Origin of the sequence: Cupriavidus sp. P-10 (genome assembly GCF_003402535.2) — a bacterium.
Lineage (GTDB): Bacteria > Pseudomonadota > Gammaproteobacteria > Burkholderiales > Burkholderiaceae > Cupriavidus.
In genome coordinates, this window is sequence record NZ_AP025174.1 from 56,685 (window position 1) to 114,355 (window position 57,671).

The 57,671-nt window shown below is 60.4% G+C and carries 45 protein-coding genes and 2 pseudogenes (1 of these 47 only partly in view); 24 read left to right on the forward strand and 23 right to left on the reverse strand.

What is annotated here, in order from left to right:
• Positions 1-294 precede the first annotated feature (294 nt).
• A complete protein-coding gene (locus CTP10_RS39780; RefSeq protein WP_116324092.1) occupies positions 295-1,560 on the forward strand; it encodes an IS256 family transposase in 1,266 nt (421 codons plus the stop codon).
• A 14-nt stretch (positions 1,561-1,574) separates the two neighbouring features.
• Here CTP10_RS39780 and ssb read toward each other — a convergent pair whose 3' ends face one another.
• From ssb to CTP10_RS39800, 4 genes and pseudogenes are all read right to left on the reverse strand, one after another.
• On the reverse strand, positions 1,575-2,036 hold the full coding sequence (ssb, locus tag CTP10_RS39785) for a single-stranded DNA-binding protein (protein WP_116324077.1): 462 nt from the start codon (positions 2,034-2,036) through the stop codon (positions 1,575-1,577).
• Positions 2,037-2,038: 2 nt separating this feature from the next.
• A complete protein-coding gene (locus CTP10_RS39790) occupies positions 2,039-2,572 on the reverse strand; it encodes a hypothetical protein (protein WP_116324078.1) in 534 nt (177 codons plus the stop codon).
• Positions 2,573-3,146: 574 nt separating this feature from the next.
• Positions 3,147-4,547, reverse strand: a pseudogene (locus CTP10_RS39795) (ISNCY family transposase).
• Positions 4,548-4,702: 155 nt separating this feature from the next.
• The gene (locus tag CTP10_RS39800) at positions 4,703-6,229 is read right to left on the reverse strand and encodes an ISNCY family transposase (RefSeq protein ID WP_271816412.1); all 1,527 of its coding nucleotides are present in this window, start codon (positions 6,227-6,229) and stop codon (positions 4,703-4,705) included.
• A gap of 783 nt (positions 6,230-7,012) precedes the next feature.
• Here CTP10_RS39800 and CTP10_RS39805 point away from each other — a divergent pair.
• Both CTP10_RS39805 and CTP10_RS39810 read left to right on the forward strand, forming a co-directional pair.
• Positions 7,013-7,648, forward strand: a complete 636-nt coding sequence (locus CTP10_RS39805) for a hypothetical protein (RefSeq protein ID WP_062799459.1) — start codon at positions 7,013-7,015, stop codon at positions 7,646-7,648.
• A gap of 88 nt (positions 7,649-7,736) precedes the next feature.
• Complete coding sequence (locus CTP10_RS39810; RefSeq protein ID WP_062799457.1) at positions 7,737-8,027, forward strand: hypothetical protein; 291 nt, start codon at positions 7,737-7,739, stop codon at positions 8,025-8,027.
• Between the two features lie 520 nt (positions 8,028-8,547).
• Here the strand turns inward: CTP10_RS39810 and CTP10_RS39815 are convergent.
• Both CTP10_RS39815 and CTP10_RS39820 read right to left on the reverse strand, forming a co-directional pair.
• On the reverse strand, positions 8,548-11,304 hold the full coding sequence (locus tag CTP10_RS39815) for a pPIWI_RE module domain-containing protein (protein WP_082818933.1): 2,757 nt from the start codon (positions 11,302-11,304) through the stop codon (positions 8,548-8,550).
• Positions 11,301-14,759 carry an ATP-binding protein gene (locus CTP10_RS39820; RefSeq protein ID WP_147316266.1) on the reverse strand — a complete coding sequence of 1,153 codons (3,459 nt, stop codon included), beginning with the start codon at positions 14,757-14,759 and terminating at the stop codon, positions 11,301-11,303. Before CTP10_RS39820 ends, CTP10_RS39815 begins: the two co-directional genes overlap by 4 nt.
• Before the next feature lie 197 nt (positions 14,760-14,956).
• Between CTP10_RS39820 and CTP10_RS39825 the strand changes: the two genes are divergently transcribed.
• A complete protein-coding gene (locus CTP10_RS39825; protein WP_116322054.1) occupies positions 14,957-16,183 on the forward strand; it encodes an ISL3 family transposase in 1,227 nt (408 codons plus the stop codon).
• Here CTP10_RS39825 and CTP10_RS39830 read toward each other — a convergent pair.
• Positions 16,164-17,561, reverse strand: coding sequence for a restriction endonuclease-related protein (locus CTP10_RS39830; protein WP_147316267.1), 1,398 nt, complete (start codon positions 17,559-17,561; stop codon positions 16,164-16,166). The two genes, CTP10_RS39825 and CTP10_RS39830, sit on opposite strands and share 20 nt — an antisense overlap.
• A gap of 627 nt (positions 17,562-18,188) precedes the next feature.
• Here CTP10_RS39830 and CTP10_RS39835 point away from each other — a divergent pair.
• The 4 genes and pseudogenes from CTP10_RS39835 to CTP10_RS39850 form a co-directional block, all read left to right on the forward strand.
• The gene (locus CTP10_RS39835) at positions 18,189-18,818 is read left to right on the forward strand and encodes a hypothetical protein (protein WP_116322056.1); all 630 of its coding nucleotides are present in this window, start codon (positions 18,189-18,191) and stop codon (positions 18,816-18,818) included.
• Positions 18,815-20,776: a hypothetical protein gene (locus tag CTP10_RS39840; protein ID WP_147316268.1), complete on the forward strand. Its 1,962-nt coding sequence runs from the start codon at positions 18,815-18,817 to the stop codon at positions 20,774-20,776. Before CTP10_RS39835 ends, CTP10_RS39840 begins: the two co-directional genes overlap by 4 nt.
• A complete protein-coding gene (locus CTP10_RS39845) occupies positions 20,763-21,758 on the forward strand; it encodes an ATP-binding protein (RefSeq protein WP_116322058.1) in 996 nt (331 codons plus the stop codon). The genes CTP10_RS39840 and CTP10_RS39845 overlap by 14 nt, the downstream gene beginning before the upstream one ends.
• Before the next feature lie 1,589 nt (positions 21,759-23,347).
• Positions 23,348-23,548: pseudogene (locus CTP10_RS39850) on the forward strand (hypothetical protein); the annotation flags it as partial.
• A gap of 757 nt (positions 23,549-24,305) precedes the next feature.
• Here CTP10_RS39850 and CTP10_RS39855 read toward each other — a convergent pair.
• A complete protein-coding gene (locus tag CTP10_RS39855; RefSeq protein ID WP_147316269.1) occupies positions 24,306-24,614 on the reverse strand; it encodes a hypothetical protein in 309 nt (102 codons plus the stop codon).
• Positions 24,615-25,038: 424 nt separating this feature from the next.
• A complete protein-coding gene (locus CTP10_RS39860) occupies positions 25,039-25,434 on the reverse strand; it encodes a DUF305 domain-containing protein (RefSeq protein WP_082818930.1) in 396 nt (131 codons plus the stop codon).
• A gap of 201 nt (positions 25,435-25,635) precedes the next feature.
• Here CTP10_RS39860 and CTP10_RS39865 point away from each other — a divergent pair, with 201 nt between their 5' ends.
• The 3 genes from CTP10_RS39865 (at position 25,636) to CTP10_RS39875 (ending at position 28,854) form a co-directional block, all read left to right on the forward strand.
• The gene (locus tag CTP10_RS39865) at positions 25,636-25,860 is read left to right on the forward strand and encodes a hypothetical protein (RefSeq protein ID WP_147316270.1); all 225 of its coding nucleotides are present in this window, start codon (positions 25,636-25,638) and stop codon (positions 25,858-25,860) included.
• Positions 25,861-26,593: 733 nt separating this feature from the next.
• Positions 26,594-28,234, forward strand: coding sequence for an FAD-dependent oxidoreductase (locus tag CTP10_RS39870; protein WP_116322060.1), 1,641 nt, complete (start codon positions 26,594-26,596; stop codon positions 28,232-28,234).
• Positions 28,231-28,854, forward strand: a complete 624-nt coding sequence (locus tag CTP10_RS39875) for a c-type cytochrome (protein ID WP_062799437.1) — start codon at positions 28,231-28,233, stop codon at positions 28,852-28,854. The genes CTP10_RS39870 and CTP10_RS39875 overlap by 4 nt, the downstream gene beginning before the upstream one ends.
• Positions 28,855-29,686: 832 nt before the next feature.
• Here the strand turns inward: CTP10_RS39875 and CTP10_RS39880 are convergent.
• From CTP10_RS39880 to CTP10_RS39910, 7 genes are all read right to left on the reverse strand, one after another.
• Positions 29,687-30,025 (reverse strand): copper-binding protein, encoded by a 339-nt coding sequence (locus tag CTP10_RS39880; protein WP_062799435.1) that lies wholly within the window; start codon positions 30,023-30,025, stop codon positions 29,687-29,689.
• Positions 30,022-33,195: an efflux RND transporter permease subunit gene (locus CTP10_RS39885; RefSeq protein ID WP_062799432.1), complete on the reverse strand. Its 3,174-nt coding sequence runs from the start codon at positions 33,193-33,195 to the stop codon at positions 30,022-30,024. The genes CTP10_RS39880 and CTP10_RS39885 overlap by 4 nt, the downstream gene beginning before the upstream one ends.
• Complete coding sequence (locus tag CTP10_RS39890) at positions 33,192-34,769, reverse strand: efflux RND transporter periplasmic adaptor subunit (protein ID WP_062799430.1); 1,578 nt, start codon at positions 34,767-34,769, stop codon at positions 33,192-33,194. The genes CTP10_RS39885 and CTP10_RS39890 overlap by 4 nt, the downstream gene beginning before the upstream one ends.
• The gene (locus CTP10_RS39895; protein ID WP_062799428.1) at positions 34,766-36,073 is read right to left on the reverse strand and encodes a TolC family protein; all 1,308 of its coding nucleotides are present in this window, start codon (positions 36,071-36,073) and stop codon (positions 34,766-34,768) included. Before CTP10_RS39895 ends, CTP10_RS39890 begins: the two co-directional genes overlap by 4 nt.
• Positions 36,074-36,145: 72 nt before the next feature.
• Positions 36,146-36,544: a hypothetical protein gene (locus CTP10_RS39900; RefSeq protein ID WP_062799425.1), complete on the reverse strand. Its 399-nt coding sequence runs from the start codon at positions 36,542-36,544 to the stop codon at positions 36,146-36,148.
• Between the two features lie 160 nt (positions 36,545-36,704).
• Positions 36,705-36,926, reverse strand: coding sequence for a hypothetical protein (locus tag CTP10_RS39905; RefSeq protein WP_062799422.1), 222 nt, complete (start codon positions 36,924-36,926; stop codon positions 36,705-36,707).
• A gap of 601 nt (positions 36,927-37,527) precedes the next feature.
• Positions 37,528-37,746: a hypothetical protein gene (locus CTP10_RS39910; protein WP_145987315.1), complete on the reverse strand. Its 219-nt coding sequence runs from the start codon at positions 37,744-37,746 to the stop codon at positions 37,528-37,530.
• Positions 37,747-38,732: 986 nt separating this feature from the next.
• Between CTP10_RS39910 and CTP10_RS39915 the strand changes: the two genes are divergently transcribed.
• From CTP10_RS39915 to CTP10_RS39945, 7 genes are all read left to right on the forward strand, one after another.
• Positions 38,733-39,035, forward strand: a complete 303-nt coding sequence (locus CTP10_RS39915; RefSeq protein ID WP_116322061.1) for a hypothetical protein — start codon at positions 38,733-38,735, stop codon at positions 39,033-39,035.
• A gap of 247 nt (positions 39,036-39,282) precedes the next feature.
• Complete coding sequence (locus tag CTP10_RS39920) at positions 39,283-39,681, forward strand: hypothetical protein (protein ID WP_062799417.1); 399 nt, start codon at positions 39,283-39,285, stop codon at positions 39,679-39,681.
• A gap of 179 nt (positions 39,682-39,860) precedes the next feature.
• Entirely contained in the window at positions 39,861-40,739 is an 879-nt protein-coding gene (locus CTP10_RS39925; protein WP_062799415.1) for a class I SAM-dependent methyltransferase, read from the forward strand.
• Between the two features lie 347 nt (positions 40,740-41,086).
• A complete protein-coding gene (locus tag CTP10_RS39930) occupies positions 41,087-41,563 on the forward strand; it encodes a CzcE family metal-binding protein (protein ID WP_082819047.1) in 477 nt (158 codons plus the stop codon).
• A gap of 129 nt (positions 41,564-41,692) precedes the next feature.
• Positions 41,693-41,929 (forward strand): hypothetical protein, encoded by a 237-nt coding sequence (locus CTP10_RS39935; protein ID WP_062799411.1) that lies wholly within the window; start codon positions 41,693-41,695, stop codon positions 41,927-41,929.
• A gap of 216 nt (positions 41,930-42,145) precedes the next feature.
• Positions 42,146-43,969 carry a phosphoethanolamine transferase gene (locus CTP10_RS39940; RefSeq protein WP_231909554.1) on the forward strand — a complete coding sequence of 608 codons (1,824 nt, stop codon included), beginning with the start codon at positions 42,146-42,148 and terminating at the stop codon, positions 43,967-43,969.
• 7 nt (positions 43,970-43,976) lie between these two features.
• Positions 43,977-44,789, forward strand: a complete 813-nt coding sequence (locus CTP10_RS39945) for a phosphatase PAP2 family protein (protein ID WP_082818929.1) — start codon at positions 43,977-43,979, stop codon at positions 44,787-44,789.
• On the opposite strand, the gene CTP10_RS39950 is transcribed toward CTP10_RS39945, so the two are convergent.
• Positions 44,754-46,019, reverse strand: a complete 1,266-nt coding sequence (locus CTP10_RS39950) for a hypothetical protein (RefSeq protein ID WP_062802153.1) — start codon at positions 46,017-46,019, stop codon at positions 44,754-44,756. The two genes, CTP10_RS39945 and CTP10_RS39950, sit on opposite strands and share 36 nt — an antisense overlap.
• Positions 46,020-46,194: 175 nt before the next feature.
• Here CTP10_RS39950 and CTP10_RS39955 point away from each other — a divergent pair, with 175 nt between their 5' ends.
• From CTP10_RS39955 to CTP10_RS39975, 5 genes are all read left to right on the forward strand, one after another.
• Positions 46,195-46,470, forward strand: a complete 276-nt coding sequence (locus CTP10_RS39955; RefSeq protein WP_062799407.1) for a DUF2933 domain-containing protein — start codon at positions 46,195-46,197, stop codon at positions 46,468-46,470.
• Positions 46,471-46,483: 13 nt separating this feature from the next.
• On the forward strand, positions 46,484-48,925 hold the full coding sequence (locus CTP10_RS39960) for a heavy metal translocating P-type ATPase (RefSeq protein ID WP_082818928.1): 2,442 nt from the start codon (positions 46,484-46,486) through the stop codon (positions 48,923-48,925).
• 64 nt (positions 48,926-48,989) lie between these two features.
• A complete protein-coding gene (locus tag CTP10_RS39965; RefSeq protein WP_053823085.1) occupies positions 48,990-49,406 on the forward strand; it encodes a DUF411 domain-containing protein in 417 nt (138 codons plus the stop codon).
• Between the two features lie 61 nt (positions 49,407-49,467).
• Complete coding sequence (locus tag CTP10_RS39970; RefSeq protein WP_062799403.1) at positions 49,468-49,998, forward strand: c-type cytochrome; 531 nt, start codon at positions 49,468-49,470, stop codon at positions 49,996-49,998.
• 619 nt (positions 49,999-50,617) lie between these two features.
• Positions 50,618-50,815 (forward strand): hypothetical protein, encoded by a 198-nt coding sequence (locus CTP10_RS39975; protein ID WP_062799402.1) that lies wholly within the window; start codon positions 50,618-50,620, stop codon positions 50,813-50,815.
• A 213-nt stretch (positions 50,816-51,028) separates the two neighbouring features.
• On the opposite strand, the gene CTP10_RS39980 is transcribed toward CTP10_RS39975, so the two are convergent.
• The 6 genes from CTP10_RS39980 to CTP10_RS40005 form a co-directional block, all read right to left on the reverse strand.
• Positions 51,029-51,376: a CzcE family metal-binding protein gene (locus CTP10_RS39980; protein ID WP_082818927.1), complete on the reverse strand. Its 348-nt coding sequence runs from the start codon at positions 51,374-51,376 to the stop codon at positions 51,029-51,031.
• Between the two features lie 378 nt (positions 51,377-51,754).
• On the reverse strand, positions 51,755-52,231 hold the full coding sequence (locus CTP10_RS39985; protein WP_053821774.1) for a cupredoxin domain-containing protein: 477 nt from the start codon (positions 52,229-52,231) through the stop codon (positions 51,755-51,757).
• A gap of 69 nt (positions 52,232-52,300) precedes the next feature.
• Complete coding sequence (copD, locus tag CTP10_RS39990; protein ID WP_062799400.1) at positions 52,301-53,218, reverse strand: copper homeostasis membrane protein CopD; 918 nt, start codon at positions 53,216-53,218, stop codon at positions 52,301-52,303.
• A gap of 7 nt (positions 53,219-53,225) precedes the next feature.
• Positions 53,226-53,612 carry a copper homeostasis periplasmic binding protein CopC gene (copC, locus tag CTP10_RS39995; protein ID WP_053823086.1) on the reverse strand — a complete coding sequence of 129 codons (387 nt, stop codon included), beginning with the start codon at positions 53,610-53,612 and terminating at the stop codon, positions 53,226-53,228.
• 38 nt (positions 53,613-53,650) lie between these two features.
• Positions 53,651-55,006 (reverse strand): copper resistance protein B, encoded by a 1,356-nt coding sequence (locus CTP10_RS40000; RefSeq protein WP_442875277.1) that lies wholly within the window; start codon positions 55,004-55,006, stop codon positions 53,651-53,653.
• Complete coding sequence (locus CTP10_RS40005) at positions 54,937-56,823, reverse strand: copper resistance system multicopper oxidase (RefSeq protein WP_116322062.1); 1,887 nt, start codon at positions 56,821-56,823, stop codon at positions 54,937-54,939. The genes CTP10_RS40000 and CTP10_RS40005 overlap by 70 nt, the downstream gene beginning before the upstream one ends.
• Before the next feature lie 202 nt (positions 56,824-57,025).
• On the opposite strand from CTP10_RS40005, the gene CTP10_RS40010 reads away from it, so the two are divergent.
• Positions 57,026-57,671, forward strand: the 5' portion of a protein-coding gene (locus CTP10_RS40010) for a heavy metal response regulator transcription factor (RefSeq protein ID WP_053821777.1). The gene runs 41 nt beyond the window's last position; 646 of the gene's 687 nt are visible here — the first part of the coding sequence; it begins with the start codon at positions 57,026-57,028; its stop codon lies beyond the right edge, outside the window.

Consider the following 57,671-nt stretch of genomic DNA (forward strand, 5'->3'; position numbering starts at 1 on the left):
CGCCCCTTCCTCGCCACCGCGGTGCAGTAGCGCAGGGATCATGGCCTCATCAAGCTGCTCACAGAAGCCCACCCAGCCTAGATCCTGGGCACCTTGGGTAACGATGTGGAAGTACGCTATAGGTACCCGCTGCATAGCCGACATCATGTCTCCGGCATTAGAAGGGCGGCCCCTCGAGCTAAAGTCGAAAGTGGTGTACGGGGGGAGTTTGAGGCGAGGAGTTGAAGGCGGTGGAGATTTCCGCTGAGAATCTGATTGTCGAGATCGGAAACCAGCACACAAGAAAACTCCACCATGAGCAAGGATAAAGGTAAAGAAGCAGTCGGTCTATCGGAAATCGAGCTGGGGCTCGAGGAACTGATCAGGCGTGGGGCCCGGCGGGTCATCCAGGAGGCGATCGAAGTGGAACTTGCGGAGCTGCTTGCGCAGTTCAGTAACGTCAAGACATTGAGCGGCCAGCGCGCCGTGGTGCGCAATGGCTACCTCCCGGAGCGCGACGTGCTGACGGCTGCCGGACCGATTGCCGTGAAGGTGCCCAAGGTGCGTGACCGGTCCGGGTCTGGCGTGAAGTTCAACTCGGCGATCGTGCCGCCCTATGTGAGGAAGTCGCCGCGGGTGAGTGCGGCGCTGCCGTGGCTGTATCTGAAGGGGATCTCCACAGGCGACATGAGCGAGGCGCTGTCGGTGCTGCTGGGTGAGGAGGCCAAGGGGCTATCGGCCAACGTGGTAAGTCGCCTGAAGGCGCAGTGGGCAGACGAACATGCGCGCTGGAATCAGCGTGATCTGTCGGCGGCGCGCTATGTGTACTGGTGGGTGGATGGCATCCACACGGGCTTGCGCAGCGAGGGCTCGGACGGGCAATGCCTGCTGGTGATCATTGGCGTCACGCCCGATGGCAGGAAGGAGCGCGTGGCAATCGGTGACGGCTATCGGGAATCGAAGGCATCGTGGCAGGAGGTGCTGCTGGACCTGAAGTCGCGCGGCCTGCAGGCTGGCCCGCTGGCGGCGGTCGGCGATGGCGCCATGGGATTCTGGGCTGCCCTGGAGGAAGTGTTCCCGGCCACGCGCGCCCAGCGCTGCTGGTTCCACAAGATGGGCAATGTCCTGAACGCCTTGCCGAAGTCCCAGCACGGCCGCGCCAAGGCGGATCTGCAGGCGATCTGGATGGCGGCCACCCGGGCGGATGCCTATGCTGCCTTCGATCGCTTTGCAACGATCTACGGCGCCAAGTACCCCAAGGCCACCGGCGTGCTCACCAAGGATCGGGACAGCCTGTTGACCTTCTACGACTTCCCGGCCGAGCACTGGCAGCACATCCGCACCACCAACGCGATTGAATCGACCTTCGCGACCGTGCGTCACCGCACCACGCGCACGCGCAATTGCGTGTCCAGAGCGACCTTCCTCGGTCTGGCCTTCAAGCTGATCGAGGAAGCCGAGAAAACCTGGCGCCGCATCAGAGGCGCTGAACACATCGAACTGCTCTTGAAGGGCATCCCCTTCAAGGACGGAACCCCGGCGCTGGACAATCCGCCGGATCAGCAGAAACTCGCCGCCTGACAACCGGCCCTCGATCAACCCCTGTACACCAGATTTGACTTTATCTCCGGCCCCTCGTCCAGCCCAGCATCGCCAGGCGGATTGGCCGCGACTGAATTGCGCACCGGCTTGGTAGATGAGCGCGACGGCATAGCGCGCTCGCTGAGTGTGGGATTGGACGCGAGTTTGTCTAGGTCAAAGGCAATAACCTCGGTGATATAGGCCGCCTTGCCGTCGATTTCATACTTGCGTGTTTGCAGCTTTCCCTCGATGCTGACACGGTCATTTTGCGCAAGGTTGCCAGCTTCCTCCGCGACGTTACCGAAACACACGACACGATGCCAGTTTGTGAACTCCGTTGTCTCGCCATTGCGTTGGACACGGTCGACGGTAGCCAGGCGTAGGGTAACGGTCCGATCACCGGTGGGCTTACTGCGGCTTTCCGGCGCGCCGGCGACGGTGCCCTTGAGTCTGACGCTGTTAGTGTCTCGGCTCATGCTCAGCTCTTCCGCGCAATGATGGTGATCTCTCGCTGAGAAGCGGTCAAATCTGCACCATAGGGAAGATGTACGGTACGTCCTTCCCGCATTGAAATGCTCATCTTTGCAACCGAGCTGCTCATTCGGGGAGCCTGTACCTGGTAGCCGCCGTGCGTGATCGTATCCATGCCGATCAACTGGTTGTCTGCGATCTCCAGCTCCGTCGTCAGATCACCATTGCCTGCCAGCGCTGGCTTCACCTTGATGCTGATGCCATCCCATACCTTCCCCGGGCTGCAGGACCACTCCTCCGGGGCGCTGCTCTCGCAGGCGGCCAGGTAGCCAATCTCGCGCCCCGACTTGGACGACGACGACTTCCCGGGAATCGCAGACAAGGTCGTGGCGTGAATGACGCGACCGTTCTCGAGCAAATTGATCTCGTAAGTGAGATCGGACTGGCCCGCATCAGTATTGCCTTGTTCGGCGAACGCATTTGCACTCAGCAGCATGGCGATAGTGGCGGCCAGACTCGCTACGGATCTCTTGTTCTTCATATGTTTTCCATTTGGTATAGATATAACGATACGTAAAAATCACGACAAACAGCGCTTGAGGGAATGCTACGATTTCCCCGGCCCACCAGCAGGACCTAAGACGCAACAGGTTTCACCGGCCTGATCACAGAACATGGCGGCGAAGTCGTCGCCATCCTCGGCTGCCGGACAGATTTGCATGGTGTTCTGTTGGGGCCGTGGCGTGCCGCAGTATTGGCAGCGCCATGCGGCGCCATCGTAGATGCCAGGCTGGTAGTCGTGCCGGCATACGTTGCCGAGTCGCATGGTTAGCGCTTCCTGAGTAGTTGTGAGCCTATGGCCGGTCCGCGCGGCAGCTGGACTGCCCAGTACGAACCAGTATAGCGTACGTATCGCTACTACGATATGCTGTCCAGGCAAAGTTGAAATGTCCGGGCCCCGGCAAAGTTGAAATGTCCGGGGAGCCTTCAACTTGCTTGGTTATTTTTTTGGGGTTTCCCGTAGGGCGGTGGTGCTGGCCTGACACGAATGAGTCCAGCTCAGGGTGAGGCATATCATGCCAGCTGAGCGAGTTTGTGTTCCCGTAGTAAGTGAGTCAGTTCTCCGTTCCATTAAGCGGCCACGGCTGCTGCTGTAAGCGTTCCAGAGCTTCCAACATATCGTTCTGGCCCAGCGACCGCTGCGACTTCTTGCCGGGCGGCCGTCCACGCTTGCGGGGAACTCCCTCCGTGCCAGGCACAGATAGTGACCGCGTATTGTCGCGCTTCTCCTGAACGTATTGCGCTAACTGCAATACGTGCCCCAGGCGCTTGTTATCAACGATCGCGCCTTGATCCACTTCCGAGAGCCGATCGTAAATCGTGTAGGGCAGGGCGGCGCCATTTGCGCGTGGCTCGATTCTGCCGTCCGGATAGTGATAGACATCGATATAGCGACCGGCCAGCTTCCGATGCTCTGGCGTATCCGCCAGCAGGTAGAGCATCTTGTCGTACTGAATCGTCAGGCTCTTTCACACACAGCGCGGCTCGCGCCACGCGAAGATGAGATCCAGGTTCTCGTCTGGTCGCAGCGGCCGATGGGCGTTGTGGTCATTGCGCGGCGCCTTGGCAAAGCGCGCGTTATAGTCGGCGATGAATTCCGCCATGAAGGCATTGGCTGCCTCCATCGTGTTGATCCCACGCAGGCGCAACTCCTTGACCAGTCGGTCCTGCAAGGTCAGGTGAGTCCGCTCGACACGGCCTTTGGCCTGGCTGCTGTTGGCGCAGATACCTTCGATGTTCAGCTCGAACAAGGCCCGCGCAAACTGGGTGTGGCCGTCGCCACTGGTGGCTCCTTTCTTGTTGACCCGAAAAACGCTGGCCTTGTCGCTGTAGAACGCCACCGGCTTGCCGTGGCGCTCCAGATAGGCCCGCGTCGCCGCAAAGTATGTGAACGTGGATTCCGAATGAGTGAAGCGTAGTTCCATGATCTGGCTGGTGGCGTCGTCGACGTAAACCAGCAGCGTGCAGGCCGGCGCCCGGTCCTCGAACCAGCGGTGATCGCTGCCGTCGATCTGGATCAGTTCGCCATAGCAGGCGCGCCGGTTACGAGGCTGGTAGACCTTCGGCGGCCGCTGTTTGCGCGGCACCCACAGGCCGGCCACCGTCATCAGTCGGCGGATCGTTTCTTTGGACAACATTAGCCCATGGCGCTCTCGCAGCTTCTCGGCCGCCAGGGTCGGGCCGAAGTCGGCGTAGTGTTCCCGAATCAGGCCGAGGGCCACGGATTCGCGGTCCGCTGGCATGCGATTGTTGCTGGGTCGACCGCGCCGGCGAGAAACCAGCCCGGATGCGCCTTCTTGCCTATAGCGCTCCAGCAGCCGCCGGAATTGTCGGTCCGTGATCTCCAACCGTTCGGCAGCCACCCCGGGCCGCAACTGACCATCCACGACCGCCTGGACGATCTTGAGCCTGTCTAACTCACGCATGCTTACTGTAATGACCTCGGTTCCCGCCATCCCCTGACATCCTCCATTGCATTCAACCGGGCAGGCTGAATACCATGGACAGGCGCCTCAGGCGGACATTTCAACTTTGCCAGAACCGGACATTACAACTTTGCCGCTACATATGCTGTCCAGCCGGTTTTGAAAGGTCGTCCCTTCCGCTGAATTCAAATGTCGGAGCGAGCGTGCTTTTTGTGCGGGGTTGGCGCCTTTTGCGGGGTGGTGGTGGGGCGGTGGTGCTGGCCTGACGTGACAGAATTTAGCCCAGGGTGGGGCAATGGATTCACGGTGGGCAAAGTTAAAATGTCCGCCTTCTCATTGCGCGGCGGCGCCGCCATCGCGCGCTCCAGATCGAGCCGGTTGATCAGCCGCTGCCGCTTGGTGTTGGGCGCCGGCCGGTGTGGGCGCGGCGGCTCGCCGGCCAGCGTGCGCGACGGCCCGATGGTTTGCCGGCTGTCGCGCCGCGCCTGCACCTGCGCGGCAATGGCCAGCACGTGCCCGAGCCGCTTGTTCTCGACGATCGCGCCCTGGTCGACCTCGGCGAGCTTGTCAAAGGTGGTGTAGGGCAGGGACGCGCCGTCGGCCCACAGCTCGATCCGCCCGTCCGGATACTCGGCGACCTCGAGGTAGCGGTGGACCAGGCGCCGGTGCTCGGGCCGGTCCTCGAGCAGGTACAGCACCTTGTCATACTGCAGCGTGAGGCTGGCCGACACCTTGCGCCACTCGCGCCAGCTGAAGATCCGCTCCAGATCCTCATCGCCGCGCAGCGGCCGGTGCGCATCAAAGTCGCTGCGCGGCACCTTGGCAAAGCGCGCGTTGAAGTCGGCGATGAAATGCGCGGCAAAGGCATTGGCCGCATCCATCGTGCTGATGCCGCGCAGCCGCAGCTCCTTGACCAGCCGGTCCTGCAGTGTGCCGTTCATGCGCTCGACGCGGCCCTTGGCCGGGCTCGAATTGGCGCACAGGATGTCGATATTCAACTCGAACAGCGCGCGCCCGAACTGGGTGTAGCCGCGCCCCTCGGCGCTGTCCCGGGCATTGACCCGGAAGACACTGAACTTGTCGCTGTAGAACGCCATCGGCTTGCCGTGGCGCTCAATGTAGGCGCGTGTGGCGGTGAAGTACGCTGGTGTGGATTCCGATGGGACGAACAGCAACTGCATCAGCCGACTGGTGGCATCGTCGACAAACACCAGTAGCGTGCAGGCCGGGGCCCGGTCCTCGAACCAGGCGTGGTCGCTGCCGTCGATCTGCACCAGCTCGCCCAGGCAGGCGCGGCGGTTGCGCGGCTGGTGCACCTTGGGCGGGCGCAGCTTCCTGGGGATCCAAAAACCGGCGTCGATCATGATCCGGCGCACCGTTTCCGTGGCCAGGTTGATGCCATGGCGCTCGCGCAGCTTCTCGGCCGCCAGCGTGGGGCCGAAGTCGGCGTAGCTGTCGCGGATCAGGCCCCGGACACGGGATTCCAGCCCGGGCGGGAGCTGGCGGTTGCTGTCACGACCACGCTTGCGCGAGCCCAAGCCGACGGGACCGTCCTCACGGTAGCGTAGTACCAGACGTTCCACCTGACGCCGTGATAAGCCGAGCTTCTCGGCCGCGCGCCATACCGACAGGCCATGATCGACCACGGCCTGAATCACCTTGAGCCGATCGAGTTCGCGCATAGTCATCGTGATGGTCTCGGGCTTGCGCATCGCGGCCTCCGGTCTCGGACAGACGGAAAGCCGCCAGCATGCCAGCCTTGGCAAGGGGGTACGACATTTCTATTAGTCCTCTAACGCAAAGTTGTCGGAACCGATTTGGGGCTCTTGCTGCCTCACGCGCGATCCTTCGCAATGCACGTCAACTTTCCTCCCACGCTCTATCAGCGGAAAAGAGGTATGACAAGAAAGGCGTAGCGCAAAACTGCGGTTAAAAATTGGAAGAGCAACGGTGCGGAGGATTACTGGTGGGCAGTGGAGTTGAATTGCTAGGCGGCCGTTGCTCCAACTGCTCCAATCCTGCTGTCAGGATGTAAGATACGCTCTCGTCACCCCAATAAACGAAGCCTCCGCATGGGAGGCTGTGTTAGCGGGACCAACGCTGCTCCAGATATTGCGTCTGTTCGGTTTGCCGGATCGGCGCGCTACCCCTGGTGGTCATTGGCCGCCACGCAGAACAACGGCGCAATTTTTCTCATTTCACTAAGGTTACGCTCTTGAGGAGGTGATCTATGAGGTACTCAACCTCCCATTCCTCAGTGCGCGAGACAAAAAATCCGATCGCGGCGCCCCGGGGCCACACGCAGCGTTTCCGAACAATGGCGTCGATTTACAATGTGGAACGGGACCTCGTTAGTCCCATGCAGTTGGTCGGCATGGCGCTCGGCGTCGTTGCGCCGGTCACGCGCACTATGCAGCGGTCGCAGGAAGAACCGCAGCACCGTGCTATTGCGCGAATCCATCTAAGAGGGTTTCGAGTTTGCTTGGAGTGGTGCCATGGCTGAAAAATTTGTGTTCAGAGACATGGAGTTTCGCGCGGGCGCGCACCTGTGGTCCAACCCAAAACTGCGCGGTACCCCGGCGGAGATTCCCATCATTCTCGGACGTCCGACCCTGTTCGATGTGGTCCGACTCGCCCGTCGCTACCCGCTGGAAACGTTGTATGAGACGAATCGGCGACTCCGAGCGAGCCGGGAAATTTCCGAGCGCCAGTTTCTTCGCACGCAGGAGATCCTGCGCAACGTCGAGCGTGTCGAGACTCGGACGACTTCAACTCTCGACGACGTCGCCCGGGCGGTCGCCAACCGCTATGAAGATCCGCCCGTTCCGGTCGAGTGCATCCCGACGGCCGCACAAACCAGGCGCGCCTTGTCCCACTGGCTGCCGGCCGGACTACCCACCATAGCGCAGGGCGAGCAGTATATCTATCTGACCGATGTCCCATTCGAGTTGGAAACTGTGATCATGCGATGGCTACGCTGGCAACTCGATAATGAGCCGGAGAGATCGTCCACTTGGTTGATCCAGGGCAGCGGCGGGCTGGCGCTCTCGCACGGCGGATGGTGTGCATTCGTGCTCTGGCTAACCGATGCCTTACACCACCGACTGGATCAAATTGAAATTGGACTGTAACTAGATCGCGGGGCTCGCGGACCACGTGGGCCACAATTCGGAGTACATTGACAGCCATCTGTCGAGGACACCCATCGGAAAATCTGCCATGCACGCCCGGGACGTGGAAGCTGCGCTTATGATCCGCTGCGCGGCGGTCGCACGCGAGCCTGCGGCGTCCGCGCTGGACCAGCGCGAGGCCAACGTGTTCCGGCTGGCCGCTATGGTTGTGCAATCGCGCTTCCCGAGCGAAGCCTTGCACCTGATGCAGGCCAGCGAGCGCTACTTTGCTTCGCATCCCACCGAACGACTGCCTGCGCAAGTGGTGGTTGCCAAGGGCTGGGTGACCAACCTGCCTTGCCTGCGCGACCGGCTCAGCCACACTTTCCGATTTCATTGAAGCCAGGCCGCGGACGATCAAATAGCGCCTGTCTTTGTCGCGGTTGGCCAAGTCCAGACAGCGCGCTCTGGTCGCTTGCTCGTCCATGATGCCGTGTCTGATGTCGGCATTGTCATCCGCAACTCATAAGTCGCAAATCATTGGAGGGCGCTTTTTGTGTAGCCGTGGACTGGAGACCGCGCCGCCGGGACAGACGACAACGAGGCCTGCGCGGGATGAAGGCCTTGTTGTCGATGGTCCTGTGCTAGCCAGAAAGATGACAACGGCCAAATGACTTTGTTGTCGCAATCAATTACTCAGAATTCCTTCCAATCACTAACAATGTTGATAATTAGGCGCACTGAGGCCGAGCACTGGTTAGGTGCCCAGCGGGATCCTCTGCGTCGTCCGAGCTTCGCCGCACGATGCATCGTGAGATAGCCAGGCGCCCCCAGTCCCGCAGTTAGCGATGCGGCGGCGCTAGTTGCTGAGTCGTTTCGGACGCTCCAGTTGTAAGGAAGCGGTTCTGAACAGCGGATTTCTATGTGCGCATGTACTCGGAGAGCTTTTCGATAATTCGCAACGGAGTCGGGGTCGTGACCCAGGGCTCATTCCTCGCCGTCAACATCCCGGCACGCAAATGCTGGGCAAAGGAGGCGAGTTGTAGGTTCGAGTCCTGTGGCTGCTTCTGGAGGATCACGATCTCCACCGCTCGCGAGGTCAAATGCTGCTTGTCGGGTTGCGCGGGAAACATCGCATACGCTTCACTCGCTTCGCTTGCTTTTGATGAAGCGGGAAGGAGAATTGAGCGGTAGCAGCTTGCGCCACGTTTGTGGTGTGTCGAAGGCTTGGCCAATGACCAAAACGTCGGCGCCGATGTACCCTCCACCTCAAACAATCTCTGTGTGGATGTCCAGGAGCGGATGAGCATCCCGTGTTCGGTGCTATGCCCGTGAAATTTTTCTTGCCCGATAGATGGCGCTTGTTCTCGCACCCTCAGCACCCGTAGCATCGGCCAACGCTGTGACAGCACGATGCCAGCAACTATTTGGCGTTGAGGTGTACGCACGCCGACGTCGCCGAGCCAAGAGGCCAGACGAGCCGTACGCGTAGAGTCAATAAACACGACTGCGCTGGGATCGAGCGACGTAATGTCATCGAACGTGTCCGCGAAAAAATTGGCCAGCAGCATGCGTTGATCGGCATTCGTTCGCGGGAGTTCGACGCGGCGAGAGGCGAGATACTTTGCACCTTGGTCAAACCGCATCCAAGGCGACATGACGTGCTCTGCCTCAGCATGGGCAAAACGCACCCAAGATTCACCCGTGGCGCATTCCAAGCGCGTGGCAACGAACACCGACTGTTGACGGTCCCACTCGGTGTGTACCTGAAGCGAGCTCACCGCGCATGCCCACCGTGGTGCCTCCGGTTGGGAGCCGAAGCAGGCTTCCCGCGCCTGTCTCAAGCCCCAGACAAAGCCGGCGTGCCCAAACGCCAGGTCCAGGACAGACGCCTGTAAGCGGGGAAGGAATCGATCCATTCTGCCGGGCTCGCTGGGCAATAGGTACTGTACCGTGCAACCCGTGCTGCTCAGCGCCTTTCGCGCGGCCAATTTGTTGACATTATCATCGGGCTTCCTCTGCCCGTCCCGGGTCTCATAGAACAGAGGAGCTTGGATGAGGATCATCGCGCGTTCAGGCACGCCAATTTGATCGACAAACTTTTGCCATTCACGCACTCGTGCATCGAATCGCTGCTTCCTTGATCCCGTGTCGACTGGCAATAGGCTCCTAGGCCCGTGCGTGTTCAGCGGCAAGGGGGCACTGATTACCTCGGTATTGTCTCCGAGGATTGCGCTTGCAGTCGTCTTGACCCACTCGATATCGTCGGCGGTATAGCTTAAGAAGTAAATTCTTTGTCTTCCCGCATCAGCTTCATACGCTGTGTCTTTGACTAGCGTTTGAATGGCCTTAACGACTCGATCGTGCGCAGCATCCGGGGTGGGCGGCTGTAATCTGAACCAACGATTCGAAGGCGCCAAGGTTGCATTCTCAATTGCGCTCTCGGTGTCGGCATCGCTAAAGCCATGACGGGCAAGCAGTCTCGCCACGACAACCTCGGCCTTCAGAACGCTCAGTGGAGGAGCCTTATGCCGGATTGGCTTCCTCGTACTGAATCCCGAGAAGGGCCGTAGACCGAATCCTTCGAGCGCGTTGGTGGCGGATGCAAACGCATCGGCTTGGTCGACGAGAGGGACGCCAGCTTGAAGGTTGGAGCGACTTGCCTCGGCAACTTCAGCCTTCACCATTACGACCACGCTGGCGCGCTCGTCGCAAGGGTAGCGAAGCACATCTTCATCCTGATAGCCCATCGCCAGGTCTAATGCATGCTCGTACACGGGATAGCCAAGATCGGTGACCCAGGCGTCTTTGCGTCGCATCACGCTAAAGCGATAAGCACTGTTCGGCCGAGCATGATGGGGAAACACGTATCCCCCGATGGTAGGACTGGCAGGATACCGATTATTCAAACTATCGGCCCACCGGCGCCGCTTAAACTTCAGATAGACGATCGGCTTAGTCGCTCCAGGAAGCGTCTCTAGTGAGATTTCGCAGACCAAACTGAAGTACCCGCCAGCCGCATGGTGAGGGCGTGTCATGACTTCCGCCTTGTTTCCATCTGGGCTCCCGACGACCCGCACCACCGGGCCCAATTCTGGAAACAGTTCCTTACCGGCAAGCTGCGATGCGAGCCAGCCTGCTGTGATATTGAACGGCGAGAACGTCCCAGACTTTCCAGCCGTATCCCATGGAAACACTTGTACCTGCGACTGGGCGAATTGAATCACCTGATTGCATTCATTGAGCTTGCGCAGTGCGGCAATGCCGAGCGTATACGCGTCTCGACCTTGGCTAAAATGGGACAATGCGCCTTCCGACCACCGAGCAAATGCATCACGCACGCATTCGCTATAGTCCTGTGCTTTCTGGTAGGGCAGGAAACCCCATGGCCCGGGCTCCTTACTGAGGTCGGGGAAAGAGCGCAGTCCAATGTCATCCTTCAGAGCGGTCCAATCTTCAATCTCCAATTGAAGCTGCGCGCGTAGACTGGCGAAGGGCAGGTGAACAAATGCTTCTTCATCCTTGTCTCTCGCGCGATTCGTTGCCTCGTCACGAATTTGCTTCAGAATACGAAGGACGTCTGTGGTCCAGCGGATGGCCACAACGTCATGGACCAACGGTGGAGCCTGTTCGGCAAACTCGAGCGCGAATGCCACATCTCGGACAACGGTCGTCATGCTCCTGCCTCTTGTTGGATGGGAGAGTCTGCAACCCACAGGGGGTTATCCGTCCAAGGCTCATCCTGGTGAGCGTCTTCTCGCGCGAAGGCAACTTTCAGGCCCTTGGTCTTCGATAACGGATCAAGGAAAGCGCCGTAGAGAGCTCGGTATAGCGCAGCTTCCTTGGGGTCCTCAGACGCCGCACCACGCTCGAGCAGCCGGCGAAGTTGAACGAGCATGCTGCTGGTCTCCGTATCCGCTTCGCCCTTGGCCGAGCGCTCCGCCCATGCGCGATCAATGAAGAAGCACTGAACAGGGCAGCCATTGCGCATCGCACGGCCAATCGTCTGTAACAGTGAGACAGCGATATTTGCTGTGAAAGGCTCAAACAGGTCGCCCAGTGCACGTGCGTATAGGGGGCGCCGCAGCAGCCTGCCAACCTTTCGATAGGCTTGCCGGCGTGCAGCCAGCAAGCGCTTACCGATCTCTTCGACGGACACGGAGTCATCGTCGCAAAGATCGAAGTCGAGCGTGGCGCGTGCCGCCATGCTTACAGGCAGGCTCATGTCATTGGGCGCAGGGTGTGGACGCGTCAAAAAGTACAGCGACCCGAGAGCCGCATCGCGCAGACGCGGACCGGATGTGAAGACAATATTTGTGCCGCGACCCAGCGCGCCGGCGGGAAATATGAGCAACCTCCATGCATCATCATCGCCCAAACTTTCGACGCGAGACGACGTCACATACCCTTCGGTTGGTCCAACGTCAGGTAAGTCATCCACAACCGCAACAACGCGGCCGCGCCATGCGGGTAGCCGCTGATCAATAAACTGCTTCAATCGGCGAGCTTGATCATAGCTGTTGACAACGAATGCGGCGCGCCGTGCTATGCCATGGCGCACGTCAAAGTGGTCGCAATCGCGGGCGAGTTGAGAGTCCGTTAGTCCCCCGTCTAACAATGCGAAGGCCATTTTCTCAAGGTTCGCCATGCGCACGCTGTCCGATCTTTCGCCGCTGAAGCGCAGGAAGGTGGGCGAATCTGAGACATGTCCATCCGCGATGGGACGAAACTCGTACATTGAGGGGGCGACGTCCTCACGCTCAGGTGAAACGCGCTGCAGGACGTAGTGGGGGGGCACAGCGATATGGTGAGCGGGGCTGGGCGGTAGGTAACTCGTCGCGCTGGTAAGCAGTACCGCGGGACCATCGAACATGCCATTCGGTCGCCGAATCCACTCATGTAGCCGGTACATTAGCAGTCGAGGTGTACCAGCGAACACGACATACTGTAGTTGTACGTCTGTGGCATGCGCCAAAGGGTCGCGTTGAGAGGGCGTCGAGAAGAAGCGAACCCCACTCAAACTGCCCAAGATATTGTCGGGTGTTGCCAGCAGCAAGGATCGCGATGCGAGTTCGTCGATGCGGACAGGATCAAGCAAGCCCTGTGCTGTCATGTCGCTGAGCTTTGGGGAAAGGCGACGATAGCTCAGGATCGTGAACGTGACTGGCAGCAGCAGCCCAACCAATTGCTGCGCCTCTGCCTCACTCGACACTCGCCGAACATCACGTAAGCGTCGAGCAATTTGTTTGACGAGGTTGGATAGTTCCTGCAGGCTTGACTCGGCGAGCCAGTTGGTCATCAACTGGCAGAGATCGCTGTGCAGGCTTGATGCCTCTTCCGCGGACATGTGAAAGGCGCTAACCAAGCGCATTGTCACATCAGCGGGAATCGCGACGCTTACGGATCTCGTACCTCGCAGTTGGAATGCTTGAATCGCGGCACTCTCCCACAACTCACACAGCGCATCCTTTGACTGCGCCTGCGGATCCGCTCCAAAGTCGTCGCTCAACGAACTGACTCGCCTAGGAGAGAGCCAGTCGCCAATAATTCGTAAGGGGGACATCAGCAACCCGTCGAACGCCTTGCGCAGATCTTCCGTTAGGCGCAGGATGGCATGTGTCAACGCGACGTTCAGTTTCTCGAACTCTGCGATCTCGATTGCCAGTTGGGCATACTCGACTCCATGTAAGACCGCGTTTTGTCCGGATGCGATGGGCTGTAGTGTACTTCGTTGAACTTGTCGATGAAATGAACGGTCGTGGCCTGAAAGACTAAGTTCCGCAATACCACCTCGATCGAGATCCTGTTGCGCTCGGTCTGCCTCATCGAAGATCACGAGGTCAAAGGATCGTGCAATCAGCTCGAAGTAGCGCTCATCGAGAAGTGTCGTATGAGCTGGGACGCGGGTATCCGCGGACAAGATGTGTCCTAACCAAATATTTGCGTTTGGCAAGTCTGCGGCGGCGCGTGTGTACCCGCACAGGGACCAAACAGGGCATAGCCTGCGCTTCAGTGTGCCATCGCTGGTCGCTTTGCCAGTGTTGTCGTTGACGGGATTCTGCAGAACCCTGGTGCAAAAGGAGTCGGCGATGCCAAAGGCAGAATTTGGTGCTTCGGTGAGGGACGGCAGAGCGCAGACGCCTTCAAACAGATGAGCACTGTCGCAGGACGTTCCGAAACCACGGAGGGGGTCGCCTGTTGCCAGTGATTCAGCAAGCTTGTGAGCATGTCGAAGTCGCGTTTCGCGTGACTGCCCGACTAGCAGGCCAGCACGGACATCGTATCGACGCAAGTCATCGAGATACTGGCGGCATACCTCGATGGATGGAAAGAAGACTGCAACCTTGAGTCCCCGGCTGCCGAGATAGCGCAGCAAACACATGAGAAGCGTTGTTTTTCCTGCCCCTGGTAACCCTATCAGGTGCTTCAGACCTTCTAGGTTCAACGTCGATTCGACGTTGAAGTCGCCGTTGTTGTCGATGCTATGCAGCGCAACGGACTGCAGACGTTGCTGCCAGTTGCCACGCCTCGGTGATTGGAGTCGTTCGTCAATGGCGTCCATTTCACTTGCTTCCGCCAGCAAGTCAGTCCACGGAATCAAATGGCGCCGCTGCGGTGGTCGGCTGGTTTCATGAGCGCGAGGTAACGGCAAGTTCGCGGGCAATGCATGAACCGGATAGCGGCGCGATTCACCGCCAAATTTGACGTGAATGGCGATCGGCTTGTCGGATTCCGCCAACGTCTGATCATGTGCATCGGGCGTGTGAGGCGTCTTTAGTGCAGCCAGTGCCTCGCTGAGCTCCGGCGCGACGATGTCGAATCTCGGCTTGATGGCCAGAGAGCGCTCATCGATGCGAAATAGACGGCGGTGCGTCAATGCTAAGGCGGAATCGTTGTACCGCACCGCAGCGGCCTTCAGTGCGGCAACCGTCGAGAGTCCATTGCATGCTCGACGGAGATTGTCGAGTTCAATCTCCCGATCACGCAACAAGGGTGCACGAGCCACACTACGGAAGCCCATGAGCAGCGCCGGTGCGTGCTGGAGCGTATGCAGATCAAGCTCGTGGACGAAGTAGGCGCACAATAGGTCCAGCCGATGTAGTCCGAGGGATTGTAGACGTTTGACGATCACGAACGAGTCCTAAGCTTTCGGCGAAGAGCACCAACTGCTATGAATTCGATGTCCGTTCTATTGCACTCCCGGCGCAAGGTATCCAAATAGCCGGGGAAGCGCGACAGGGCCTGATCGTTGATGGCTATGTATTTGCCTCTTTTGAATTTCAAGTGGGTGGTATCGTGGCGGGTTTCAGGTAAAGAGCAACACGATCGATGCATAGCAAACTGTTTGAAGCAGCCCTTGGCGTAAGCGCTCCGTGGTTCGTCCGGGAAGTCGACTTCAACGCGCAAACCAAGACGTTGACGATCCAGATTGACTTTGTCTCCGGCAGCCGCTTTTCCCACCCGGAGGTCGCCGGTGGGCACCCGGTTCACGACACGGTGACCAAACGCTATCGGCACCTGAACTTCTTCGAGCACGACTGCTATCTGGAAGTCCGCACGCCACGCGTGAAGCTTCCCGACGGCCGCGTGGCGTTGGTCGAGCCGGACTGGGCTGGCAAGCTCTCTGGCTTCACGTTGCTGTTTGAAGCCATGGTGGTGGCGCTTGCGCAGCAGATGCCGTTTTCTGCTGTAGCCAGAACGGTGGGTGAGTCGTGGCATCGCGTGTACGCGATCTGCGAGCGCTATGTCGACCTCGCGGTGGCCGAACTCGATCTGGCCGGCATGACCGCTGCCGCCGTTGACGAAACGTCCTACAGGCGCGGTCACAACTACCTGACGCTTGTCGCTGATGCCGACGCGCGTAACGTCGTGTTTGTGACCGAAGGCAAGGATGCTGCCACGGTTGGCAAGTTCGCTGAACATCTGCGCGAGCACAACGCTGCGCCCGAGCAGATCGGGGTGGTCAGTATCGATATGTCGCCGGCGTTCATCAAGGGCCTCAGCGAGCATTTGCCCAACGCGCGCATCACCTTCGACAAGTTCCATGTCGTGGCTCACGCTTCGGCAGCCGTGGACAAGACCCGGCGTATCGAACAGAAGACCGATCCAAGCCTCAAAGGCCTGCGCTGGACGCTGCTCAAGGATCGGGACGGCTTGCCAGCCGCACAGCGTGCCGATCTCGACGCGTTGATCGCCAACGTCACGACCAAACGCACCGCCCGTGCCTGGCTGTATCGCGAGCAGTTGCGCGACATCCTTGGGCGCAAGCAGATCAACGTTGTTTCCGCAATGCTCGAGCAGTGGTGCACGAACGTCATGCGATCCAAGGTCGAGCCAATGAAGGAGGTCGCGCGCATGATCCGCAAGCATTTTGATGGCATCGTTGCATGGACCCAGACTCGCCAGACCAATGGCTTCCTGGAGGCGCTCAACGGCCTGTTCCAAGCCGCCAAGCGCAAGGCTCGCGGCTATGTGAGCTTCAAAACCATGCGCACCGTGATCTTCCTGATCGCCGGAAAGCTCGACTTCTCCGCGATCAACCCGCATGCCGCATAACCCACTCATTTTTCAAAAGAGCCATGTATTTCTTTGGGAATAGTTCCAAGCCCCCGACGTTTCGGTTCAGGGTGTCCGCAAGAAGGAACGGGCTGGCATGGCTCTTGACATCGATCCCGATGGTCTCGTTATCCAGGCTGACGTCGCACTTATCCCGACCGGGATACAGTGTAGCCACTAGTCCCGGAGGATTTGCGGTAGCGGTGTCATACAGAGCAATCTCGTCTTGGCCTGGGCCGCACCAGTAAACGAGAATATGCGACTTCGCGATTAGGACATCTTGTACTGGCACCTGCCGAGCCGATCGACAGGGTACCGGTACGTCGAACGCGCTGCATTGACGTACCGCGCAACACGCATGACCTTTGATCACTGAGTTGGCCATCGGCGCGCCGCAAGTCGCGCAGCGTAGCAGGGCGCCATTTACGAGGTGGTGAGGTTGAACCGACTCGTAACAGGTCGCCATAAAGGGTGCTGCCAGTTGCATGCTGGATGCACTCAAAAATCGGCGTATCTCTGTGGGGGAGGAGATGGGATGTCGCGTGATGAACTCTCGAAGCTTGGAGTAAACGTCGCTTCCACGCATCCCGAACTGGTCGCAAGCCGAATTCAGTTGTGCAAACGCCTGCTGCTCATTCAGGTCGATCTCGGAACCCGACTGCCGTGCCAAGTCAATGCACTCGATCGTCGGAAGGCAAGTCTGCGCATCGAGCAAGCGAATACCGTAAAAGCGACAGTCCGGGCGGTCAAAAATCGGTATGCCCCACTCGCGGGCGCGCAAAGTGTGGCGACATTGTGCAACTAGGGTGTGGGCGCCATCAGATCGAACCGGCATGCCGAACATAACGTGCAAGCTGGCCATCCGCAACATCGCTCCGCGCAGGGCGGGCGAGAGCGCTGGATCATGAACGAGCAAGCGACCGGATCGCGCTCGCTGGAAATGGTCGACCAGGCCGACCGCAAGCAAGCATACGGCTTCGTGGGCAAGTCCCAAGGCGCGCGCGTGATCCACGGTGGGAATGCCTGGTTCAACGATCTCGGCTGAACCAGGCCCGTTGTGTTGCATCAGCAGCGCAATCAGCTCAGTGGGATCCATCGACTGCATCCGCTTTGCTGCGGACTTCCTGCTGTGGCCTGACTGCACCAGCACGCAGGCGACAACCAACTGCACCAGATGTGCCCACTGATACCGTTTGCGGATGGCTGGAGCTATTAGCCCCACAGAGCGATAGTCCACGACAACGGAGCGTGATGGTGGACGCAGCGTCTGACCTTGCCAGGGGTGAGTGCCGATCAGCTCTGAAGCGGCGAGCGTCAACTCATCCAGGGATCCCTCCCATGTTTTGTGACTTCCCAGCCGCAATAGCAATGCCGACATCAGAACGCCTCCGCAAGGCTCGTCAGAACCGACGTTCTAATATCCTAGTCGAGCCTTGCTTTCGGCACAAATGCCAAAGGGATTCCGGAAATCTCGGGGGCGGGCTGCGCAACGGCACTCCGGCACAGAATGTGCTTTATTCAGCGCCTTCGGGTGCGTATAGCCTCAAAAAATCCCCGAAAACCGCTAATGTAGGCACGAATTAATGCCTATCTACGATTATCGAATAATAAAAAAATGATTTATTTCCGTGCCGGACGGGAAACCAAGCATCCTCCTCCCGTTAAGTAACTGATAATCACCTCGGCTGGCTTCTGGCAAATCCGATAGTGCTTGCGTATTTCCGGGGAGGCAGCTATGACAAATATGATCACGATTCGCTCGTGGTCAAGACGCAACAAGGCGCGAGATCAGTAACGGCTGATCTCGCGCCGAATTTGAAATCATCCGACCCGATGAAGGGGAGCATTATCGCCTGAAAAAATCCTGGCCAGTGCCTTTCGCGCGCTTGCCCAAAATTTCTCCAAGTCTGGATTGACTCTGCTTCATTTTTGCCAGGAAGTCAAGGGGATCTTTGTTTGCCGCCGCGTTAAGCCTGGTCTCATCCCTCAAATCCGAGGAGCTGCGATGAAACACGAGGCACATGCGGTAGTTTTGCCGCGAACGATCGCTGCGCGGCATTATGTTGACTTGCCTGGACGAGGCTTGCGCAATCTGTACGTCTTTGAGTCGCCCAAGAACGACAAGCGGTTGGCGGTATTTGGGCAAGTTTGCTTCTGGCACCTCATGTTGGCGGAGGGGAATCCCGAGATTCGCCGGTATCTCTTGTGCTCAGATTTTGCCGGCGATGTTTCCGCTTCCAACGCCGTGGACGTCCATTTTATGGATGAATCCATTGAGCGCTGGTACTTCAGTCGGCGTGGCTTGCCAAAGGAAGATCAGTGCCCCTATCCCATCATTGTTAAGACCGAAGCACAAATTCGCGCTGCCGGGCTACTCCCGCACAATTGGAGGTTCCTCTGCGCAGCACGTACCCGTGCTCATGGCAAGTACGCAGGCAAAGAGCTGTTAGTGCTCAGAGCCCTCTTTGAGGACCGCCATACCGTTGCGCTGAGCGAAGTCATTGCTCAACCCGGCATAGATGTTGCCATTATGCTGGCTGCCGTTGCACATCAACTGGCGGTAGGGGTTTTGCGAACCGAGCTCAAGAAGCAATTGTTTTCACGTCGTTCCTTGATCTCGAGGATCGAAAAATGAAAGCAGGTGCGAGACGTTCTTTGATTCCTGCCGCATTGCAAGATATTGAAGCTTGGCCAGATATTGACGTATCTCAACTCGATGAAAATGCACGTCGTGGAGTAGCCCGCAAAAAAGAAGCAGTCGCCCTCTACATGGCAGGATACAGTTTCCCGGACATTGCAGCACAAACGCTGATTTCGGATGATAATCTACGTCGCATCATCAAGCGTTGCATCGCCGTCGCTCCGGATAAGCGGATCTTCGGTTTTCGTGCGCTCCATCCCGGGCTTCACGTGGTGGCATACACGCGCAACAAACCGGTCGTGCGTAATTTCGTATTGGGCACAAGTTGCTCAAACGGATTTGCTGGTGCACTCGGACAGCTGTTTCTCCGGTTTCCCTGGCTACGTAAGCGAGTCATAAAACAGTTTCTGGGTCAGAATGATGATGGCGAGTATGTCGAGGCCAGGAAGTCAATTGCCAACATTCACAGGGAGTTCCTTGAGGAATTAAAAGGAAAGCTCAAGCCGGGCGAGTGGCCATTGAATACGCGCAATCTCGGATACTCTGCGCTGCAGAAGTATTTGCACGCGCTGTTGAAAACCAGTCCTACCGCATACATCCGGGAGCGCAGTGGGGAGGAGGCCGCGTGGCACTTGAGGATCGGGAAAGGGCATCCACGCTTGATCCAAGCGTGGATGCCATTTTCGATCTTGGAATTAGATTATGTCCGGCAGGATGCGCCCGGGTACATCGAATTCGAGGACCGCTATGGCCACCTACATAGGTTGCTTGTCGCTCGTTGGTATGTCGGGGTGTTGGCCGACGAGTGCAGTGGGGGCGTATGCGGCTATCACGTCGCTTATGAGGCCGAGCCGTCGTCCGATACGGCCCTCCAGACTGTCCTTAGTTCGTTGATGCCGGCAGCACAGGACGACGACGCACCGTTGATGCGCGATGTCGTACCTGACCAGGCTTCACTCCTGCCGAATCTGATTCCCCTATGCGCCCGCCAGGGGTGTTGCCTACTTAAAGTCGACAATGGGTGGGCGAACGTTGCCAATGACTTTGTGAACAATGTCATCGATGTACTTGGTTGCGCTGTCGAGTTCGGCGTTCCACGTGCCTGGTGGCTTCGCCCCTTTATTGAACGACTCAATGGAAAGCTTGCTGAGCGGGGCCTCCATCGACTTCGGTGTACCTATGGCAGCGGGCCGCATGACCCGCGGCGCCGCGAGCCAGAGAAGGAGGCAGCACGGTACACGCTGCGTGACAGGGATCTTACGGCAATTCTCGATGCCGTCATCGCAGAACATCACACGGTATTTACCCCGGAAAAACTCTTCCGAAGCACGATTCGGGACACATTGGAAGACTATGCGATGCGGCCGGAACTCGATTGGGTACCACAGCCTTTGCCAAACGCGAGCGAGCCAGAATTACGACTACTGATGCATAAGGTGGTGGCCAGTGTCCGTGGCTCAGTGAAGAAGGGCGTGCGGCCCTATGTTCAATTTGATCGATGCCGCTATACAAATGAGCGACTTTCCTCTGACTTCACGTTGATCGGACAGAAAGTGGAGCTTCAAGTCCAGCGGATGGACATTCGCAAAGCATGGGCCGTCGTCCTCGGTACTGGGCGGGACCTCGGGCAATTAAATCCGGACGCCCGCTGGGCAGACTGGAAGTATTCGATTCTGGCTCGGAGAGTCATGAATCGGGACGCCTTGGCAAGTCCAGCAGATCGAGACCCTCAGGCTGTGCATGAAACTTTAAAGGCGAGGCGTCAGGCACTCCTCGACCAGAAGCCCAAAAAGCGAAGCAAACGCGAGGCCTTGAGAATCGCCAAACTACAGCGGGAGATCGCGTACGACCCAGCGGAGAAGCCAACCACGTCGTCTCCTGAGCATCGCAGCAGAGACCTCCGGGGAGTGTTCACGGCATTCCGCAACACAAGGAGAGATGATGATGTCTGAAAAGAATGTCGATAGTCTCCGTAGCCGTCTGCAAACCGGTACACATCCACTTCTCGCGCACGACACCAATAGTCCCTTGTGGACGCCGCCGATAAGACACGCGTATGCCGCATGCAAGCTATGCGTATTGCAGCGTCGAAGCTTCTACATCTCCGAGGATAGGGGAGAAGGGAAAACGTCATTTCTGCGGGCGTTGCGTGAACAGTTGCCAAACGACTTTGAAGATAGCTTTGCAATACTATTCTATGCAGCGGCAAACAGACACGCCAATTCGATTCGTGCATATTTCATCGAATTCCTACGATCGATAGATCATCCTACTCTCACCGGAGAGACTGCTAGGCTCAAAGCGCGAGTCGTCGATAAGTTGGAGGTGTTGGCTAGCATGACGCTGTGGAAAATGGTGGTCTTGCTTCTTGATGAAGCACAGGCATTTCTACCCGAGGACTTTGGATTTCTAAAAGACATACAAAATGAACTGGAAAAAAAGGGGATATCATTGACCGTGGTGACCTGTGGCGAGGAACCATTTATGAAGAATATGCTGACAACCATGATAGAGATAGGACCTGCCGGTGCATGTGCCGATAGGTTCGGTCTTCATAGAGTGAGACTGCGTGGCTACGACAAAGATTCCCTGCGAGAGGTGCTTCGCGCTGTCGATTCCAAGATCTGGCCGCCGGGCTCCGGATGCACGTGGACTCGATATTTTTTTCCCAAAGCGTTTTCAAACGGATTTCGGTTCGAGAATCACGTGGACGACCTCTGGGCAGCATTCACGGAGTTTGGTCAAATTAGAAAGAAGGAAATAGAAGACGAAAATGGCCATAGAGAGGAGGAATGCCTGCTAAGCCGTCGAATTTTCGAAGCGCTGCCATATTTGGCTGTTCGTGTTGCGGACGACGACTTTGACCACGGGTACTTGAAGAAGAGATTTTGGACTGCGGCGGCAGCGCATGCTGTCGGTAAGTTAGACGACTAGAAACTGGTGGTCCGCATGGTTACGGTAGCGACCGACAAAGGCAAGCGACTGCTGGGTTGGACAGGCGTCGAGTGGGGCCCGCTTCCCTATGAGTCGACCCTGTCTGTGTTGATGCGATGGGTTCAATTGAATGACCTAGGCGAGGGCGAGCTAAGAAGGCTGCATGTCAAACGTTACTGGGGTATTAGGCATGAATCTTACTTCGAAGTGTCTGATGCCTTAGCCGGAGCCTTGGAGACTGCTGCGGTCATACTGCAGCGCCCGGCTGAGGAAGCGAACACCATGAGTGGGCGCGCGGCCTGCCTCTTAAATGCAATGTTCTCGTCGACGCTGAGGATATGTCCGCTGTGTTTGGAGTCGGGATACCACAGCTTTTGGTTCCAATGCGTTGCGCTTCCATTGTGCCCTGTCCATGCGGTACCGCTAACTTCCCTTTGTCAGAGCTGTGGGCACCCCTTACCTCCCGTGGTTGACGCCTGCAGCTCGTGGAAACCTTATCAGTGCAACTATTGCCTATCGTGGATTTCAGGCGCGGAGTTTGTCCCCGCAATGCATCACGAATTTCGAGATCACGGACGAGAACTTCACCGACGGTTTGACAACCTAATGGCTTGGACAAACCGTCTGCATATGGCTCATGCTGAGGTTGGGTCTGCCGATGCTGCGGTAAGTCGGTACTGGCAATGGCGTGAAACACTTGCCTACGCGTTATGCGTGCGTCTTGCCCCAGTCCTACCCCCAAGCCTGGAGAATTCGAAGCACGCTGTAACGATACTCAGTTGGTGTTTGCGTCGAGATGGAACGCAATTGTTTTACGGTAGACGTCGGACGGAGGAGCGACATTACGTCGATCTCGTGTATCGCGCTACGCTACGCATGCTGGCGAAATGGCTGTTATCAAGATTGCTACTGTTCCCGGAGCGACAATGTTCGATAGTGTGGACCGACGGTGTTCAATTGAGACTACGGTCGCTAGATCGTCACGTTGCAGCCCTTCACATTCTCCGGTATTTTTTTGACGGCGGGGCGGCTTCGTGCCGGTACGCATTGACAGACGGTCTTCGACATGTCTACGCGGGAAGGGAGGTGCAATCTTTGTACGGCCGCTGCCTAACCCGCTTGTCCGTGCGCGCCGTGACGCTCTGCCTCTATGCCACCATCTTCAAAATCCTTGGTCGCGGAAAGCCATTGTATTGGCAAAGTGTTCTGGTTGAACTCATGGAAAGTTCGACTATGGCTATTTTTGGGAATGAAGGGTGTTGCCGGGGCTTCATCGCATTCGAGAGTGTGGCGGGTATGCCGTTAAGGCCGTTTCAGTGAACGGAGTCATACTGAGGAAACGCGGACGGCAGCGCGCATTGGAGGGGATGTTGCCAGAGCTGAAAATACTCGATCGGCCCGGTCGCCAGATGATGTTCGCCCTAATTTTTGCGCCGTAGCGCATCGATAGTCAACAAGCCAGAATTGGCGTGCAGCTTGGCTTTTCTGATCAATGGCTTCTGTTATTAGTTGTAAGCTTACGCGCTGGCGAGGCGCGTAGCGCCGCCACGCAACCGCCGTTGTGCATTCTCGACGTCGTCGAGCGCCTGATTGACCTTAAGATGTCCATGTTCCTCGAGGTCGAAGGCGCGGCGCACTACCTGCCCGCCTATGCCGGCAACCTGGACGCCATGACCAGCGCGGCGTTGCGCACGGCCGAGACCCCGGCCAAGGCAGCTGGCACGCACCGGTTTGAGAGGCGATACATGAAGACGCTCTATATCTCGTGGGCTAAACCTCATTACGACTAGCATCACCGAAGCTGTACGTGGCGAGCCTGGTTGACCTGGTCAACGGCTGCAAGGCGAATATCAAGACGAACAGTAAGGCGACAATGTGGAGATCGTTTTGCTAGGCACCAACTGCGTATTCGCGGATGCGACGAAAAATCGATCCGGGCGTTGTTGCAAGCAATCGACGTTGCGTGCTGGCCCGCAGGAACTAATCGGACGTGGCCGGGATTCTTTTTCCCGTGTGCCGTCGCACACGGACTTTTACTAAAGAGGCATGCGGAGATGTTGTGGAAGGACCTTCAGTATGCCGGATTAGTGCGTCCTTGGGAGCCCAATTGGCGCCAATGACAGAGGAAAAAAACCGTCCAAAGTCGAAAGGTATTTGACGCAATCGTCTGAGCCGTCACAGCGCATGCTGAACAGGATAGTGATTCATTTACCGCTTACCGAGCGGGATTGGCAACGAGCAGCTGTGTTTGCGGCCGGCGTGCCAGACGCTTGAGAAGTAAGCAAAATGAGCAAGAACAACTCAGTAGGAAGAGCGCCTCTGGAGGAATGGACGGGCGCCCGATAGCGCTCTCTTCCTGGGGAATCCCACGCCTCCCTAATTCTGCGGTTCGCTTGGCTAAACGTTCTTCGTTCTCCTGGTTTAAGGCCGTTTACCGAGCCGATGATGAGCGCCTCGTGTGCTGTGCTGAGGGATGCTCAGGCATCGGTGGCCTATCCCGAAATGGACAGCGTGTCATGTATAGCGGTGCGTCATACACCTTATGCATCACTTGGTCGGCCTATTGCCGCTATTGCAGAGGACAGTAGCGCGGGCGCGATTCGCATTGGCGATACGATCCAGAAAGTCCTGTGTGTTGGCATGCTGTCGGGCGGTGATCTCGCCTCGCGTCAATAACTGATCGTTGATGCATTCCGGTTCGGCGATTGCCCATTGCTCCGCAAGCACGACTAGGTCAAACAGCGTCGGCGCTCGCATGACGGTTGGCAGAGCGGCCTCGGTACCGCGTCGTCTTGGATTGGACCAAAGATGCATGCCTGCACGCAGCGTGATGCCATGCCAACTGAACGATTTCATCTTCGACTCATGGGAACGTGGTCTCGTTACCACTGCCTGTTGAGCATCGGCTGCGGGATGGCAGCTCCGCGTGCCAAGGTAGCCAGGCGGCTAGGGCCTTCCGCGCATACTGAAGACCCCCGGATTCGATTGCTAAGTTGTAATGCGTGCGCAACATCACGGTTAACTCGTGCGTTCTATATTTGATAGTGCCTGATCGACGCTGGCGGGGTAAGCGGCGCGTCCATCTTGCCATAGCTGGTGCCTCTCTCCCCGGGGTCCAGCATGCTTAAAAGTCCCCGCAGCACCTAGGCTGCGGGGACTTCGTTTTTTTCGATGCACAGATTTCGACGAAAAAGCCCGAAATCGGCATCCGGCGTACCAACCCCGGATGCCGTTGTGCCGCTTGTGCTCCTCAGATCAATTGGGGCGCCAGAGGCCAGGGTCACCCGGGTGTCTTGCCTTGGTCTAACCAGCGATCGAACTTGCCGATATCGCGTTGTGCATCCTTGATGATCTGTTTCGCCAAGGCTTTCATTTCTTTCGAGTCGCCTTTTGCCAGTTCAGTCTTGGCCATGTCGATCGCCATCTGGTGGTGCATCTTCATCATCGTGGCAAAATCCTTGTCAACGTTGCCTGACGGTTGCATCGCCAACATTTTGTCCATGCCTGGCGCCATCGAGCCGTGAATCTCTTGTGCGGCGGAGCCGCCTGGCACGGCGCTTTGACCGTGTTCACCGGAAGCATGTTGCGCAAGGCCGGATGAGATGCCCGTCAGCAAAAGGCAAGCCGCCACAACAAGCCGGCGATTCGTATGCAGTTTGGGTTGTAGGATCAGCATGACGGATGCTCCGCAAGAAAGAAGACATTGGCTGTGCACCGCTCCTTTTCAAGCGCACATACATCTTCAGTCATCCCCGCGATGTTGGCCGCGAGGGCTACCGTGTAGCGGCATGCAGCGGCTGCATGCCGCTAAACGGCTGGTAGTCTGGAATGTTAAAGTCACGCTCCAGCATTTCGCGTCAATGCCCATGCCTTCGGCATGCCACGTCTCGTTGCACATCCGGATGAGCGCATCATGCCGCCGATCTGCGCCGGTGATGCGGACATTGAGCGGCTCCAGCGAAGTGAAGTGGTGCCTGCTAAAGACTTCGAGAAAGGCGTGCTCAAAGCCCTTGCCCAGTTGAACTCGTTCGAGGATCTCGATGGCGGCCTGCTGCTTCGGCCGGGCTCGGGGCTGATAGGGAACGCCATACCAATCGCGTAGCATCGCGAGTAATCGCAGGATCTCTTCCCGCTGGGCACGATTCTCCTGACGAGCATTTGACTTGATCTTGTTCTAAAGTTGGCCGCTACGGCGCGGGTCGGTACCAGGTAGCCAACTCGGTCATGCGCAAGGCGGAGTAGTGATGGTCGATCAGGAGCACCATCAGCGCAACTTCAAAGTTGGCTGTGATGGCGCGACCAAGGACGGCAGACCAAGTGGGCAGGGCCGACATTGTGAAGAGTCCCGCCGCCATACAGATGCGCCACGTGGGGAGATACTGAGCGCGGCGGCTTGATCGTGGGTGCCAGCCCCTCCCTCTGCGATGCGTCGTTGGGCCGTGTGCGGTTCATGGCAGCCTCTCCTCATCGATCTCTCGTTGGTATGCGGACCATTGTAGAAGGCACATCGTTTCAATCAAGAAGTAGTCAGGTTTGACTTTGCTCACATGGCGAAACATACAAGGACACGTAGTAGAACATGCGCGCGCGTGGCGGATGGCAACGGAGCAATATGAAAGTGGCAGCGTGGTAAATCGCGATTTCTCTTAATTTTCCGATCCGTCGCAATGTTTTCGCTCGCATTGATTACACGATAATGACGCGCGCGTAAGGTTCCCCTTGGCAAGCGTCATGCGTGCATAAGCCGACTGACGACGACATTGAGTTGGCACTTTAAATGCCGTGCTGGTGGAAGTGTCACCAAACTGCGCATGGCCAACTGAGGGAGGCTACGGATGGGCATGACATCACTGTGGGCGGCGACTTCTACATTGCCGCACCGGGCGGCGCTGACCGGCCGGATTCAGGTTGAGGTCATCGTGGTCGGCGCGGGCATTGTCGGCCTGACTACCGCGCTGATTTTGGCCCAGCAAGGGCGTTCGGTGGCTGTCATTGATGCGCATCGCATTGGGCGCGGCGCTACGGGCGGTTCGACAGGCAATCTCTATGCAACGGTCGCTGACGGTCTTGCGGCCCTTGTCAAGAAATGGGATGCCCAGACAGCGCGAGCAGTGGTGGCTTCACGCACTGAAGCCATCGCCTGGATCGAGCAGCAAACCACTGTCAGGCATTCAGACTGCGCGTTTCGGCGCTGCCCGATGTTCCAATACGCGATTAGTGAGCAAGCAGAAGGGCGACTTCAGGACGAGTTGGACGCGGCGAGATTGGCGGGCATGGCCGTTGACTGGACTGACCACGTGCCAAAGCCGCTACCTGTACCTTACGGGCGGGTTCTGGTGTTGCCCGGGCAAGCCCAATTCCATCCACTGCGCTACATGCATGCCCTGGCCGCGCACGCCGAGCAATGTGGAGTGCAGGTCTACGAGCACAGTCCAGCCATGGAGCTGGATGCGGGGTCAGGGGTCGTGCGGACCCCCGCTGGCAGGCTGGTCGGTCGCCACATCGTGCTGGCGACGCATACTCCCATTGGGTTTCATTTTATCCAGGCGGGCATGCAAGTTCGCCGCGAGTATGGCCTCGCCTTTCGGCTTGGGGGAGATGTTCTAGCGCCAGGCATATTCTGGGCCTTGGGCATGCCGCGTTTATCCGTGCGTTCATTCGAAACCGACGGCCAGCGGTATTTGCTTTGCATTGGTGAACATCACGAAACGGGTCGTCATGATGCCGCCGCGGCTCTGGCGCGATTGATCGCCGAAGCGCAGACCGCCTTGCAGTTAGGCGAGCCGGCCTGGCGGTGGTCGGCGCAACACTATCACTCGCCCGACGAATTGCCCTATATCGGTCAGGACAGTGCTGGCTTCTATGTCGCCACGGGCTTCTCTACCGACGGCCTTGTGTACGGCACGCTGGCCGGTCGACTGATTGCTGACCAAATCAATGGGCGTGAGAATCGTTGGAGCGAATTGTATCGCGTGCGTCGGTTTCATCCTGGGCGGGCAGGGTCGGACATGTTCAAGGCGAACACCGGCGTTGCCAAGGAGTTCTTCCACGACTATGTGACGTACCGCAGCGCCAAGCCGGCGCAGGCGCTGGCGCCGGGGCAAGGGGCGATCGTGCGGCTGGGGCACGAACGGGTGGCGGCCTATCGCGACGCAGCCGGCGCGCTTCACGTGGTATCGGCAGTTTGCACCCACATGAAGTGCATGGTGCACTGGAATGCCGTCGAACGCAGTTGGGATTGTCCATGTCATGGCAGCCGGTACTCCCCCGATGGCCAAGTGCTAGAAGGCCCGGCGCTGTCCCCGCTGCGCAATCAACTGGTCCTCCTTCAAAACCACGAAGTCGGGGAGTGCCATACAACCGAGACGGCGTCAAATGACACGCGCGGGCGTCCCGCTATGTCAGCACGCCAGTCCGATGACGAAGGTGCGCGGCGTAACGCTTCCGACGCGGCCAGCGACAGAGACTCGCAATGAGAACCTTCACAATTTCGATCATTGCGCTGCTGCTCCTTGCCGCCGCAGCTGTATTCGGGATCGCGTACTCGGGCGCCTATAGTGTGGCCGCCGACGAACCGCACTGGCCGATTACAGAGAAAGTCCTGGCGATGGTGCGTTCGCGCGCCATTGGCCAGCAAGCCGACAAACTGGAGCCGCCGAATCTGAATGATGCCCAGCGCGTTCTCAAAGGCGCCGGCCAATATGCATCCATGTGCGTGGCGTGCCACCGCGCACCGGGCTTGCCCGACAGCCAGTTGACGCGTGGACTGTATCCCGCGCCGCCGCGCCTGGACCAGGGCCGGGCCGATCCGAAGCATGCCTTTGTTGTGATCAAACACGGCTTGAAGATGACCGGCATGCCAGCGTGGGGCAGCGATCACGACGACGAGGCAATCTGGGATCTCGTCGCTTTTCTGGATAAGCTGCCCGCCCTGACGCCAACCGAGTACCGCGACATGGTCGATCGGTCGGCTGGCGACAACAATGAACAGTTCGGTGCAGAGATTGGTGGGCACCGTGCGGCTGGCCCGCGCCAGCCCGCAGCGCAGGCATCGGGCCAATCAGGAGCAGAAAAAGGGGGGCAGCACAGGCAGTAGCCATGATGCCGCGCAACATTGATCATCATCCCGAACGCGAGCATGCTCCCAAGGGCAAGTTGCACACAGCGGTACCAAGTACAGCCCACATCTTGGCGCGGTTTGCCGACCTCCCCCTCATTCCGTCAAGCTCATGCCGCGTCGATGACGAGGTTGCCATTAGGCATTGGGCGCGTCCGTTCGACCAAGCGCCATTGCCCGGGAGATCGCGACGGCGATGATGGCAACGCAAGGTGACGTCAGGAAGGGAGCGCCATGAATAGATCGACCATTTGGAGAATCATCTTGACCGTACGCGCTACCATCGGCGTGATCGCCCTCTTGGGTGCGGTCGGCATGCTGTTGATGCACCAGCGCATGATGGGCGGACTGAGTTGTTGCTAGTCTGGGCGGCAGCGTAGTGCGCCGAGCAAGGGCATGACCGCCCCGTCGATGCCGAGGCAGGCACGAACCGGTGCTGCATCGAATTCCGCTGCGAACGAACCGTTGTGGCCGCTATTTGCGACGTCTCGTCGATTTTCTGTTGCGCTTACGCGACGCCGCGCCGCGCGGATTGCGCATTCTCGAGGCAGGGCCATGTCGGCGTCTGACATACCAGGCAAACAGGCCGAGCATACAAAGGATGATTGCCAGTGAGCTCAGGACGACAACAAGGACATCGTGGGGCAGATCAAAAAGGGAGCGGGGCACGATAGGGGTTCGATTTGGATCTGGCCTGTCAGGGACTCTGCGCAATGCAACGCGAAACCAGGCGGCTTGATATTAGCAAGCCTGCCAGGAGCTAGGGCGCGCACGGCCTGCTTGGCAGCAAACCGTGCGCGCATGGCGTGAATTATTTGCGCTGCATGTCCACGACCGTGGGCGCGCCATCCACCTTGTCGAAGGTCACCGACACGGCTTCGCCTTCCTTGAACTGGCTAAGCGAGGCGCGATCCTTGACCGGAAACGCCATGGTCATTCCGGGCATGCCCAGGTTCTCGATGGGGCCGTGCTTGAGCGTAACCTTGCCGGCTTGCGCATCGATCTTCTTGATCTCTGCGGGCACCGGTCGAGGTGCCTGTGGTGAGGCGGCCGGGGCCTTCATGTCCATGCCGTCCATTGAACCCGCGGCGAATGCGACCGGCCCAGTAAGGATGGCCACGACGGCCGCGAGGGTTTTGAGGTATTTCATTGCGATTCCTCCTGAGGTGAGAGGTGGTGGGGGGAAAGGGAAGTCTGCTTGAGCTGGCGGCGGCGTAACAGCAGGTACACCGCCGGCACCACAAACATGGACAGCAGCGGCGCCGTCACCATGCCACCAACCATCGGGGCAGCGATGCGCTGCATTACTTCTGAGCCGGTGCCGTGCGACCACATGATCGGAAGCAGGCCGGCCAGAATCACCGCCACGGTCATCGCCTTCGGGCGCACACGCAGCACGGCGCCTTCCTGGATCGCATCGAGCAGGGCCGCGAGATTGCTTTGACCATCCTCAAGCCGTTCCTGCCAAGCGTGTTTCAGATAGAGCAGCATGATGACGCCAAATTCCGCAGCGACCCCGGCGAGTGCGATGAAGCCGACAATCCCGGCTACCGACAGGTTATAGCCCAGCAGATAGAGTAGCCAGAAGCCGCCGATCAAGGCGAGCGGTAGCGTCCCCATGATGAGCAGCGCCTCATCCAGCCGGCCGAACACCAGATAAAGCAAGACGAAGATGATCAACAGGGTGAACGGCACCACCACCTTCAGCTTGGCGGTAGCGCGCTCGAGATACTCGAACTGCCCTGACCAGCTCAGGGAGTATCCGCCTGGCATCGGGACGGCTTTGGCCACCGCCGCCTGCATGTCCAGCACGGCCGAGCGCAGGTCCCTGCCGCGAATGTCGACGTAGATCCATCCGGAGAGCCGCGCATTTTCACTGCGCAGCATTGGCGGTCCTTGCACGACCTGGATGCGCGCAACGTCGGCCAGGGTTATCTGCAGCCCCTTGTCGGTCACGATCGGCAGACTGCGCAGTTGCTCGATGGAGTCCCGATAGTCGCGCGGATACCGGACATTGATTGGATAGCGCGCGAGCCCGTCGACCACTTCACCGACGTTTTCGCCGCCGATGGCCGAGGAGACGATGGCCTGAACGTCTTCAATGTTCAGGCCATACCGGCCGGCAACCGCCCGGTCGATATCCACGTCGATGTACCGGCCGCCAGTGAGCCGTTCGGCCAGCGCGGAGGTGACTCCGGGGACCGTCTTGACGGCCTCCTCGATGCGAGTAGCCAAGCGATCGATTTCCTTCAGATCCGTACCGGCGACCTTGATCCCCACTGGGCTTTTTATGCCGGTGGCGAGCATGTCGATGCGGTTGCGGATCGGCGGCACCCAGATGTTAGACAGCCCTGGCACCCTGACGACCCGATCGAGTTCCTCCACCAGCTTGTCGGTGGTCATGCCGGCACGCCATTGGTCCTTGGGCTTGAACTGAATGGTGGTCTCGAACATCTCGATTGGCGCTGGATCAGTAGCGGTATCGGCGCGGCCCGCCTTGCCATACACCGTCGCGACCTCCGGCACGGTCTTGATGAGCCGATCGGTCTGTTGCAGGAGCTGGGAGGCCTTGCCTGCGGAGAGACCTGGCAACGCCGAGGGCATGTAGAGCAGATCGCCTTCATCCAGGGGCGGCATGAATTCGCCGCCGATGCGCATAATGGGCCACGCGGTGGCGACGAGCAGTACGGCGGCAATCGCCAGAGTGGTCTTCGGATAGGTGAGCACCTTGCCAAGCAGCGGCTGGTAGCCGCGAATCAGCCAGCGATTGAGCGGATTGGCCTGTTCCGACGGAATCTTGCCGCGGATCATGTAGCCCATCAGCACCGGTACTAAGGTGACGGACAATCCCGCAGCGGCCGCCATGGAATAGGTCTTGGTGAAGGCCAGCGGCGAAAAGAGACGGCCCTCCTGCGCCTCCAGCGTGAACACCGGGATGAACGACAGCGTGATGATTAACAGCGAAAAGAACAGGGCAGGCCCGACCTCGGCGGCAGATTCGCCAATGACGCGCCAGCGCTCCTGCGCGCTGAGTTCGCGTTGTGGGTTATCGGCATGCCAATGCTCAAGATGCTTGTGCGCGTTCTCGATCATCACCACCGCGGCATCGACCATCGCGCCAATGGCGATGGCAATGCCGCCCAGCGACATGATGTTGGCATTCACGCCCTGGTAGCGCATCACCAGGAAGGCGGCCAGCACGCCCAGCGGCAGCGAGACGATGGCCACCAGCGCCGAGCGCAGGTGAAACAGAAACACCAGGCAGACCAGCGCCACGACCGCAAATTCCTCGATCAGTTTGGTGGTGAGGTTGTCCACCGCCCGCTTGATCAGTGCCGACCGGTCGTACGTCGTGACGATCTCGACGCCCTTGGGTAGGCTCTTCTGTAAGGTGGCGAGCTTGGCCTTGACCGCTTCGATGGTTTCCAGGGCATTTTTGCCCGAGCGCAGCACGATGACGCCACCGGCCACTTCGCCCTGGCCATTCAGTTCGGCAATACCGCGCCGCATCTCGGGGCCGAGCTGCACGGTGGCAATGTCGCCCAGCCGTACCGGGATGCCCGCGTCGCGGGTGACCAGCGGAATCTGGCGAAAGTCGTCCAGCGTTTTCAGATAACCGGTCGCCCGGACCATGTATTCCGCTTCGCCCAACTCCAGCACCGAGCCGCCGGTTTCCTGGTTGGCGCCCTTGAGCGCTGCCAGCACCTTGGCTTGGGACAGGTTATAGGCGCGCAGCCGATCCGGCATCAGCACGATCTGGTACTGCTTGACCATGCCGCCGAGCGAGGCCACTTCGGCGACGTTAGGCAGGGACTTGAGCTCGAAGCGCAGGAACCAGTCCTGCAGTCCCCGTAGCTGGCTGAGGTCATGCTGGCCGGTCTTGTCGACCAAGGCATACTCGTAGATCCAGCCGACGCCGGTTGCATCGGGCCCGAGCGCGGGCTTGGCTGCCGCGGGCAATCGCGACTGCACTTGGTTCAGGTACTCGAGCACGCGTGAGCGCGCCCAGTACAGGTCAGTCCCGTCTTCGAACAGCACATAGACATAGGAGTCACCGAAGAACGAGTAGCCGCGCACGGTCTTCGCCCCGGGCACCGACAGCATGGTCGTGGTGAGCGGATAGGTCACCTGGTTTTCTACGATTTGCGGCGCCTGGCCAGGGAATGGCGTGCGGATGATCACTTGCACATCGGACAGGTCTGGCAAGGCGTCAAGCGGTGTACTTTGTACCGCCCAAAGTCCCCACGCGGTCACCATGACGGTGGCGAGCAGTACCAGGAAGCGATTGCGGATGGAGGCGAGAATGAGTCGGGCGATCATGGCTTGGCTCCCGCAGTGGTGTCGGCCGTCTCGACCGCCGACAGGGTCGCCACGCCGTCCTTATCCAGTCGGAAGCGGAACCTGACCTGATCCCCGGACTTGAATCCCTTGGGCATGCCGGCCGGCGGCGCGCCAAACTCCATCGCCATGGCGCCCCACTGCGCCGAGGGAATGGCGCCATGGGAGATCGTCATGCTCTGCTCGGTCACGGCCTCGATTCGCCCAACGCCTTGATGTTCCGGCCCGGGCGCCGCAGCGGCGCCAGGCGCCGACGCGCCGGCTGCAGAGGCGGCTGTGGGCGCGGTCATGCGCTGAGTAGTGCCGCGCAGGCTCGCCTCCGAGTCGATCAGGAACTGTCCTGATACGACCACCTTCTGACCCGCTTTGAGCCCTTCAATGACTTCGGTTTCACCGCCTGCCGCCGCGCCGGTCTTGACCTCCACGGGGCTGAAGCCGCCTTGGCCGGATGCGACCATGGCGATGGTGCGCGTGCCGGTGCGAATCAGCGCCTCGGTTGGCACGAGCACACGATCTGGCCCTGGGGCGGCGTCAAAGCGCACCGAGACAAACATGCCGGGCAATAGCTGACGGGCCTTGTTCTGCAATTCGATGCGCACCTTGACCGTGCGGGTGCCGGCGCTGATATCTGGCAAGATGGCGTCGACCTTGCCCGACAGCGGGTGGCCGGGCAAGGCTGCCGCGGTGGCCGACACTGTCTGGCCGGGCCGCAACGGGGCGGCCTGGCTCTCAGGCACCTCGGCGATGACCCAAACGGTTGCTAGGCTCGCAATGCGAAACAGAGTCGTTCCCGGCGAAACCGTCATGCCATCGCGCGCCCCGATTTCGGTGACGATGCCGTCGACCGAACTGGTGATCGCCAGCCGCGGCTGCAGTTTGCCGGTGGACTGGACCAACCGGATATGGCTCTCGGTCATACCCACCTGACGCATGCGCGCAATGGCGGCCTCACGCAGATCGCGCTGGAGGCTGCCGTCCATCCGGCTCACGGCCAGATATTCCTCCTGCGCGGCGACCCATTCCGGCGCATAGATTTGCGCCAACGCTTGACCTTTGCGGACCGGATCGAGGGTGGTCCGGGCATACGCGTGTTCCACGAACCCGCTGGTGCGCGCCTGGAGCACTTCGATGCCGCGTTCATTGATCGCGACATTGCCCGGGACCTGCAAAGCGGCCTCCAGCCGGCCGGTCTTGACCTCGGCCGTGCGAATGCCAAGGTTCTGTGTCACGCGGCTGTCAATCGTGACGGCCGCACCGCCGCTGGCTTCTTCGTATACCGGCGACAACGGCATGTCCATGTACGGTGACTTGCCCGGCTTGTCAAAGCGCTGTCCTGGCACCATCGGGTCATGCCAGTAGAGGATGCGCTTGCCAGTTTTCGGGTCGATATCGCCCGCCTTGAGCGCGGCACCGCTGGCGCCGCTCGTGTCCCTGCCAAAGCTCGCCGATGCGGGCGACTGCTGGCGCCCTTGCTGTTGACCGAGGAAATAGGCCGCTCCAACGCTTGCCACCACCATCAGGCCTGCCACCGTCCGTGCGATCGTGGTCTTGTTCATGGTTGAGCTCCTTGCAGTGACGTGGGCTGGGCTGCCGTGGGTAATGGCATCAGGAAAGCCAGATCCGCCCAGAGTCGGGCGGTAGCGGCTTCAAGCTTGAGGCGCTCGAGCGAAATATTGAGCGCCTTGCGACTGGCATCGGCGACGGCGGTCAGGGTGCCTGCGCCCGCGCGATAGGCGGTCAGGGCCGCTTCGGTCTGGGCCTTAGCCAGTGGCACGGTGGTGTTCCGATAGCGCTCGAGCCGCGACTGGCTGAGCGACAGCTCCGCCTGCTTGCCACGCAACTGTCCGATCAAGCCGCGGCGTATGACCTCGGCTTGCGCGCGCGCGGCGTCGGCCTGCGCCAGCTTTGCGGCGAGTTCCCGATCCTGGCGCTGCTTCTGGTCCCAGGGAAGCGGCAGTGAGACATTGAGAGAAACCATGTTGGAGTAAGCGGGGCCACGCTGGCTGTACATCAGTTCCACGCTCACATCCGGGATCTTGTTCTCCCGGGCGACGCGGCTTTCGGCCTCGGCGACGCCGACCTGGGCCTCGGCCGCCGCCACGTCTGGCAGTTGCGCCACGCCGTCGGCCTCCAGGGTGTTGAGCCAAGCCGGCGCCTCGAGCGCCGGGCGTTCGGTCAGCGGGCGCTCGGCCGCCTGGCCCACCCAGCGGCGCAGCATCGCACGGGCTGATGCCAGCGCCGCGCGAGCCTCGTCTTCGCGATCCTGCAGTTGCTGGAGTTCCAGTTCGGCGGCCACGATGTCGGCACGGGAGCCGCGGTTGCCGCGATAGGCGGCCTGCGCCGCGTCTACCATCAACTGGATGGAGTGCGCCTGTTCGGAGAGCACACTGTAGGCGCGCTCGGCATACCAGCGGTCCAGCCAGGCCGTCGCGGCGCCGCGCTGCACCGTGGCGAGCGCCGCCGTACGCTGGGCCTCCGCCGACGACGCCTCGGCTTCGAAGCGCTGGGCGCGAGCCTCACGCTTGGCCGATCTCGTGAACTCCTGCATCAGGCTGATCGAGCGCATCGTCATCGATTCCGTGCCGAGGGAAAACCGGTCGGGTCCGTTCGCCGGTACGTTATTGACACCGACTTTGAGCACCGGATCCGGCAATTGCCGGCCAGCGACCGCCATCTCGATGGCGGACTGGACCGCCGAGCGCGATGTTTCGGCGTCCGACGAGCCGGAAGACGCGAGGGCTACCGCTTCCTGCAAGGAGAGTGCGGCCGCCGGCTGCGCCCATCCGGGATGGGCAGCGGCGAACAGCGTAAGGGCCAGCGTCAGCCGGCACCCATACGCAAAGGGAGAACGCAAATGCATAAAGCCTCCGCAAAGCAACGACCACCCTGAACACCATGGTTCAGGGCACGATAGTAGGCGTTGCTGCGGAGGCTAGTTTCGGAAACAGCAGTGGAGGATGGGCAGCGGGCGAGGGGGCCCGCGTGGCACCGCGTCGGCGTAGGCGGCTCGCTGGCTGACGACTACCGGCACCAACGCCGGCTCAACCAGATTGACGAGCACGGGCTGGAACGCTGGAATCTGCGGGCTGGGGTGGTCGGCCGATTTGGAGCCAAGCTGGCAGTGCTCCAGGCACAAGCCGTCATGGGCAGCCGGCGCTTCGGCCTTCTGCGTCATGTCGGGACAGGACTCGGTCATACCGGCCATGTCCGTCATACCGTCCATCGAATACCGGCTGCCCGCGCAGGCGTAGGCCGCCGCTGCCAGCTGAACTGTCAGGAAGGTACTCAGCAGGAAGGCGGCAAGGCAAAGCCGGCGAAAGCGGATACGCACGTGGGAAACTCGGTTTGAGCCAAATGGTAGCAGCGTTTGGCCGCTTTCGGCACTTTGCCCTCGCGGCCGTTTGCCGCAGATCAAATGCGACCCACTTGTGGCATCGCCCAATCGAGGCGCTCCGATGCGCCACGCCAACGCAGCGCATCGGAGAAGCCGGTTACTTGGGCTGACCCATCATTTCGCGGCACTTTTGCATCATGGCGGCATGGTCACGCCTCATCGCGGTGTGGTCCTCTGCCTGCTGCGCCTTCAATTGTTGCGCCTCAGCCCGCTTGGCGTTGCGAGCCTTTTCGATCACATACCAGTCCGGACCTGCGACTGCTGACAGCGAGAGCCCAAGGGCGACGGCGCCCCCTAGCGCGTGAAAAAAGAATTTCATGATGTTCCTCGTTCTGGGTATGCAGCGCGCCGCTTAAACTCACCAGCGAGCGGCAGGCGACACTGCAAATGTCGAAATCAGACAGGAGCACGTTGGTGCGATGGCACCAAGCGCGGCACCCTGCCGTGCGGGACCGCCCTACAGACAGAACCGTTTGGGCGGGCGCTCGAGGCGAGGCGGAACGACGGAGCGATATGCGAACTCCGGATGCGCGACCAACACGCTGGTCCATGCATCCGTGGGGGCGGCGGTGGCCAACGGCGTGCCCGCGAGGATTGCACAAGCGGAAATCGTGCAGGGAAGACGAGACGGGCCGCTGACATGTCGGTCACCGGCGCAACCGAATTGACTGACGCAGTCATGGGGACTGCCGGCCTCGACACTGGCTTGCGCCGCTTGAGCAGGTCCGTGTGCTGGCATTTGAGCGATGCCAGCGATACAGCAGCTGTCCAACGGTCCGGCCTGAGCTCGTAGAGGCAAAGCCAGCGCCAGGGTCAGGAGCACGACGAGACGCCAAAGGCGATTCATAGGCTTACGCATTGAACCTCTCCGAGCCGACGTGCGGTAGCGCCGTCGCGGGAACCATATTGAGTATAGAACTTCATCTTGCGCGCGGCACGGTTGAGTCCGACAGCGCGTTGCCTGCAGGGCAGGTCGACGCGAACGACAGGTAGACCTCGTCGAGCATGCGATGGTTGTCGCCGGCCAATTGTTCCAGGGCAGCCAGCAGGTGCTCGGCCACGCTGTACTGCTGCTGTGCGCAGGCCAGACGGAACGCAGCGAACACGTCATCAAATAACGTTGGCGTTGCAGTCGTCATGCTTTCCCCGCTGGATGCGTGGTACGGCCAAGGCGTGATCGCCGCGATGCCGTCCTCATTTGCACTATGGACCTTCCCACGGGGGTAAGGTCAAGCAGTGCGCAGGCTGGCGTCGCGCTTCGATTGAAAACGACCGGTAAGCGCCACCCATCCGCAGCCGCTAGGCGTCGGGTGTAGAGAACGAACTCGCCGCGAATTGCCCCGCCATACGCGGGGCATGCGTTTCAAAACCGTCGATGCATACACGGTCCACTTCCGGCACTGAGGCGTAACACGCAGTCACGCCACGGATCCGAGTCTTTCTGATAGCCGAGCTTTTCGCAAGCGGGGCCCTCAACGCGTAATGAGGTCTCCATATCGCGCTCGGCGTGCGCGGTACGTTCTGCGACGGTCGCGCACCCGGCCAACATGACGGTAATGAGTAATAAGACACGCATGATTTCTCCTTTGCCCTAGATGACGAGAGTCCGTTGCGGTGGTTCAGGGCGCGACACGACCGGGAAGCCAGCGAAGCGGTGTGCAAACGGCAATGCCGTTATCGTGAATCTAGGTTCTGATTGCTTTTGCACCAAGATCTGCCTTTGCAGAAGGGCCCCGCAGCGTGCCATCTTTCAGCGACCTTACTTCACATTGCTATGCAATGACCCAACCATTACATGCTGGGCATCCATGTTCGGTTGGGCTTTCGTCCTAGTGATGTTCATCGGCAGGGGATTGCGACATTCACGACCCGCCAATATTACGCGACCATTACGTGCAGGAATTTTTTCTGTGTTGTCTTGGCCGGCGGGAATGGCAGCAAGCGTTCCCGTTTGGAAATTGCCGCCATCATTACCCAACCATTACGCGGCACTCATCGAGTTCGACTCGCGCGTCATTGCTGGGGTAATACCGTTACAACCGCTCACATTTGTAGGGAAACGCGAACACTGCCGGCAATGCAGAAGTCGTATGCTCCCACCCTCTACGCACGCAAAGGAGAAAACATGAAAAAGCTTCCCATCCTAGTCGGCACCGCGCTGGTCATCGGGTTCAGTTACGCCAATGCGCAGACGCATGGCTACACGCAAGATGGCTATGGTCGGGCCGGCCTCTACCCGTCACGGCCGGCGCCTGCCGCTGTGCACGTCGTGCCCGCGGTTGCGGTGGTACATGATGCCCAGCCCTCGTACGGGCATGGCACTGCGCTGCGCGAGTCGCATCGCCAGCCGCGCCACGGCATCGAACATGGGCGACGTGAGCCTGAGCGCCGCCGGCACAATGCCCCTCACGGTTCACGCGACCACTGACGCACTCGCCTGTTATTGATTGCCCGCTGGCGTGCCGACACCGGCCGGAGCGGGGGACTCCCGCATGATACGGATGCTTTCATCAGAGGCATCGCTTCTAGGCTTCCTTCGTTACCGTGACGCCGGCGTCCGTTGGAAAAAGTCAGGGGAAGCGCCGCGTCTGTCATGTCCACGTCATTCTACTGACAGGCGGCTCGTATAGACTCTCGACTCAATTGATGCTTGATGCCGCCGGATGAGAAGGCTGTTGCGCCACCTATCGCTTTGGCTCGTTGTATTGGCATTGCCGATTCAGAACGTTGGCGCAGCGGCTACTCTTTCGTGCGGCGAGCTGACCGAGTTGCGGCAGGGCGCCGGTCTCTTCGCCATCGTTGCCACCATCGACGTCGCTGACGAGGCGAGCGCCGACCAGGCCGACGCACACTGCGATCCGAGGTCGCATCACTGTCCGGCAAGCAAAGAGCGCGGCAAGGGGCGCGGTTGTCATGCGTGTTCTGCCTGCTCGGCCGCCTCGACACTTGCCATCTTTGCCTTCTCGGGGACCCAAGCATTGTCCATGAACAGCATGCTACCGGCGTCTCTGCAGTGGATATTTGCCAGCACAACGCCTGAAACGCTGCTGCGCCCGCCTTCCCATCATCTCTGACGCCGCCCAAGCAACTCCTGGGCTGGCTACCTCCACCTTCCTAGATCTCGTCCTTCGGCCTGACCGAAGACGAAACAAGCCTGCCTGCGCTCGTCCCTGTGCGAGAGCAAGGTAGGGCAATTATGGTGCGGCGTGCGATTGTCGCCTGGCGGTCGCCCGCGCACATATTGGAGACAGCGATGCGCATCTGTAATCAATGTAAGGCCCCGCTCAAAATTGACGTGTGGGCGTGCACCGCGTGCGGTTGGCAGCCCCGTGTTCTGGCCGGCGTGCTCTGCCTGGCACCCGCCATGATGGTCGACCATGATGGCTTTCACGAACCGCTCTTTGTCGAGTACGAGAAGCTCGAAGCGACGCACTTCTGGTTCGTCTATCGCCGCAAACTGATCCTGGACGCGCTGCAGCGCTACTTTCCGGCCTTGCGCTCGTTCATGGACGTCGGTTGCGGGACCGCGGAGAACCTGCGCGCGATCCAGGCCCGCTTCCCGCGTGCACGCTTGGTCGGCGGCGAGGCATCGTTGCGCGCCCTGATGCAGGGACAGCGCAAATGCAAAGCTCAGTTGTTGCAAATGGATGCCCGTGCCATTCCCTTTGCCCAAGCCTTCGATGTCCTGGGGGCGTTTGACGTCATCGAACACGTCGACGACGACGCCCAAGTATTGGCGGAGATGTACCGGGCCTGCAGGAATGATGGGGGAATCGTATTGACAGTGCCCCAGCATCCGTCGCTGTGGAGCCATATGGACGATGCGGCCAAGCATAAGCGGCGCTATACGCGCCAAGAACTGGTGAAGAAAGTGGAGGCGGCCGGGTTCGAAATCGTGGACGTCACCTCCTTCATGACGCTGCTGCTGCCTGCGATGGCCATCTCCCGGGTGTGGCAGCGCGCCAAGCCGCCCGGCGATGCCATGGACGACGGGTTTCGCATTGGGGCGGCCATGAACGGCATGCTCGGGGGTGTTTGCACCCTCGAGCACAACCTAATACGGGCCGGTTTGCGTTTCCCGGCAGGCGGCTCGCTGCTGCTGGTGGCCAGGAAGAAGGGCTGGACTTTGTAGAGGACGCAGTCACGCGTGGGCCCATCGCGGCGTTTAACGTCAATGACGAGGACGCCGCGGGCCGCGTCTCAAGCGTTCGCCAGGCTCGTCTGTGGCGCAAGAGCGGACGCGTCGGCTTGGGTTCTTCCGAAATGCCTTGGCTCGCGCGGCCGTCAGGGCAGCGTCGCAGGCGCGGCCCTCGCGCCTGACAATCCAGGTCGTTAGCCTCGCCGACGTACCCATTTCTGCGGCGCAGATGGATGCGGGAAAGCTTACGGGGATGTAATTCGCGAGTAACGTCCGCGTGAGTGCCGGTTGCCTACCATGACACTTAAGAGGTTACGCCTCGAAACGTTATGGAGCGCATCATGAACACCAAGAAGACCGCTTTGACCGCATTGGCGCTGGCGGCCGTTTCCGTCCTATCCAGTTCACCGGCGTGGAGTGCGGACCAGACCAGAACCAATGCGGGCGACAACTGGGCGGAGCACGTGCGGCGGCAAGCCGCCGACCAAACCAGCTCATCGGCATCGCTCACAGTGCCCAGCGCAATGGCTACGGCGCAGGCTGCTACCCCATTGGGGCCGCAGGCGACGCTCTTCGGTAGCCTGGCGCCGGCGAACACGGCCGCACGCGCGGTGACGCTCGCTCCCGGCCTGAAGTCTGTCAATGTGGCCTCCGGCGACACCGTTACCTTCCGCAGCGGCGCGCAGGAGGCCACCTGGACGTTCGCCGAATTTGTTCAAGGAAAATCCGTGGATCTTGGCGTCCTGTTCCCGGCAATGCCCAACGCCCAAGGCGTGCGCGTCTATATCGAGCGCAGCAAGCTCTTTACCGGTGGCTAAGAATGGCCGGTTTGCCAGGAGTGACAACATGACACATTTGTAATTTTGTCGTCAGGCCCTGGTGGGGTACATCTTTCTACACTGCAAATGCAGGCTCACTGAGCCACTATCGAAACAAGGAGAAATAGAATGCGTACATTGAAGAAGACTGCCTTGGTGGCATTGACCGTGGCAACCCTTGGTGGCGTCGCGGGCATCGCGAACGCTGGCGTCAATTCGCCGCGCGATACCTTTACCGATGGAGCGCATGCCATGGGCACGCGCGATCCGTTCACCGATGGCAGTCACGCCATGGGCACGCGGGACCCGTTCACCGACGGTAGCCACGCCGTAGGCCCTCGCGACACGTTCAGCGACGGCGCCTAAATCTCGGCAACGCGCCGACTCGTCGGGGCGATGGGCCGCTCGGTGGGCCGGTGCGTTGACGCGGGGCGGGTATCGGGGAAACTGTCCCGATACCCGTTATCGTGCTTGCGCACGCGCCGAGATTCAGCCTTGCCGATGCGCCGGCTCGGGTCGGACCAGGCCTGATCCAGGCAGACGGCATAGGCTGCAGCGGTCGGACCGCACCCAGCCCAGCGAGTGATCATCGCGCCTTCGGCGCGATTCTTTTTGTCCACCACTGGCTCAACACAGCGTTGCGTACTGCAACGCCTGCGGCTGGTAATGTCCCGCCTTTCGCGCCATGCGCCAATGATGGAACCGAATCTAAACCGGTCGCGCCGTGACCCGGCTTCGCCCGGCACACCACCGAGCGGGGCGCGCGCAAATTGGGTGGGTCGCGCCTGGCGTCTGGAGGTCGGCGTCGAGACCTTGCTACTCGGCTTCTGCCTATACTTTGTTCTCGTCCTGAACGGTCCGTTCTGGCGGGCGCTATTTGCCGAACGGACGTTGAGCGGGCTCCGTGATCTGGGCTACGGCGTGGCAGTGGGCACCGCGCTGGTCACGGCGCATTTTGTGCTGCTGGCGCCGTTCATAAACCGCTGGACGGCCAAACCGTTGCTGACAATTTTGGTCGTAGTGGCCGCCGGTGCCAGCTATTTCATGGGTCAATACGGCATCTACCTTGACCCCAGCATGGCCCGCAATGTGCTGCGCACCGACGTGGCGGAAGCTCGCGAGTTGCTAACGCTGCGTATGATGGGCAGCATCGCGCTCTTGGCACTACCACCATTGTTGTTGTTGCCCTGGGTGACGCTGCGCCAGCGCGCACTGACACGAAGCGTCGGCCTGCGCCTGGTCGCGATTTTGGTGGCGATTGTTGCCGGCGTGGGGACGCTGTCCTTGGTGTTTAAGGACTTCGCAGCCCAGATGCGCAATCATAAAGAGATCCGCTATCTGCTCGCGCCGGTCAATGTGGTGTACGCCTTCACCGGGGCGCTGGCACGCGATGCCAGTACCGCGAACCGGCCGCGCCAGCCGGTTGGCACCGACGCCCGGCTCGGCGCTAGCTGGAGCGAGCACAACAAGCCCCTGCTCTTCGTCGTGGTCGTGGGAGAAACCGCACGAGCGGCGGACTGGGGGCTCAGTGGCAGGTCGCCCCATGACACGACGCCGAAGCTGGCGCAGCGCGCTGTGATCAATTTCGCTCAAGTCACCAGTTGCGGCACCAATACCGAGGTCTCGTTGCCCTGTATGTTCTCGCCCCAGGGACGGCGCAATTACGACGAAGATGCCATCAAGGCCAGCGAGTCTTTGCTACACGTCATCGGACGAGCGGGAATGAAGGTGGGGTGGGCAGACAATCAATCAGGATGCAAAGGCGTCTGCGCAGGCCTGCCCACGTGGCAGCCGGATCCTCAGGCTATGTCGGCATTATGCGATCGCGACCGCTGCCTGGATGAAGTGTTGTTAGCCGGGGCGGAAGCTTTGCGGCACCAGCTACCTGGCAGCTTGGTCGTGGTCCTGCACCAACTTGGCAATCATGGTCCCGCGTACTACCGGCGGTATCCGGCCCAATTCGCGCAGTTCGGTCCGACTTGCGACACCGATGATCTCTCGCGCTGTACCCCAGAGCAAATTCGCAACGCGTACGACAATGCATTGCTGTACACCGATCATGTGCTCGCACGCACCATCGACTGGCTCGAACAACTCGAGGCGCGCTATGACACGGCCATGATCTATGTATCAGACCATGGCGAGTCGTTGGGAGAGCGCGGACTGTTCTTGCATGGCATGCCTTACGCGATTGCTCCGCGGGAGCAGACCGAGGTACCGATGGTGATGTGGTTCTCAGACTCATTCGCCCAGCGCATGCGGCTCGATGTCTCCTGCCTGCGCGCGCGGGCGCACGAACCGGCCACACATGACCACCTATTCTCCACAGTCCTGGGCCTGCTGGATATCCGTACCCAGACCCAGGATGCCACCATGGATTTGTCGGCACGCTGCCGCAACGGATAATGCCCCCATGAGAGAAATGCCGTTGGTTCAGACGCCCGCCAGTCAGCGTTGGCTGCGCCAGCAATGGTGGATGCTGGCATCGGCCGCGTTGGTGCTGGCCTACGTGTTCCAGCGCACCGAACTCGACCTCTGGCTCGAGGGCCGTTTCTACGATGTCGGTCGGACGGTCTTCCCGTTGCGCCAGCACTGGCTATTTGAAGCGGTGCTCCACAAGGGCGCGAAGTGGCTCACTTACGTCGCCGTAGCCGCGGCCATGGGTGTCTGCTGGCGGGGCTGGCGGGGGCGTCTGCCTTGGCTGCCGCGTCGCAATGCGTTGCTTGCCGCTGCGGGCATGGTGGTGATCCCGTTGAGCGTCACGCTCCTGAAGCTCATGACGGGACGCCACTGTCCCTGGGACATGGCTCAATTCGGCGGCAGCTTGCCCTATATGCGGTTGCTGGATCCGCTGCCAGCAGACGTCAAGCCGGGACAATGCTTTCCTGCCGGCCACGCCGCTACCGGCTTTCTCTGGGTCGTCTGGGGGATCGCATTGCGTCCTGCCGGCCGTCGCTGGGCGTGGGTTGGGCTGGCTGGCGGACTGCTGCTGGGCGGCACGCTTGGCGCGGCGCGCATGGCGCAGGGCGCGCACTTCTTGTCGCACACGCTCGCAACCCTCTGGGTGGCGTGGGCGGTCAGCTTGCTACTCGCGCGGGGGCTGCGGGCCAACGTCCGGCTAGGCAGCGCCGCGCCGCACCAGGGCCCGAAAGCTTGCCCGCGCCGTCGCCGACCACCGCCAGGACCGGACTCACAACTGTCTCGCGATGGCCTCGATCGGCTTTAAGCCACTGCCAAAGCGCGCAATGCTTTCGCGATGCTCGCGCAGGCTGGAATAGGGGACATAGCGGATATTGAGTGCCGAGACGCGGCTAAAGGCCGGGCGGCTCAATTGCGCGCGCACGTCGCCTTCGCGATCATCCGGCGCGACCAGGAAAAGATGCTTGCGGGCGGACGGGTCGGAGCCGAGGGCCAGATCGAGCAAGCGCACGATACCGGAATAGATCGAGGTGGTATGTTCGACTTCAAAGGCGGCTTCGACCTCGAGGGTGGTGGCATTTAGCCAGACAGTGTCAATCCATGGAACGGTATCGCCTCCCGCCACCAGCAGCGCCGGCGGCAACGTTGAGAGACAGCCCTGGCTCAAGGGCTCGCCGTTGTACAGCCGACTTCGGTCGTTGGTGGCAATCCAAACGGCAAAGCCGAGCGACTTGCCGAGATCGCGCAGCCATCCCTGCACTTCGGTATGGGTGGCGTCTTCGGCCTGCCCCAGCTGAATCTGCCTGGCAAGCGCGGCAGCCTGCTCGCGCACCTTGGCCAGTTCCTGCTGCCAGACGGCCACATCGTCGGCCTGCGCTTGCCGCGGTGGCAGCGGATAGCGCTGCATGCCGATGTCAAACAGTAGGCCCGCGATCGCGCCAAGGTCATTGGAGAGCAAATCCCGATAACGCTGATTCAGGGTGAGTACCCCCTCGCGCATCGCCAGATAGTGATCCCATTTGCCAAGCTTGACCGCCGATCCGGTCAGGGCGTTATAGCCGTTGACAATTGCGGTGTTGAACGGCATCACCAGCGTGGGATGAATGAAATACAGCAGGTTGGCCGCCGCCGGCCCGAGACCCTTGATGCCGAGGCTGCTCAGCTGACGAATCGCATCAAGGACTTCGGATTCGGTGTCACAGCAGTTGCAGGTATGGAGCAGTCTGGCAAAGGCACGCTGATTGTCGGCATGCTCATAGATATCTGGAATGCGCAGTTTTGGCTTCCACAGAAAGGCGTGATCCGCGCCTTTGAAAATCTGCCGTTGCTCTGCGATTGACGACACCACGGTCTCGAGCGATGAGCCCCGATACGCGTTGCCGAATGTACCGGCGTGGATCTCGTCGACCACCGCGCCGATGCCACGCCGAATCGAGCGGAAATTCTTCAGCCGCTCCGGCCAAAGAAACCAGGTTTGATAGGCGCCGGCGGGATCGGTCTTCCAGCGCTCAATGAGGATACGGATGGTGTCGGTCATGGTGTGCATTTTTGCCGGGCAGTGTATCACCGTGAGGCCTTTTGACTTGGCGCAATGTTGACGCGAACCGGCTTGACCTTCCCATTATCGGAAGCTCTACCGTTATCACAAGAAAGCTGGGCGCGGCGATTGACTGCCGGTCAGCTTCCCGTCATGGTCAAGTAAGGAGTCTGTCATGAAAGCATGTCATTCCCAATCGACGCATCACGGCGCCATCGCCGGCCAAGTCCGTCGGTTTCGCTGGTCGCTGCGTTGGGGGATCGTCCTCGCCGCCCTGGCAATCTTCGCCGCCATCGCGCTCGGGATGCCCCGTTGGAGCGCGGTTGCCTCCTGGTTGCCGTTTGCACTAGTGTTATTGTGCCCGTTGATGCATCTATTCCATGGCGGCCACGGGCGCAGCGCGCCGTCGAAAGAGGGCGGCGACTCAGTGGACGGACAGCGCCACGACTAACAGGAGGCCTTCCATGAATGAACCCAGCAGCCAGCGCCACCCACCGAAAGCGGGCCACCCTGACAAGGCAACAGGCCCCGGTCCTGGCGCGCATGCTGACCAGCACCATTCCCATCGCCACGGTGCGCCGCACGACAGCCCAGTGTCGGGCGTCGGCACCGCCAAGGATCCAGTTTGTGGCATGGTGGTGTCGGCCGGCTCGGCATTCCACAGCGAACACGCTGGCATTCCCTATTACTTTTGCAGTGCATCGTGTCAGCGCAAGTTCGAGGCGGACCCGGCCAAGCACGCCGCGGCTGCGGCAGCTCCTACCGCGGCCCCTTCAGCCGCCCCGGATGCGGAATCGGGGCCTCCCGGCACGATCTACACCTGTCCGATGCACCCCGAGATCCGGCAGGATCATCCCGGCAACTGTCCGAAATGCGGCATGGCGCTGGAGCCGCTGTTGCCGGACCTGGACGAGACCGAGAATCCGGAGCTGGTGGATTTTCGGCACCGTTTTTGGTGGACGCTGCCATTGACGGTGGTGACCACGGTGTTGGCCATGCTCGGGCATCGATTTGGGTGGATGGAGGCGGCGACGCAGAGCTGGGTCGAACTGGTCCTGTCGACGCCGGTGGTGCTGTGGGCGGGTTGGCCCTTTTTCGTGCGGTGCATCCAGTCGTTTCTGCATCGCAGCCCCAATATGTGGACGCTGATCGGTCTCGGCACGGGTGCGGCCTATGCCTATAGCGTGGTCGCAACCGTGGCACCGGATGCGTTCCCGCAGACCTTTGCCGCCCACGGCCGCATCGGCGTGTACTTTGAGGCCGCCGCCGTCATCATCTCGTTGACGCTGCTCGGCCAGCTGCTTGAACTTAAGGCGCGATCCCAAACCTCCGCAGCGATAAAATCGTTGCTCGGGCTCGCGCCCAAGACGGCGCGCCGCATCGGACGCGATGGCGCCGAGGAGGATGTGCCCCTCACTCATGTGCATGTCGGCGACTTGTTGCGCGTAAGGCCCGGGGAGAAGGTGCCCGTCGACGGCATCGTGACCGAAGGCAGCAGTTCGGTGGACGAATCCATGATCACCGGTGAACCGATGCCGGTCACCAAGCGCGAGGGCGACCCCGTTATTGGCGCCACCATGAATACCTCAGGCAGCCTGATCATCCGATCGGAGAAGGTTGGCGCACAAACAGTGCTCTCCCAGATCGTACAGATGGTGGCGCAGGCGCAACGCTCAAAGGCGCCGATGCAACGCATGGCCGACAAGGTCGCGGGCGTGTTCGTGCTCGGCGTCATCGGCGTCGCCGTGGTGACGTTCTTTGCCTGGGGCCTGTTCGGTCCACAGCCCAGCTGGGTGTTCGGTCTGATCAATGCAGTTGCGGTCTTGATCATCGCCTGTCCCTGTGCATTGGGGCTGGCCACGCCGATGTCGATCATGGTTGCCAGCGGCAAGGGCGCCACCAACGGCGTGCTGTTCCGCGACGCCGCCGCGATCGAGAACCTGCGCAAGGTCGACACCCTGATCGTCGACAAGACCGGTACCCTGACCGAGGGGCGGCCGGCTTTCGAGCGTGCAATTGGCGCCAATGGCTATGCCGACGACGAAGTCCTGCGGCTGGCGGCGAGCCTGGACCAGGGCAGCGAACATCCGCTGGCCGCGGCGCTGGTTAAGGCGGCCCGCATTCGTGGCTTGGCGCTGGAGAAGTCACAGGACTTTGAGTCGAGCACGGGCATCGGTGTGCGCGGTACGGTCGGTGGGAAGACACTCGCCATTGGTAATACGGCGCTGATGCAAGCCGACGGCATCGACACCGAGGCGCTGCGCGCCCAAGCCGATACGCTGCGCGCACAAGGCGCGAGCGTTATGTATCTCGGCGTCGATGGCCGTCTGGCCGGCCTGCTTGCGGTGTCGGATCCCGTCAAAGGCTCAACGCCCGAGGCGCTGGCGGCCCTGAAGGCCGAAGGCATCCGCGTGGTCATGGCCACCGGCGACGGCGTGGCCACGGCAAAGGCGGTGGCCGCAAGGCTGGACATTGCGGAGTTCCACGGCGAAGTGAAGCCCGCGGACAAGCTTCAACTGGTGAGCCAACTGCAGCAAAGCGGAGCGGTGGTCGCCATGGCCGGTGACGGCATCAATGATGCCCCGGCGCTGGCCAAGTCGGATGTGGGCATCGCCATGGGCACCGGCACCGATGTGGCGATGAACAGTGCGCAGGTGACGTTGGTCAAAGGCGACCTGCGTGGCATTGCGCGCGCACGCGAGCTATCCGAGGCAACCATTCGCAACATGAAACAAAACCTTGGCTTCGCGTTTATCTATAACGCGCTCGGGGTACCGTTAGCGGCAGGGGTGCTGTACCCGTTCACCGGTTTGCTGCTTTCGCCTATGATTGCCGCGTTGGCAATGAGCCTGAGCTCGGCCTCGGTGATCTCCAATGCGCTACGCCTGCGGCAGGCAGAGATTTAAGCTGGCGATGAGGCACTCGACCGGTGCTGACTTGTCTATTGACATGATGTTTTTCGGAGAATCCATGAAGTATTTCTTGGCCACTGCCGCTTTGCTCGCGGCCGCCACCGGCGCGCAAGCGGCCTCGCCGACGCTAACGGTGTACAAGGATCCCAGTTGTGGCTGCTGTGCAGAATGGGTCAAACACGTGAACCAGGCCGGCATTCAGACCAAGGTCATTGATTCGTCCGACATGACGGCGGTCAAAGCCAGGCTCGGCGTCCCGACCCAGTTCGGCTCCTGCCATACCGCGGTGATCGATGGCAGCGCGCAGGTGGTGGAGGGGCACGTGCCGGCAGCAGCGGTGCGCAAGCTCGCTGCGAAGCCGACCTTGAAAGGGGTCGCAGTGCCCGGCATGCCGGCAAACTCGCCAGGCATGGGGCAGATGGACGGAAAGCTTGTGACAGTGGATTTTAGCGGCAAGCCATTCTCGAAAGACTAGGACTGCAGCGGGGCTGCGCGGGTAAGCGTTGCCAGAACTTCAGAACTGCCAGACAAAGGACATGGAAGAGTCAACTCAGTCGCGCTGGATCGTGGCCTGCGGGTTGGTGGTGGCCGCCGCGGCGGCCACCGGGGTCGCGCTCAAGGCGAAACGCTATCTGGAGCCACCCTCCGGTGGACCGCAGACGCTCAGGGAAGGGCGCCAACTGCGCATCGATGCCACGGATGCCGCGCAGCTCGGTCGCGGCAGGCAGCTGTACGCACAGGCCTGCGCGTCGTGCCATGGCGTCAAGCTCGAAGGCCAGCCTAACTGGCGCGAGCGGCTCGCAAATGGCCGGATGCCGGCGCCCCCGCATGATGCATCGGGTCATACCTGGCACCATGCGGACGCGGTGCTGTTTGCCATTACCAAGAACGGGCTCGTTGCCGGCGTGACCGCGCCGAGAGGCTATGTCAGTGACATGCCAGCCTTCGGCCAGTCGATGTCGGATGACGACATCATTGCCGTGCTCGCGTACATCAAGAGCACTTGGCCTGAGAAAATGGCAGTAGCGCAGCGCGAAGCGACCGCGCAGTATGCGAGCCCGAAGTAGCGACCCAAGCAAACACCGCAAGCAGGCGCTTCGGTCAGCGATGGCGCCTACGTCCGTTTCGAGCCTAGCCTGGGCTGCTGCAGTGACCCTGCACGAGCTGTCGCGGTGTGTACGCCACAGCTGACGAACATGTCGCGTTGAGCGGCCGGCTTGCTGGTATTCAGGCGCTTGGATCGGCCTGGTAATTTCTGTCTCTTGCCTGCCTGCCCGCTCGCGCGTGGCACACAGCTGTATGCGAGCAGCGGTCGCGCGCCGTCGAAACGGCTCGAACACGCGTGCCGCTACGCCGATGACTCGTCGTGGGCGAAGATCGGCGAACGCTGCGCCGCACTAATCCCCTTACGTCGTCCAGAAGAGATACAAAAGCCCAAGCACGACCAGCGCCGCCCCAATGATCGAGTAGTAGCGCATGCCATGCAGGGGCTGGTCTGGATGGCCTCGCCGGTGAAAGACGAGTCTCATAGCCGTTATGGAAAGTCGAGCATTGCCATATGGTAGACCCAGCGCCGGTGATTTACCTTGACGTGTCTGCACGGCGGTCATTGAATGAATGCTGAAACGCGTCGCCACGAGAGCGGAACCATCCGCCGATTCACTTCTAGGGGTCCTGGAGACTACGATGCTGACACCACATGAAGTGGCCACCCTTATGCTGATCGACGACGCAGCCCCCAATCTCGCCGACCTCGATCACGCGTCGATCGAGGCATTGATTGAGCGGCAGCTGGTGCATCTGGAAAAATTGGCTTACGGCGATCGTCTGCACATCACGCCGCGGGGCAGTGACTTTTTGCATGCTCTCGATAAATTGCATTAGGCTGGTCTGCAAACGCACTTGCGCACTGAAGGCTATGCGTTGCGCGTTGCGCAGTATGTCGCGATATGGCTAGACCGGCGGTGCCCCTCGGGTCTGCAAGCGCCAAGTCAGCGGACCAAGGCGGACGTTCCACCGCCTACTGGTCCGGATGCGGCGTGGGGGATGGCTGTCGAAGTGGTCGTCTGGCATAGCGTCCAGTAAGCAACCAATACGTCATGAGCTGCCCCGATAGAGCGGGCTTGGCGCGATGATGGCCGTGATGCCTTTGGCTTCCGGCAGATCCGGCAAAAGGAAGTTCAGCGCAACTGCCGATCGTCCACTACTTGTGGTCATAAAGGTCCAAGCCACCGTGCGGTTGGCGCCCCGGAAAGCAACGGTTTCTCCAGAGGTGACATTAACGTATCGCGCACCTGGCCGCAGCGTGATCGACCGAGTCGCCGTCTCGACGGCAGCGGCGGTACCATACAAATCGGCCCTAGCAGGTGGCAAAGGCGCGCACGCCGACGCCATGCCGAAGGCAGAGAGTGCCAGTGTGATCCGTAAAGCCTGCGTAGTAGTCATAATGAGACATCCCTGTCGATGTGCGCAAGGTCTAACGGACCCGCCTGCGACAAACCGACTTCCACCCGCGCCAAGGACGCACGCAGCTTGGTGCTGCGCTGATCTGTGGGCAACTGGCAACCGGCACCCAAACGCGAGTTGCCGCACGATCTAGTCTAATCAGGGCATTCCAACGATAACGTTGCCCAAACGTTACATTCTGGACAGGTAACAATGTGGTCCACGTCATGCCCCACAAGTCAACGCTTCCAAGTGGGGAGGATCACGCGCAGTAAACGGGTCCGCCACGGCGGCACCATGACCCAACCTACGCTGTCGAACCCTCAGCATCGGTGCCGCCGTTTTGTTCGCCGCCGGACGCACCCGTCGTCGCGCTTTTTACTTGACGGCCACCTTGCCGACCATGCCGGCTTCGAAATGGCCCGGCACCAGACAAGCGAAGTCGACGGTCCCAGGACCGTCGAACTGCCACACGAGTGTGCCTTGTTTGCCAGGTGCGAGCATAATCTGGTTCGGGATAGAGTGCTTAGCATCAGGCATGCTGCGCATCATCTGCGCGTGCTCTTTCAACTCAGCGGCGGTACCGATCACCATTTCGTGCTCCACTTTGCCGACATTCCGGACGACAAAACGCACGGTTTCACCGCGCTTGACCTGAATCGAGTCGGGCGCGAAGCGCATCGTGTCGCTCATGGTCACGTTAACCGTGCGTGAGACCTTGGCCGGCTTGCCCGGCTGACCGGCAGCGGACTTACTGGCGCTAGCTGGGCTCGCATGGCCCTCCATGCTGCCGGCAGCCCACACCAGCATCGGCGACAGCCCCAACACCAGCAGCAACGACTTGAGCGTCTTCATGGCATCTCCTTGGCGGTTGTTTGAGAGCAAGACAAGCGCAGCCTTGCTGCGCGGTTCGTGAAAACGTGGCTACATGCCCGCGGGGGATAGGATGCCGAGCGAGGCGACAAGAGCCAGAATGAGCGTTGCCGCACTGGTCTCGAACATCAGGCTGCGCCGCAAGGTACGAACGGCGACGGCATGGTCGCCCGTCCGTACGGCATGCTCCAGGCGCGGGCTCAGATGAAAACGGTTAGCCGCGGCAAGGGCGAGCATGGTACCGAACAGCGCCAGCTTGGACGCCAGCAGTCCACCGTATGAGTTCAGCGACAGTTCTGGCAAGACCGGACCGACAATCAACCAATAGTTCACTGCGCCGGTAATGACCAAGGTTGCGACAACGATCGTACCCACCTGAGCGAAGCCGTTCGAGGTGCGGCTCAGTAGGGCAACCTTGGCAGGTGTGGCAGAGGGATGCGACAACAACACGAACGCGAGCAGAGCGCCGACCCATGCGCCGGCGGCCATTAGATGCGCGATATCCGAGGCAAGGTGAATGTAGCGTCGAATGCCATCATCCATGGCGCCATGGCCGCCCCAGGCAAGCGTGGACAGCGCGACGCCGCCCGCTGCAGCCAGAACCCAGAATTGAAGTTCTGGCCGTTTGCGGACAAACAACGCGACCAGCACGCAGAGGACCAAGGCAACGAGTCGCACGACCCAGGCCGCGCCAAACGCGGTGCCTGTCACAATCATTTCGAAGACATGGCCTTGCAGTTCGGCGTAGGATGCGGCACCGGTCATGCCCTTGGCCATGATGGTGATATTGGCCAGCGACAGGACGATGCCCAGGGCCGCGACCGCCGCGCCAAGCGTCAAAAAGCGCGCACCCGTTGGCGACGCCATTTCCTCACGGCGCAGTGCGTACAAGCCAAACAGCGGCAGACCAAACAGTGCAGTCAGGCCGAAATAGAGTGCGAAACGCACTGCAACAGTTGCCCAGTCCATCGGCGGATCACTTCACGGTGAACGCGATGTTGCCATTAATCGGGTGCGTGTCGGACGACACTGCACGCCAATCGACGCGGTAGCTGCCAGGCGCCAGCGTCTGGGCCGGGGTGATCACCATGGTCTTGGGGTCGTCGCTGCCGGCAACCTTGGCGGCAATTTTCATCGGCGCATGGTTGGCCATGCCGGGCATGCTGGTCATGACGAGGCTGGCCCCGGAGAATTGGGTCGCGAGGTTCTCTGAAAACTTCAGCTCGATCTTCTGCGGCGCCGCCACCTCGGCCTTGTCGGCGGGCATGGACGATACCAGCTTTGGATGGGCGAAGGCTGCAGTACTAGCCAGCACAGCGGCGGCTGCCAGAGCGGCACGAATGGTGAAGCGGGGCGCTTGCATGGTGAACTCCAAATATGAGTGTGGATTGAAATACGTGGTTAGAACCACATGCGAACACCCGCTACAAAACGGGTTTCGCCACTTCGGCCGCCGGCGGTGCGAACCATGTCGGCGGTATTGCCAAAGGTTTGGTACCGTTCAATGCCGATATAGGGAGCGAACTGACGGCTGAACTCATAGCGCAGGCGCAGACCCACGGCACCGCTGGAAAGCCCGCTGCCCACGCCGACCTCGGGATCGTTCTTGCCATAAAGATTGGCCTCGATTCGGGGTTGCAGGATCAGGCGCTGGGTAATTAGCAATTCATACTCGGCTGACAGGCGCAGTGCAGTGCGACCTTCGGTGCCGATATAGCCAGTAGCGTCGACCTCGAACCAGTATGGCGCCAGGCCCTGGATACCGAAGGCCAGCCAGTTTCGGGTTGGCCGGCCATAGCCGGCATCGTTGCGGATACCCAGTTGCGTGTCCCAATAGGTGGCAATGGCATGACCCCACAGCAATTCGGTCCGCGCCTCGTGGATCTTGCGCCTCTCGGATTCGCCTTCGGCCTTGATCACGAGGCGGTTAAAGCTGCTGCCAATCCACGCTTGCGCCTCATAGGCAGCGGCATTGCTCTCATTTCCCTTGACCCATTCCAGCCGGTCAACGAGTACCGAGGCAAATAGGTGTTCGTCTGCCATGTGCAGCGAACGGTGCGGACCAATGGCGTATTGACCCACGCCGAGCTGATAGCCCCCTGAGTAACCGTGCGGGTCGCGCGCATCCGCGGGCGCGCTCCCCCCTTGCATCTGCATGTCACCATGATCCATGCCCTGCATCGAACCCGTGCCTTGCATCTGGCTGTGGTCCATGCCCTGCATCGAACCCATGCCCTGCATCTGGCTGTGGTCCATGCCCTGCATCTGGCTGTGGTCCATGCCCTGCATCGAGTCCATGCCTTGCATCTGGCTGTGGTCCATGCCCTGCATCGAGTCCATGCCTTGCATCTGGCTGTGGTCCATGCCCTGCATCGAGTCCATGCCCTGCATCTGGCCGTGGTCCATGCCCTGCATCGAGTCCATGCCTTGCATCTGGCTGTGGTCCATGCCCTGCATCGAGTCCATGCCTTGCATCTGGCCGTCGGTCGCAGCGGTGCCGCCAACCTTGCCCGAAGACTTTGCTTTCGGAATGGACTTCGCCTTTTCCGCAACGGCGGGCGACGAAGTTTGCGTTGGAACCGCTTCGGTGTGGGCGTGCTGGGCCCAAGCTGCGCTCATGCCAGCGGAAGCAAGCACGGCGGCAAGTACTGTTCTTGTTGGTTTTTCCATGTGCATATCGGTTAGGGTCAGGCCACCACCACTTCGCGGAACATCCCGGCGTCCATGTGCAACATCAGGTGGCAATGCCAGGCCCACCGGCCCAAGGCGTCGGCGGTGACGAGAAAGCTGATGCGTTGCGCCGGCTGCACCGCGATCGTGTGTCGACGCGCGAGGAAGGCGCCATCCGGCGATTCGAGTTCGCTCCACATGCCATGCATGTGCATTGGGTGCGTCATCATGGTGTCGTTGTGCAAAATGACGCGCAGCCGCTCGCCGTACTTAAAGTGCACCGGCGTCGAATTTCCGAACTCCACCCCGTCGATGGACCACGAGTAACGCTCCATATTGCCGGTCAAGTGCAGTTCCACTTCGCGCCCGGGACCGCGTTTGTCCAATGGACCGCCAATGGTGTGCTGATCGGCCAGTGTCAGGACGCGGCGCCCGGTGTCGCGCAAACCGATGCCCGGGTCGTCCAAGTTGGTGCGCGCCATGTCAACGCGCATATCGGTGGTGGCGCCATACTCGGTCTTGGCGTGGCGCGCCTTGGTGCTGGGCACCTTCAGCGACGCACCGGTCGCCATGCCCCCCGACATGCTACCCATGGCATGCTGGCTGTGATCCATGGCCATAGCGCCATGGTTCATGCCTTGCATGCCCATCGAGCCGTGGTCCATGCCTTGCATGGCCATGCCGCCATGGCTCATTCCGCCCATGGCGCCGTGATCCATGCCGCCCATGCCTCCCATACTGCCCATCATGTCGGCCATGGTGAGCCACTGCGGCTTATCCACGGCGGGCACCGGTGCCGCCAGCCCGGCTCGAGTCGCCAGGGTGCCGCGGGCATAGCCGGTGCGATCCATCGACTGCGAGAAAATGGTATAGGCCTCGTCGCGCGGCTCGACCAGCACGTCACAGGTCTCGCCCGGGCCGAAGCGGAACTCATCGACGGTTACCGGTTCGATGTTCTGTCCATCGACTTGGATGACCTTAAGCTTGAGGCCGGGAATGCGCACATCGTAGAACGTGTTGCCTGCGCCGTTGATAAACCGCAGACGAACCTTCTCGCCCGGCTTAAACACGCCGGTCCAGTTGCCGGCCGGTGTGACGCCGTTCATCAAGTAAGTCAGCGTGGCGCCCGAGAGATCCGCCAGATCGGTCGGGCTCATCCGCATCTCGTTCCACATCTTGCGCTTGGCGAGTGCGCTCTTCATCCCTTCACTGGAGACGTCGCGGAAAAAATCGATAACCGTCGGCTGGTTATAGTTGTAGTAGTCGCTCTGAACCTTCAGTTTCGAGAGCACGCGCATCGGATCTTCGTCGGTCCAATCCGAGAGCAGCACGGTATAATCGCGATCGGCTCGCACGCCATCCACGCCGGTGGCCGGATCGATGACAATGCCGCCATACACGCCGGTCATCTCCTGGAAGCCCGAATGCGAGTGATACCAATAGCTACCAATCTGGTCGACCTTGAAGCGGTAGGTGAAGGTCTCGCCCGGCGCAATGCCGGCAAAGCTGATCCCCGGCACGCCGTCCATCTCGAACGGCAGAATGATCCCGTGCCAATGAATCGACGTGTGCTCGCGCAACCGGTTCGTGACCCGAATCGTCACCGTTTCGCCTTGACGCCAGCGCAGCGTCGGCCCCGGCAACATGCCATTGATGGTGGTCGCGACGCGTGGCGTCCCGGTGAAGTTGACCACCGACTCGCCGATCACGAGGTCGAAGTCGGTCCCGCGCAGCACTGGTGCTGTGCCGGATAAGACATCTGCCGGTCGGCCTGACGGCTGAGCCCAGGCCGCACCGCCCAAGCCAGACAGCCCCGCCATCACGCCACCGGCGGCCAGACCCTGTACAAAACGGCGGCGCAGCAGATTAGGCAGCACAAGGCCAGACGGTCGATCACGTCGCATGAAATAGTCCTTTTTTGCTTGAATGGCCGCGTCGGAAGGCGGCAGCAAGAGAGTAACGAGAGCGAGGCTACCGTCAACTTACCCAAACATTACATTCCGGTAAGGTCTGGGTTACCCACAGAGCGTCTCGGTAGACTACCCCGTATTAGAGCCGGTCCAACAGGCGGGCACATAATCCGAAAGACGAGGGGGAGGGACGAAGATGAAGCTGCTGGTGGTAGAAGATGAATCCAAGACCGGCGAGTACCTGCGCCAGGGGCTGACCGAGGCTGGATTCGTGGTCGACTTGGTCGCCAACGGGCTGGACGGACAGCACTTGGCGCTTAACGAAGCGTACGACCTGATTATCCTCGACGTCATGCTACCCGATCTCGATGGCTGGCGTATTTTGCAGACGATCCGCGCCGCGGACAACCCGGTTCCGGTGTTATTTCTGACCGCCCGCGACAGCGTGGCCGATCGGGTCAGGGGGTTGGAGTTGGGCGCTGACGACTATCTGGTCAAGCCATTCGCGTTCTCGGAACTACTGGCGCGCGTACGTACGCTATTGCGGCGCGGTACTGTACAGCTAGCGATGGACCGCATTCAGGTGGGCGACCTGGTGCTGGATTTGGGCAGGCGCCGGGCGTCGCGGGCCGGGCGCCGCATCACGCTGACCAGCAAGGAGTTTGCGCTGCTGGAGTTGCTCGCTCGCCGGCGCGGCGAGGTGCTGCCACGCTCGTTAATTGCCTCCCAGGTCTGGGACATGAACTTTGACAGCGATAGCAACGTGATCGATGTGGCCATTCGCCGCTTGCGGGCGAAGATCGACGATGACTTTGATATTAAGCTGATTCAGACCGTGCGCG

Coding starts and splice junctions, on each gene's coding strand:
- CTP10_RS39800 (WP_271816412.1), bottom strand. CDS start 6,229: ATGCGCAAGCCCGAGACCATCACGATGACTATGCGCGAACTCGATCGG.
- CTP10_RS39875 (WP_062799437.1), top strand. CDS start 28,231: ATGAGAACCTTCACAATTTCGATCATTGCGCTGCTGCTCCTTGCCGCC.
- CTP10_RS39815 (WP_082818933.1), bottom strand. CDS start 11,304: ATGACGACCGTTGTCCGAGATGTGGCATTCGCGCTCGAGTTTGCCGAA.
- CTP10_RS39985 (WP_053821774.1), bottom strand. CDS start 52,231: ATGAAGACGCTCAAGTCGTTGCTGCTGGTGTTGGGGCTGTCGCCGATG.
- CTP10_RS39835 (WP_116322056.1), top strand. CDS start 18,189: ATGAAACACGAGGCACATGCGGTAGTTTTGCCGCGAACGATCGCTGCG.
- CTP10_RS39905 (WP_062799422.1), bottom strand. CDS start 36,926: ATGAAATTCTTTTTTCACGCGCTAGGGGGCGCCGTCGCCCTTGGGCTC.
- CTP10_RS39790 (WP_116324078.1), bottom strand. CDS start 2,572: ATGAAGAACAAGAGATCCGTAGCGAGTCTGGCCGCCACTATCGCCATG.
- CTP10_RS39855 (WP_147316269.1), bottom strand. CDS start 24,614: ATGAAATCGTTCAGTTGGCATGGCATCACGCTGCGTGCAGGCATGCAT.
- CTP10_RS39780 (WP_116324092.1), top strand. CDS start 295: ATGAGCAAGGATAAAGGTAAAGAAGCAGTCGGTCTATCGGAAATCGAG.
- CTP10_RS39845 (WP_116322058.1), top strand. CDS start 20,763: ATGATGATGTCTGAAAAGAATGTCGATAGTCTCCGTAGCCGTCTGCAA.
- CTP10_RS39960 (WP_082818928.1), top strand. CDS start 46,484: ATGAATGAACCCAGCAGCCAGCGCCACCCACCGAAAGCGGGCCACCCT.
- CTP10_RS39870 (WP_116322060.1), top strand. CDS start 26,594: ATGGGCATGACATCACTGTGGGCGGCGACTTCTACATTGCCGCACCGG.
- CTP10_RS39810 (WP_062799457.1), top strand. CDS start 7,737: ATGCACGCCCGGGACGTGGAAGCTGCGCTTATGATCCGCTGCGCGGCG.
- CTP10_RS39970 (WP_062799403.1), top strand. CDS start 49,468: ATGGAAGAGTCAACTCAGTCGCGCTGGATCGTGGCCTGCGGGTTGGTG.
- CTP10_RS39880 (WP_062799435.1), bottom strand. CDS start 30,025: ATGAAATACCTCAAAACCCTCGCGGCCGTCGTGGCCATCCTTACTGGG.
- copC (WP_053823086.1), bottom strand. CDS start 53,612: ATGCAAGCGCCCCGCTTCACCATTCGTGCCGCTCTGGCAGCCGCCGCT.
- CTP10_RS39935 (WP_062799411.1), top strand. CDS start 41,693: ATGCGTACATTGAAGAAGACTGCCTTGGTGGCATTGACCGTGGCAACC.
- CTP10_RS39865 (WP_147316270.1), top strand. CDS start 25,636: ATGCCACGTCTCGTTGCACATCCGGATGAGCGCATCATGCCGCCGATC.
- CTP10_RS39830 (WP_147316267.1), bottom strand. CDS start 17,561: ATGTCGGCATTGCTATTGCGGCTGGGAAGTCACAAAACATGGGAGGGA.
- CTP10_RS39930 (WP_082819047.1), top strand. CDS start 41,087: ATGAACACCAAGAAGACCGCTTTGACCGCATTGGCGCTGGCGGCCGTT.
- copD (WP_062799400.1), bottom strand. CDS start 53,218: ATGGACTGGGCAACTGTTGCAGTGCGTTTCGCACTCTATTTCGGCCTG.
- CTP10_RS40005 (WP_116322062.1), bottom strand. CDS start 56,823: ATGCGACGTGATCGACCGTCTGGCCTTGTGCTGCCTAATCTGCTGCGC.
- CTP10_RS39915 (WP_116322061.1), top strand. CDS start 38,733: ATGAAAAAGCTTCCCATCCTAGTCGGCACCGCGCTGGTCATCGGGTTC.
- CTP10_RS39895 (WP_062799428.1), bottom strand. CDS start 36,073: ATGCATTTGCGTTCTCCCTTTGCGTATGGGTGCCGGCTGACGCTGGCC.
- CTP10_RS39860 (WP_082818930.1), bottom strand. CDS start 25,434: ATGCTGATCCTACAACCCAAACTGCATACGAATCGCCGGCTTGTTGTG.
- ssb (WP_116324077.1), bottom strand. CDS start 2,036: ATGAGCCGAGACACTAACAGCGTCAGACTCAAGGGCACCGTCGCCGGC.
- CTP10_RS39890 (WP_062799430.1), bottom strand. CDS start 34,769: ATGAACAAGACCACGATCGCACGGACGGTGGCAGGCCTGATGGTGGTG.
- CTP10_RS39885 (WP_062799432.1), bottom strand. CDS start 33,195: ATGATCGCCCGACTCATTCTCGCCTCCATCCGCAATCGCTTCCTGGTA.
- CTP10_RS39945 (WP_082818929.1), top strand. CDS start 43,977: ATGAGAGAAATGCCGTTGGTTCAGACGCCCGCCAGTCAGCGTTGGCTG.
- CTP10_RS39925 (WP_062799415.1), top strand. CDS start 39,861: ATGCGCATCTGTAATCAATGTAAGGCCCCGCTCAAAATTGACGTGTGG.
- CTP10_RS39955 (WP_062799407.1), top strand. CDS start 46,195: ATGAAAGCATGTCATTCCCAATCGACGCATCACGGCGCCATCGCCGGC.
- CTP10_RS39965 (WP_053823085.1), top strand. CDS start 48,990: ATGAAGTATTTCTTGGCCACTGCCGCTTTGCTCGCGGCCGCCACCGGC.
- CTP10_RS39825 (WP_116322054.1), top strand. CDS start 14,957: ATGCATAGCAAACTGTTTGAAGCAGCCCTTGGCGTAAGCGCTCCGTGG.
- CTP10_RS39980 (WP_082818927.1), bottom strand. CDS start 51,376: ATGACTACTACGCAGGCTTTACGGATCACACTGGCACTCTCTGCCTTC.
- CTP10_RS39840 (WP_147316268.1), top strand. CDS start 18,815: ATGAAAGCAGGTGCGAGACGTTCTTTGATTCCTGCCGCATTGCAAGAT.
- CTP10_RS39950 (WP_062802153.1), bottom strand. CDS start 46,019: ATGACCGACACCATCCGTATCCTCATTGAGCGCTGGAAGACCGATCCC.
- CTP10_RS39910 (WP_145987315.1), bottom strand. CDS start 37,746: ATGACGACTGCAACGCCAACGTTATTTGATGACGTGTTCGCTGCGTTC.
- CTP10_RS39975 (WP_062799402.1), top strand. CDS start 50,618: ATGCTGACACCACATGAAGTGGCCACCCTTATGCTGATCGACGACGCA.
- CTP10_RS39805 (WP_062799459.1), top strand. CDS start 7,013: ATGGCTGAAAAATTTGTGTTCAGAGACATGGAGTTTCGCGCGGGCGCG.